The following is a 53,890-nucleotide window of genomic DNA, read 5'->3' on the forward strand; positions in this document are numbered from 1 at the left end:
CGCCTCCTGCACGATCCGGTAGACGGCCACCTCGACGGCCGCCGGCAGCTCGGACAGCTCGCCCTCGACCGTCACCTCGATCGAGATCTCCGGCGAGGACTGCCCCGCGAGGTCCCGTACGGCCCGCGCCAGGCCCAGATCGTCCAGGGCGGGCGGCCGCAGGCCGTACACCAGCTCGCGGATGTCCCCGGCGACGGCGTCCATCCCGGATCGCAGCTGCAGCAGCAGCGTGTCGGCCGAGTCCGGCGAGTCCTTCAACCGGCTGCGGGCGATGTTGATGATCATCGCCATGCTGGACAGGCTCTGCCCCAGCCCGTCGTGCAGGTCGCGGCGCAGCCGCCGCCGCTCCTCCTCACGCGTGGTCAGGATGCGCTCCCTGGAACGTTGCAAGTCCGCCGCCATGCGTACCGCGTGAGCCACGTCCGCGACGTACGGCGTGAGGGCGGCCAGCATCCGCTCGTTGTGCGCGGCGGGGAACCGGCGCGGTCCCGGCAGGCCCACGAGCAGGTAGCCGACCTGCTCCCCGTGCCAGACGAGCGGCACCCGCCGCTGCGCCTCCCCCACCCGCCCGTTCTCGACATAGCGGGGCTCGCCGTCGATCACCACCACGGCGACGCCCTCGACCGCGAGCCCGTCGCGCAGCACGCCCACCACCGAGGTCAGCGCCTTGGCCGGGTCGCCCCGCCGGATCGCCTGCGTCAGCCGCTCGGCGAGGAGGCCGGGATCGCCGACCTTGCCGTACAGCATCCGATCGACGGCCCGCTGCAGCATCCGCCGCAGCGGCTGGAAGAACGCCCCGGCGAACAGGGCGGCGGCCAGCCCGGCGACCTGGTCATAGCCGGAGACGAACAGGCTCGACGCCGCGCCGAAGCCGAAGTAGACGGCGCTGACGACGGCCAGCAGCCCGGCGGCCACGAAGGTCCGGCTGATCACCGTGTCGATCCCGTACAGCCTGTAGCGCATGGCCGAGAAGGCGATCGCGATCGGGATGAGCCCGGCCCAGATGATCGCCGACCAGACCAGCTCGTCCGCGAACGAGGCCACGACCAGGCAGATGATGTAGCCGGAGAACGCGAACAGCGGCCACCCGATCTGCCGGCGCACCACCGGGCTCGCGGCCCGCAGCCGGGAGGCCAGGGAGAGGGCCGCCAGCGCCATCGAGGCGTAGATCACCGTCCAGGTGATCACGAAGACGGTGGACGTGAACGGCGCGAGGGCGGGGACCTGCAGCGGGTTCGGGATGACGGCGGGGTACGGATAGGTCGCCAGTGGCGGATCCGGGCGCACGGCGTTGCGCAGCATCTCGGCCGCCAGGGCGGTGGCGCCGACGATCGGGACCACCCGCCAGCGCGGCGACGGCAGCCGGCCGTCGGGCGAGTACATCGGCAACAGCAGCGTCAGTGTCACGCCGCATACCGCCCAGCCGACCAGGTTCGGGAAGCGTAAGTAGCCGGCCGTCACCAGGTGGCCGTCAGCGGCGGACCGGAGCATCAGCGCCCCCATGACGTCGCTGACGCCGGCCGCCAGCCCGCCCACGCACATCAGCCAGGCCAGCTTCAACCGGGGCCGGTGGAAGATGAGGAACGCCCCCACCGCCGGGAACGTCAGCGCGACGGCCGACTGCGGAGTCACGGTCATCCGCGGCGTCCACTCGTCGGGCAGGCCGGCCCAGACCAGCACGCCCGTCACCTCAAGGGCCGGGGACACCACCGCCATCAGCAGGGCGATGCCGCTCGCCAGGCGCGCCGGCGAGCTCTCGGCGGCGGCCACGGCTCCGCCCGCTGCCGTGGCACTGCCGGCGATTTCGGCCATTGTGTTCCTGCCTCTCCAGCCCCCATGAGTTGGACAGGATTATGACGTCTTTGGGGTAATAAATCGCCTCCCCCCGCCGCCGTCAGGGTGAACCCGCGCCCCCGGTGACAGACTCGAAGCCATGCAGAAGACCTCATTGGACGCCTTGGTCCGCGAACACCTCAAGCGCGCGGCCGAGGCCTCGACCGGACGCAGCGCGGAGACGCTGCACGGCGGTCACGAGCACACCCTGCGCCAGACGCTCATCGCGCTGACGACCGGCCAATCGCTCAGCGAGCACGAGAACCCCGGCGAGGCCACCCTCCTGGTGTTGCACGGACGGGTCCGCCTGCGCAGCGGCGGCACCTCGTGGGACGGGATGACGGGCGACTTCATCGTGATCCCGCAGGCCCGCCACAGCCTGGAGGCCCTGGAGAACTCCGCCGCCCTGCTCACCGTCGCCAAACTGCCCTGACCCGTTGACCCTGCTGACCTTCGGGCACGGCACGGCCACCCGCGACCGCCTCGCCGCCCTCCTGCTGGAGGCCGGCGTCACAGCCGTCGTCGACGTACGGACCGCGCCAGGCAGCAGGCGCAACCCCGACGCCGGCCGGGAGGCGCTGGCCGAGTGGCTGCCGGCCGCCGGGCTCGGCTACCGGTGGGACGGCCGGCTCGGCGGCTTCCGCAAGCCGGCGCCGGACTCCCCCGACGTCTTCTGGGAGAACGCCTCCTTCCGCGGCTACGCGGGCCACACCCGCGAGCCCGACTTCCTGGCGGCCATGGACGAGCTGCTGGCGCAGGCGGCCACCGGGCGCACGGCGGTGATGTGCGCCGAGGCGGTGTGGTGGCGTTGCCATCGGCGTCTCATCGCCGACTTCGCCGTCCTGGCCAGGCACGCGACCGTCCAGCACCTGGCGCACGACGGCCGCCTCACCGACCACCCGCCGACCCCGGGCGCCCGCCTGCGCGAGGACGGTCTCCTGGTGTACGACCGGACGTAGTCCCCCGCGCCTCCCCTGCCTGCCCCCGTCGTCCTCCGCGTCCTCGCGTCCCCGCGTCTCCCCTGCCCGCGTCTCCCTTGTCTCAGGCGAATGCCTGGGCGACCGCGAGGCTGTCCTCGTAGACGTGGTGGCGGGTGACGAGACCGTTCTCGACCGTGAGGTGCAGGGCGAAGCGGGAGCGGTACGCGCGCCCGGTGGAGCGCGCGGTCTGCCGGATCTCGCCGAGCACGACGGCGTCGTCGCCGTCCACCAGGATGCGCTCCACCACGGTGCCGGCCTCCTCCGGCACATGGTGCTCGGCGATCAGGCGGAAGTGGTCGGCGGCGTCGGCGCGGGTCTTGCGGTGCCGGATCCACGGGATGTCCATGCGGCCGTGCTCCGACTCCGGCCAGTCGAGCTTCCAGTCGCCGTGCTCGGCGTACATCTCGGCGATCCGCTCGGGGTCGCCCTCGCCGATCCGGCGCAGCAGCTCTTGGACGACGTCGCGCGTGGACATGGTGTTCCTCCCGTTTGATCAGTGGATGGCCCCACTGTGTCAGGAGCGGCCGACGCTGCACGATTACCTCCCAGGTAAGACGTTGACAAATTTATTTGTCGGTGAAAGGCTTCAGGGCATGGAGACGAAGCACAGCACCCAGACGGTCACTTCCGCCGACGGCACCACGATCGCCTTCGAGCGCATCGGCCGGGGCCCGGCGCTCATCCTGGTCGACGGCGCCATGTGCCACCGGGCCTCGGGCCCCGCCAGGCCGCTGGCCCAGGAGCTGGCCGACGATTTCACCGTCTACACCTACGACCGGCGCGGCCGGGGCGACAGCGGCGACACCGCGCCGTACGCCCCCGAGCGCGAGCTCGAGGACCTCGCCGCGCTCATCGAGGAGGCAGGCGGTCCAGTCCTCCTGTACGGGATCTCGTCGGGCGCGGCGCTGGCCCTGGCCGCCGTCGAGAGTGGGCTGGCCGTGAGCAGGCTGGCGGTCTACGAGCCGCCGTTCATCGTCGACGACACCCGGCCGCCCATCCCCGCCGACTACACCGAGCGGCTCCAGGACTTCCTGGCCATGGGCCGGCCCGAGAAGGCGATCGGCTACTTCATGCGCAAGGGGGTCAACCTGCCCGGCGTGATGGTGGCCATGATGCGGTTCATGCCCGGCTGGTCGGGGATGAAGGAGGTGGCCCGCACGCTGCCGTACGACGCGGCCTTCGTCACCGACTTCGAGCGCGGCAGGCCGCTGCCCGAGGGGCAGTGGGACTCGATCAAGGTGCCCACGCTGGTGGCCGACGGCGCGAAGAGCCCGGCCTGGATCCGCAACGGCGCCACGGACCTGGCGCGGGTCCTGCCCGGCGCCGAGCGCCGCACCCTGCCGGGCCAGACACATATGGTCAAGCCGCAGGCGCTGGCCCCGGTCCTCAAGGAGTTCTTCCAATGATCTTCCGCACCACCGTGGAGCTGGGCGGCAAGACCGCCACCGGGTTCGAGGTCCCGGCCGAGGTCGTGGCCGAGCTCGGCTCGGGCAGGCGTCCGGCCGTTCACGTCACCATCAACGGACACGCCTACCGCAGCACGGTGGCCTCCATGGGCGGCCGGTTCCTGGTGCCGCTGAGCGCCGAGAACCGCGCCGGGGCGGGCGTCGCCACCGGTGACGAGATCGAGGTCGGCCTGGAGCTCGACACTGAGCCCCGCCAGGTGAGCGTGCCACCCGACCTGGCCGAGGCGCTCGGCCGGGCGCCGGAGGCCAAGAGGTTCTTCGAGAGCCTGTCCTACTCCCGGCAGCGCCGGTACGTGCTGCAGGTCGAGGGCGCCAAGAAGGCGGAGACCAGGCAGCGGCGCGTCACCGACACCATCACCCGCCTCACCAACGGCGAGGCGTGACGCCCTCTGTGGCGCATACTCGCTCTCGCGGGTGAGGGTGCTCGCTCTTGGGAGTGAGGCCGAGGTTCGCTCCTCGCGGCGATCCCATGCGAGGCGGATCATCGCAGGATTAGGGGCATCAGCCGAATCGCTGGGACGTCGACTCCGGGCAGCGGGTCTCGCGCACCGGACGTCATCCCAGCCCCGCCCCCAAGGAGATCACCTCATGATCACCCGCCCCGCGTACCTCGCCGCCCCCGCGCTCGCCATGGTCTACGGAGTGCTCCGCATCGTCGACGGGTTCGACGGCAGCCGGGGTCCCGGGCTCGCCTGGACGCTCGGACATCTCGCCTTCATGGGCGCTCTGGTGCTCTTCGCCGTGATATTTCGGGATATGTGGATGATGCTCGGGCGTGGCCGGGTCGCCACCGGCCTTCTGGCGGCGGGACTCGCCGGGATCGCGTTCGCTTTCGTCCAGTTCGCGATCGACATCGTGGTCGGGTTCATGGCCGCCGACCACGAGGCCATGGGGCCGCTGTTCGACCAGGTGCAGGCGGTGCCCGGAGTGCCGCTGCTGGTCTACGAGGCCGGGCCGATCCTCTTCTACCTCGCCCAGCTCGCCCTGGTGATCCACCTCGCCGTCCAGCGCCAGGTCCAGCTCTGGGTGCCCGTGCTCGTGCTGGTCCAGATCCTGCTGCCGTTCGCGTCGCTGGACCTCATCCCCGTCGGTGCGGTCGTCGCGATGATCGCGTTCCTGCCGCTGGCGACGCGGCCGACGAAGACCGCCCTGGCTCATGCGTGATCATGCGGACTTGAAAGGGTGGGACATCGTGCCCGATCCTCCGCTCATCGCCGTACTGCGCAGGCGTCTGCGAGCGGTCCCGCCGCTCGTGGCGGACGGGGCGCTCACCGCGCTGATCACGATCGCGCAGCTCTGGCCGCTGATCTCCAGCGAGAGCTCGACCGGCGTGCCGTACAGCTGGTGGGGTTATGCCGTCGCGGTCGCCTCGTCGCTCCCGCTGATCTGGCGGCGCCGCTTCCCGGTGCCCGTCCTGCTGTCGAGCCTCAGCATCAGCGCCCTGTACGACCTGTCCGAGCAGGTGGCGGACCAGCCCGTGTGGTACGGCTCGCTCGTCGGTTTCTACACCGTCGCCGCCTACTCCACTTTCTGGACCAGAATCATCACCCTCGTCCTGACCGCTGCCGGTATGGCGGTGTTCGTCGGCTCGTCGGAGACAGCGCTGCGCAGCGCCGTGCTGCTCGTCGCCTCGTACGCCATCGGCAGGGCGGCGGCCACCAGCCGCGCGCACGCCGCGGCGCTGGAGGAGCGGGCCGCGCGGCTGGAAAGGGAACGCCAGATGGAAGCCGAACGCGCGGCGGAACGCGAGCGGGCCAGAATCGCCCGCGACATGCACGACATCCTCGCCCACGCGGTCAGCCTCATGGTCGTACAGGCCGAAGCCGGGCCGGTGGCCGTCAGGACCAACCCGGAGCGGGCCGAGGCCGCCTTCGAGGCCATCGCGGGGGCCGGGCGTGACGCGATGGTCCAGCTCAGGCGCATGCTGGGCGCCCTCAAGGAGGACGAGGCGCCCCGGGCCCCTCAGCCCACCGTCGAGGACCTGCCCGAGTTGGCGGCCCAGGTCTCGGGCACCGGTCTGGAGGTGGCCTTCCACACCGTGGGCGAGCCTCGCCCCGTGACACCGGACTGCGCGGTCGCCGCCTACCGGATCACGCAGGAAGCGCTCACGAACATCGTCAAGCACGCCGGCGCCCGCCATGCGGACATCCGGCTCACCTGGGGAGACGACACGCTGATGATCGACATCACCGACGACGGGCGGGGCTCCGGCCTGGCGCTGCCGTCGAGCGGGCACGGGCTGATCGGCGTCCGCGAGCGCGCCGCCGCCTGTGGCGGCACCGCGACCGCGGGCCCCCGCGCGGACGCCCCCGGCTTCCAGGTCTCGGTACGCCTCCCGGCGGCTCGATCATGACCGGCACGGAGTCCGCGCCGGTCGTCCGGGTGGTGGTGGCCGACGACCAGGAGCTGGTCAGAGGCGGGTTCGCGATGATCCTGGACGCGCAACCGGACATCGACGTGGTGGCCGAGGCGGGTGACGGCGTCCAGGCGGTGGCGGCGGTACGCGAGCACGCCCCCGACGTGCTGCTGCTCGACATCCGGATGCCCAGGATGGACGGCATCGAGGCGGCCCGTATCGTGTGCGCCGAATCGGCCTGCCGGGTGCTCATGCTCACTACGTTCGACCTGGACGACTACGTCTACGACGCGCTGCGGGCCGGGGCCAGCGGGTTCCTGCTCAAGGACGTGCGCCGCGACGACCTGGTCAACGCCGTGCGGGTGGTCGCCGGGGGCGAGTCACTGCTTGCTCCCACGGTCACCACGCGGCTGATCCACGAATTCACGTCCAGGCCGACCGCCAGGCCCGCCGCCGAGGCGGCCGGCGCACTGGCCGTACTGACCGCCAGGGAGCGCGAGACGCTCCAGCTCATCGCCCGCGGGCTGTCCAACGCGGAGATCGCCGCGGCCATGGTGGTCAGCGAGCACACCGTGAAGTCGCACGTCAGCAACCTGCTCACCAAGCTCGGGCTGCGGGACCGGGTGCAGGCGGTGATCACCGCCTACGAGTCCGGGCTGGCCGTGCCGGGGGCGTAAGGCGCGGCCGGGAGGGTAGGCCGGGGCTTATGACGGACGGCATTGAGATTGACATGCTCTGGGATGAGTTCCACCGCGTGGTGAACATGACGTCGGAGGAGCTGCGGGCTTACCTGCTCGCCGACGCCTCCGGCGAGGACGGCTTCGCGCCCGATCCCGATCTGGGCATCGACAGCCTGGGCCGGGGCGTGCTGCACGTCCTGGGCAAGCGCAAGGTGGACCTGACCAAGGACGACTACGACACGATGCGGCGAGTCGTCGAGCTGGTGGAGACCGTGGGCGACAAGACGGACGACGAGTCCCGGCACCTGCTCATGTCCGCCGGCCACGATCCGCTGCGGGCCTAGCGCCATGGTCGAGCCGCACTCGTGGATCGACGGCTACCTCCGGGCGTGGGAGTCCAACGATCCGGACGAGATCGCCGCCTTGTTCACCGAGGACGCCATCTACTCCAACGAGCCGTACAGCATCCCCGCGCGCGGGCGCGACGAGATCGTCGCGAACTGGCTCGCCCGCCAGGACAAGCCGGGCGAGACCACGTTCGAGTGGCATCCGGTGTGTCTCACCGACGAGGTGAGCGTCATCCAGGGCGTCACTACATATCCGGACAAAACGTACAGCAACTTGTGGGTGATCCGATTCGTTCCCGACGGCAGGTGCCGGGAATTCACCGAATGGTGGATGGAGCATGACGCAAGGTGATGCAATAGGCCGACCACCACCCGAGGAGGCCCGTTGAGAGACAACCTCGACCTCGCCGCGAACGCCCAGCAGCTCGCCGACGCCGCACCGGCCGGATCGATCGACCGCGCCGCGGCGAAGTCCGTGGCGATCACGCTCGCTACGACTCGCGACGTCACGCAGGCCAGACAGACGCTCGACGGGCTTTCGCCCGCGGACGTCCGGCAAGCGGCATTGGCCCTCTTCGACCGCCTCTCGGCGAGCTAACCCGGGTTCGGCCCGCTCCCAAGCGGCACCGCCATCGAGCGGTGCCGCCTGTTTGCGTTGCGCCGGATTCTGGGTGCCCGGATTTTTGGCGGCCGGGTTCTAGGCCGGGGTTCTAGGCCGGGGTTCTAGGCCCGGTGTTCGGCCAGCACGGAGCGCATGTCGGAGATGGCCCGCAGGGTGCCCCGGACCGTGCCGGTGACCTTGGAGCGTCCTGCGCGCGGCAGGTAGTCCACCTCCACCTCGGTGACCCGCCAGCCGACGGCGGCGGCGCGCAGCACCATCTCCAGCGGGTATCCGAAGCGGCGGTCGGCCAGCCCGAGCCCGATCAGCGCTTCCCTGCGGCAGGCCCGCATCGGCCCCAGATCATGCAGCGGAATCCCGGCCCCCCGCCGCAACCTCCAGGCCAGAACCGCGTTCCCCAGCCTGGCATGCACCGGCCACGCCCTGTCGCCTCCATCGCCCAGCTCCCTACGGCGGCCGAGGACCAGGTCGCTCTCGCCCGCCAGGACCGGGGCGGTGACGAGGGGCAGCTGGCGGGGGTCGAGGGAGGCGTCGGCGTCCATGAAGCAGACGAGGTCGGCCGTCGCCGCCAGCAGGCCCGCGTGGCAGGCCGCGCCGAAACCACGCTGCGGCTCCTGGACGACCAGCGCGCCGTACGCGGCCGCGATGTCCGGCGAGCCGTCGGTGGAGCCGTTGTCGACCACGATGGGGCGGTATCCGTACGGGATGCGTTCGAGCACCCACGGGAGCGCGGCGGCCTCGTTCAGACAGGGCAGCACGACATCGATCATGCGACAGACGCTAGGCCCCACCGCCTGGCAGCGGTCTTACGAAGTCATGACGGCCCGACGCGCGTCCTCGGAGCCGGTCTCCAGGGGGCGGTCACCTAGGCGGTGAATTCCTTGAGGCCGTCGGTGAAGGAGATCTGGGCGCGGAACCCCAGGTCTCTGGTGGCTCGGGCCGGGGAGGCGACGATGTGGCGGACGTCTCCCAGGCGGTAGGCGCCCGTTGTGACGGGGTGGGGGCCGCCGGTCTGGTGGGCGAGGGCCGTCGCCAGCTCGCCGACCGTGTGCGGGGTGCCGCTGGCGATGTTGTACGGGGTCAGGGCGCCGGGGACGCCTGCCCGCAGGGCCAGGACGTTGGCGTGGGCCACGTCTCGGACGTGTACGAAGTCGCGGCGCTGGCCGCCGTCCTCGAAGACCCGTGGCGCCCGCCCGGCCAGCAACGCCGACAGGAAGATCGAGGCGACTCCGGCGTACGGCGTGTCCCTGGGCATGCGGGGGCCGTAGACGTTGTGATAGCGCAGGGCCACGGCGGTGCCGCCGGTCTCGCGGGCCCAGTTGGCGGCCAGGTGCTCCTGGGCGAGCTTGGTGGTGGCGTAGGCGTTGCGGGGGTCGAGGGGGGCGTCCTCGGCGATGACGGCCGGGGCCAGCACGCTGCCGCAGGCGGGGCAGCGGGGGTCGAACAGGCCCTGGGCCAGGTCGTCCGCCTGCCGGGGGCCCGGCCGTACCCGCCCGTGGGTGAGGCAGTCGTACGCCCCCTCGCCGTAAACCACCATCGAGGAGGCGAGCACCAGCCTGGGCACGCTGTGCCTGGCCATGGCGGCGAGCAGGACGGCGGTGCCGTAGGCGTTGACGGAGGTGTAGTCGGGCAGGTCGGCCACGTCGACGCCGAGCCCGACCTTGGCGGCCTGGTGGACGACGGCGTCGACGCCGGGCAGCAGCCGGTCGAGGGCGTCGGCGTCGCGTACGTCCACGCCGCTGACCAGGTCAGCGGCGAGCACCTCGCAGGCGGGGGACGCCCCGGCGCCCGGTGGATCGGAGAGCGCCTCGGAGTTGGAGAGCGCCTCAGTGCCGGAGAGCGCCTCAGTGCCGGAGAGCGCCTCGGCGATGTGGCTGCCGATGAAACCCGCTGAGCCGGTGAGCAGTACACGCATGCCGCCGATCCAACACCCGCCCGGCGCGTGCCGATCTTACGAAGCGGGAACGTCGCCCAGGTGCCCCACCAGCCGCTGGACCTGCTCGGCGTAGTAGGCGCCGAACTCCGGTGAGGCGGGGTCCCGCTCGCAGACGGCCCTGACGAGCTGCGGGAAGGAGATGCCGGCCGCGGTCATCGCGAACAGCGCCACGAGCACCGCCGCAGGGTCGAGGTCCGCCGGGAACTCGCCGGCCTTCTGGCGGCGGCGGAGCTGTTCGACGTCGCGGCGCATGTCCTCGGCGAAGCTCTCGTCCGGTGGGCCGTCGTCGGTCAGCCCCTGCCAGAGCATCAGCTTGCCGAAGTCGCGGCGCTCGGAGTTGGCTCGTACGTAGCCGGCGACGAGCTCCGCCAGTGTCGCGCCGTGGTCGGCGAAGGCGCTCTCCTCGCCCTGCCATCGGGTGTTGATCGCCTGGTAGAGGCCCTCCTTGCCGCCGAAGTAGTAGGAGATCAGCTGTTTGTTGACGCCGGCTCTGGCGGCGATCTCGCCGACCCGGGCTCCGGCGAAGCCCTTGGCCGCGAACTCCTCCAGCGCCGCCTGCACGATGCGGGCCTTGGTGCGCTCGGGGTCGCGCTGCTTCTCCTCTGGCGCTCGTCTCATGCCGCGAACTTTATCATCCATCCGTTTGGTTGACAGTTTCATCCGAATGGTTGATAGTCGGGGACATGACGAACGACATCGCGATCATCGGCGGCGGCATCGGCGGCCTCTGCCTGGCCCAGGGACTGCGCAGGGCGGGCCTTCCGGTCACCGTCTACGAGCGCGACCGCACCCCCGCCGACCGGCTGCAGGGCTACCGCGTGCACATCGACCCCCACGGCGCGCGGGCGCTGCACGACTGCCTGCCTCCGCACCTGTGGCAGGCGTTCCTGGACACCACCGGACAAGGCGGTCAGGACTTCGGCTTCCTCAGCGAGAAGATGCACCTGCTGGCGCTGCTGGAGACGGCCGAGGCCGCCGATCCGGCCGACGGCCACCACTCGGCCAGCCGCATCACGCTCAGGCAGGTGCTGCTGTCCGGGCTCGACGAGGTGGTGCGGTTCGGCAGGACGTACGAGCGCTACGAGCGACTGCCGGACGGGCGGGTCAGGCTGCACTTCGCCGACGGCGGCAGCGAGACGGCGGGCATCGTGGTCGCGGCCGACGGCGGGAGCTCACGGGTGCGCGGGCAGTATCTGCCGCACGCCCGACGGGTCGACACCGGCATCACGACGGTGGCGGGCAAGTTCCCGCTCACGGAGGAGACCAGGGGGCTCCTGTCGCCCCGGCTGGTCGACGGCCCCAACACGGTCATCCCGCCCAGCGGCCTCGGCCTGTTCTGCGCCCCGCACGACCTGAGTGAGTCCACGGGCACCGCGAACATCCGCGACATCGGCCCCACCACAGGCGGCGCCGCTGCCGGGCTCGGCGGTATCGGGGCGACCGAGCAGGAGGGCGCGCTGATGGACAACACCAGCAGCTACGTCCTGTGGGCCCTCGGCGCGGCCGGCCACCACTTCCCGCCCGACATTTCGGAAATGTCGGGCGAGCAGCTCAAGGCCACGGTGTCCCGCATGATCGAATCCTGGCACCCCGACCTGCGCAGACTCGTCGACGACTCCGACCCGGGCACGGTCTCCCTGCTGCCGATCCGTACATCGATCCCCGTCGAGCCCTGGCAGACCACGAACATCACCCTGCTCGGAGACGCCATCCACAGCATGACCCCGATGCGCGGCATCGGCGCCAACACCGCGCTCCGCGACGCCCGCCTCCTCACCCAGGCCCTCACCAGCGCCCTCGCCCACGGCCAGGACCCGCTCCAGGCCATCGCCGGCTACGAGGCCCGGATGCGGGAGTACGGTTTCGCGGCCGTACGGGACTCGATGCGCGCGGCCGAGCAGTTCGTCGGCGGCAACCGGATGGCACGGGCCGGCTTCAAGGCGTTCCTCCGCACGGCCCAGCGCTTCCCCGCCCTCAAGGCCAGGGTGTTCGCCGGCGAGTAGGGCTATCTGAGAGCGGGTTCGGCCGGCATCCTCGCCATAACCAGCCTTTAAACTTCTGGTAAGCCACCACGAGGCTCGGGCGGTCCGCAGGCTGCGTACTGTGGTAGGAGCAGTGCGGCAACGCATGCCAGCCGCTGCTACACATGGAGTGCGCCAGGTTCGATCTTCCGCAATCGCGGGGAATGCGCCAATGTGGGGGCAGCTTCCACCGCGAAAGAAGGAGACCAGTGGCCGATCCCGTCACGCTCGGAACCCGAGGCAGCGACTTCGCCAGACTCGTCGACAAGATCACCGAAGCCGGTCTGCTGAACCGGCGACCTGTTTACTACGCGATCCGGATGAGCCTCGTCATGGGCGCCTACCTGGGTGCCTGGGCGCTGTTCGCCTGGGTCGGCGCCTCGTGGTGGCAGTTGCTCGTCGCCGTACTGCTCGCCGTGATCTCCACCCAGATCGGGCTCGTCTCCCACGACGTGGGACACCGGCAGGTCTTCCGGACCCGCCGCGCCAGTGACATCGCCGGGCTGCTGTTCGGCAACCTCGCCATCGGGCTCGGCTGGGGCTGGTGGAACAACAAGCACAACCGTCACCACGCCAACCCCAACCATGAGGACCACGACCCGGACGTCTCCCCCTCGGTGATCGTCTGGTCGCAGGACCAGCTGGGCAGGACGACCCCCCTGGCCCGCTTCATCGCCAAGCGGCAGGCCTACTGGTTCTTCCCGCTGCTCACCCTCGAAGCCTGGCATCTGCACGTCGCCAGCATCAAAGAGGTGTTCAAGCCCACGGCCAAGCGCCGCGGCACCGAGGGCGCGCTGCTGGCCCTCCACTTCGTCCTCTACTTCGGCCTGATCTTCACCGTGCTGCCGTTCGGCATGGCGCTGGCGTTCATCGTGGTGCACCAGGGGCTGTTCGGCATCTACCTGGGCTGCTCGTTCGCGCCCAACCACAAGGGGATGCCGATCCTGACCGCCGAGGACAAGCTCGACTTCCTGCGCAAGCAGGTGCTGACCTCGCGCAACGTCAAGGGCGGCGTCTTCACCGACGTGCTGCTCGGCCAGCTCAACTACCAGATCGAGCACCACCTCTTCCCGAACATGCCCTCGCCCAACCTGCGCAAGGCCCAGCCGATCGTCCGGCGCTACTGCGAGGAGATCGGCGTCAGCTATCTGGAGACCGGGCTGATCAAGTCCTACAGCCAGGCTCTCAGCCACCTCAACGAGGTCGGCGTCCCGCTGCGCTGACGCGCTTCGGGGGCCGCTCGGCCCTCGGAGCGCTCAGTCCTCTTCCAGCCGCCGGCGCAGCGTCTCCCTGCGCACTTCCAGCTCGGCGATGAGTCCCGCCCGCTCATCGGCCTGCGCGATCATGGCAGCGATCTCGAACTGGTCGGTCGCCCCCATGTCGCGGATCTGGTCGCGCAGATCCTGGTTGTCCTGCTTCAGCTTCGCCAAGTCTTCGTCGAGTCGGCGCAGGTCGTCTTTGGTGCTCATTCCCCAGCACTACCCGCGTGTACCTCGGCTACCACCACGGGTGGATGTATCCATGACGGCGGCCGTACAGAATGGCAAGCATGCGCAGGTTCACGACTGGAACCGTCGTGTCGCTCGCCGTGGTCGGTGTGGTGCTGGCCGCCGTGGTCGTCACGGGGGTCCTCCGTGCGGAGCGGCAGCCCAACGTCCTGGACGTGCTGCTGCCGCTCGTCGCGGCGGCCGGGGTGCTGCTCCGCGAGCGTTATCCGGTGGTGGCGCTGGTGGTCGTGTCGGCGGCCGTGGTCGCCTACTATCCCTTCGCCAGGCTCGACGGGCCGCTCATCCTGCTGCCGTTCATAGTCCTCTACACCGCCGCCGACCGGGGCCATCTCATCGCCGCCATCGCCACCGGCGCGGCCTCGCTGCTGGCCATGGGGCTCGGCGAGGCCGGAGGCGTCCGGCACGTCGACGACAGCACGTTCGTGATGATCGCGGGCTGGGTGGCGGCGGCCATCGCCGCGGGCGGCGTGACCCGCAACCGCCGCGCCTTCCTCCAGGAGGCCGAGCGGCGGGTGCGCGACGCCGAGCACGGCAAGGAGGAGGAAGCGCGGCGGCGGGCGGGCGAGGAGCGGCTGCGCATCGCCAGGGAGCTGCACGACGTGCTCGGGCACAACATCTCCATGATCAACGTGCAGGCCTCGGCCGCGCTGCACGGGCTGAAGAAGCGGCCCGAGGACGCCGAGTCGGCGCTGCGTACGATTAAGGACACCAGCAAGGAGACGCTGCGCGAGTTGCGTACCACGCTGGGCGTGCTGCGCCAGGTGGACGAGGGCGCGCCGACCGCGCCCGCCGGGAGTCTGGCGCGGCTGGAGGCGCTGGTGGAGACCTCGGGGCTGACCGTGCGCACCCAGGTGTCGGGGCCGCTGGACGGGGTGCCCGTGGAGGTGGATCTGGCCGCCGCCCGAATCATCCGGGAGGCGCTCACGAACGTGTCCCGGCACTCCGGCAGCAAGGAGGCCCGCCTGACCGTCAGCAACACGTCCGGAAATATCATGATCCGTGTCGAGGACGACGGTCCGGGCGTCGCCTTCACCGAGGGCAGCGGCTTCGGCGTGCAGGGCATGCGCGAGCGCGCCACCGCCCTGGGCGGCAACCTCGACGCCGGCCCCAGGCCCGAGGGCGGCTTCCGGGTCGTCGCCGCACTACCGCTGAACGGAGCGTCATGATCCGCACGCTGCTCGCCGACGACCAGCATCTGGTACGGGCCGGCTTCCGGTCCATCCTGAGCGACGAGGACGACATCGAGGTGGTCGCCGAGGCCGCCAACGGCGCCGAGGCGGTGGCGGGAGCCCGCGAGAGCAGGCCCGACGTGGTCCTCATGGACATCCGCATGCCGCAGCTCGACGGCCTGGAGGCGACCCGCCGGATCTGCGCCGATCCCCGGCTGGCCGAGGTCAAGGTGATCATCCTGACCACGTTCGACCTCGACGACTACGTCTACGGCGCGCTGCGCGCGGGCGCCAGCGGCTTCCTGGTCAAGGACACCGAGCCGGCCGAGCTGATCCACGCCGTGCGGGTGGTCGCCAGGGGCGACGCGCTGATCGCGCCGTCGGTCACCCGCAAGCTGATCGCCGAGTTCGCGGGCCGGGTCAAGCGCCCCGAGCCGGGGCCGGAGCTCAACGCGCTCACCGAGCGGGAGCGGGAGGTCCTGGCGCTGGTCGCGGGCGGGCTGTCCAATGACGAGATCGCGGCCAGGCTGGTGCTCAGCCCCGCCACGGCCAAGACCCACGTCAGCCGGATCATGAGCAAGCTCCGGGTGCGCGACCGGGCCCAGCTCGTGGTGCTCGCCTACGAGGCCGGAGTCATCACGCCGGGCTGGCTTACCCCCTGAGTCGTACACTTCCGGGCGCCGTGTCACCGGGGGTGTACACCAGGTGCCCGCCCCGGGCTGACGCGCCGGGGCAGGCCCGAGCCGGATGCTGCTCGGCATGGAGACAGTCGAACTCGCCCGTCTGCAGTTCGCGCTCACCGCGGGCGCGCACTTCCTGTTCGTGGCGCTGACGCTCGGCCTGGCGACGCTGGTGGCCGTCGTCCAGACCAGGGCCACGTTCGGGCGCGACCCGGTGCACCAGGCGATGACGCGGTTCTGGGGGCAGCTCTACATCATCAACTACGCGATGGGCATCGTCACCGGGCTGGTCATGGAGTTTCAGCTCGGGCTGTCGTGGAGCGGGCTGACGGAGTTCGCGGGCAACGCGTTCGGCTCCGCGCTGGCACTTGAGACGATGATCGCGTTCTTCGTCGAGGCGACGTTCCTGGGCCTGTGGATCTTCGGCTGGAACAAGCTGAACCGCTGGGCCCACCTGGCGCTGATCTGGGTGGTCACGCTCACCGCCTACGCCTCGGCGTTCTGGATCATGGTGTCCAACGGCTTCCTGCAGAACCCGGTCGGTCACCGGATGCAGGGCGGCGCGCTGCACCTGGCCGACTTCGGCGCGATGGTGGCCAACCCGGCGGCGCTGGTGGCGTTCGGGCACATCCTGAGCGGCGCGCTGGTGGTCGCCGGGTTCTTCATGGCCGGGGTGAGCGCCTACCACCTGCGCAGGCGGACGGCCGAGCAGGACTTCTTCCGCAAGTCGCTGCGCGTCGGGATCACGGTCGCGCTGCCCGCGACGCTGGTCACCGCCACGTTCGGCGGCATCGGGTTCCAGGAGTTGCAGCCCACCAAGAGCGCGGCCTGGGTCGGTGACGCCGGGCGGATGGCCGAGGCGCAGGCCGAGATGGTGGCGCTGCACGGGCCCGGCGACTACCTGCCACCCGTGGCGTGGGTGCAGAGCGGCGCGATGACGATGCTGATCCTGTTCGCGCTGATGTTCTTCTTCTCCGGGCTGAGCTTCCTGCTGATGCTGTTCCGGCCGGTCGTGCGGGGGCTGCGGATCTGGCACTGGCTGCTGACCGCGATGATCCCGGTGCCGTTCGTGGCCATGCTGGCCGGGTGGATCTTCCGTGAGATGGGGCGGCAGCCGTGGGCGGTCTACGGGCTGCTGACGACGGCCGACGCGATGTCACCGGTGACCGCCGGGCAGATGCGGTTCTCGGTCATCGCCTTCACCTCGGTGTTCGCCGTACTGGTCGTGATCAATTACTGGCTGCTGGCCAGGGCCGCGCGGCGCGGGCCCGTCGGCGTGACCCTGGGCGACCGCCCGATCGAGACGGCCACCCCCGTCCTGACGTTCTGAGGGAGCGGACATGGAGCTCTTCATCCTGGCCTTCTTCGCACTCGGCTATCTGGTGCTGGCGGGGGCCGACATCGGGGTCGGCATGCTGCTGCCGTACCTGGGGCGGACCTCGGAGGAGCGGCGGGAGACGATCGCCGCGATCGCGCCGTTCTTCCTCGGCAACGAGGTGTGGCTGGTGGCCACCGCCGGGGTGCTCGTCGGCCTGTTCCCCCATCTGGAGACCGAACTGCTGGTCGGGCACTACTCGCTGGTCGTGATCCTGTTGCTGTCGTGGGTGGTCCGCGACATGGGGCTGTGGCTGCGCGGCAGGGTGGCGGGCGCCGGCTGGCGGCGGCTGTGGGACGGGGCGATCGTCGCCGGCAGCTGGGGGCTGGCGCTGAGCTGGGGGATGCTGCTCGGGGACGTGCTGCTGGGGATGGGCGGGCCGCTCGCGCTGCTGCCCGCGCTGGTGCTGGCGGCGCTGTTCGCCACGCACGGGCTGGCCTTCGCCGCGCTGCGGCTGCGCGGAACGCTGCGTGAGCGCGCCGCGGTGCTGTCGGGCGGCGCGGGCGAGGTACGCACCCTCGCCCTGACGGCGACCGCCATGGCCGTCGTCGGAGTGCTGGCCGGGCTGCGGCTGCCCCTGGAGCCGGGGACGTCCGGTGCGCTGCTGGTGCCGGTCATCCTGGTCATGATGCCGCTGCTGGTGGCGTCGCAGGCGTGGGTGTGGTGGACGTTCAGGCATCGCGTGAGCGGCCCGTCGTACCTCTGAGGAGTCAGTGCGCCAGGACCGAGGCGTCCTCCGGAGGGATCTCCGGGGCCGAGACGCGCAGCCAGCGGCAGCCGTACCCGTCGAGCGGCAGGCTCACCCGGCCGCTCTCGGGCACCTCCAGCGTGCCGTCCACCAGGAGGTCGGTGAGCCGGCAGCCCTCCAGGCCCGTCAGCGACAGCTCGACGTCCGCGCGGTCGTCGCCGAGGTTGTGCACCGCGAGGACCGTCGCGCCGTCGGCGTCACAGCGGTGCGCGAAGACCGCCGGGTCCCCCGACGCCAGCACCGTGTACGTGCCCCAGGCCAGCTCGGGGCACTGGCGGTAGCGCTCGATGAGCAACTGGATCCAGCGCAGCAGCGACGAGGTGTCCCGCAGCTGGTCCGCCACGTTGACCCGGTCGGGGCCGAAGTCGCCTTCGGTCATCGCGCGCACCGGCGTGCCCCTGGTGAAGCCGCCCTCCTTGGACCACTGCATGGGCGTGCGGACCGCCATGCGGCCTTCGGCTCCCAGGTCCTCGCCCATGCCGATCTCCTCGCCGTAGAAGAGCACCGGGGTGCCCGGGAGCGAGAACAGCAGGCTGTAGACGAGCTTGACGTGCCGCGGGTCGCCGCCGAGCATCGGGGGCACCCGCCTGCGGAGGCCGCGGCCGAAGAGCTGCATGTCCTTGTCGGGGCCGAACGCCGCGAAGATCTCCTGGCGCTCGTCCTCGGTGAGCTTGTCCAGGGTCAGCTCGTCGTGGTTGCGCAGGAACACCGCCCACTGGCAGTCCTTGGGCGGCGCGGGCCGCTCCTTGAGCGCGGCGGCGAGCGGCGCGGCGTCGCCACGGGCCAGCGACAGCCAGGCGCGCTGCATGCCGATGAAGTCGAAGCACATGCTGAGCTGGTCGCCGAGCCCCTCGCCGAAGTAGCCGAGCAACTCCTCGTACGGCACGTTGACCTCACCGAGCAGCACCGAGTCGCCCTTGCGCCGGGTCATGAAGGCACGCAGGTCGGCCAGCACCTCGTGCGGGTCGGCCAGCTTGGGGGCGATGTTCTCGATGAGGAACGGCACCGCGTCGACCCGGAACCCGGCCAGCCCGAGCTCCATCCAGAAGCCGAGGATGCGGGTGATCTCGTCGCGTACCTCCGGGTTGCCCATGTTCACGTCAGGCTGGTGGCGGTAGAAGCTGTGCAGGTAGTACTGGCCGCTGCCCTCGTCGAGCTCCCAGACGCTGTCCTCCTTGTCGGGGAAGACGAGCTGCGCGGGCTCCGGCCCCGGCGTGTCGGACCAGACGTACCAGTCGCGGCGCGGCGAGTCCTTGCCCGAGCGCGCCTCCACGAACCAGGGGTGCTGGTCGGAGGTGTGGTTGACGACCAGGTCGGCGATGACCCGCAGGCCGCGGTCGTGGGCGGTGCGCATGAACTCCACGAAGTCACCCAGCGTGCCCAGTCGCGGATCGACGCTGTAGTAGTCGGTGACGTCGTAACCGTCGTCCTGCTTGGGCGTCGGATAGAACGGCATCAGCCACAGGCAGGTGACCCCCAGCCCCGCCAGATAGTCGATCTCCTGCGTGAGCCCCCGGAAGTCGCCGATGCCGTCACCGTTCCCGTCCTTGAACGTCTCCACGTCCAGGCAGTAGATGACGGCGTTCTTCCACCAAAGGTCGCTGGTGTACGTCAGTCGCATCGCGCCTCACTACCCCGGGAGGCCGCGATCTCACAACGCCCACAAGTGACCGCATTCATTGACGCACTACGACAAGTCGCCACTAAGGTCTGACGCGACACGATCCACTGGAAGGGCCACCATGAGCGACTACGCGATCACCTTCGACCTGATCGACACCGACAAGGACGGCCGCATCTCCGCCGTCGAGCTGGTGCGGCTGATGGAGGTCCTCGGCCGCCCCATCACCCTGGACGCGGCCCAGGAAGGCGTCCGCAGGCTCGACCGCGACGGCGACGGCCTCATCGACGTCACCGAACTCGGCACCTTCCTGCAGCCCTGACGCGGCGGCCACGTCCCCCTGGCCGAGTCGCCTGGAGCCTCACCGGCGGCGCTAGCGTGGGGCCGTGTTAACCGACATCGAAACCTTCCAGGAGACGCTCGCAACCAGCGGGATGCCGCCTGTCCTCAGCGCGCGCCACGACCGCAGGGAGTTCCGGGCCGCCGTCGCGGCGCGCGACCTCGGGCCTCTCAAGCTGATCGAGCTGGTCACGCCCGAGGGCGAGTGCTTCCGGGACGCTCGTGGCGTCCGCGACACCGACGAGGAGTGGTGGCAGATCGACCTGATGACGCGGGGCCGGGCACGCGTCGAGCAGGGCCGCGGCATCGCCGACCTCGGGCCGACTGACCTGGTCCTCATCGATCCGGCGCGGCCGGTCCGGTTCGCCAGCACCGCCTCCACGCACGTGACCATCCTGGTGCCCCGGCGGGAGCTGCGGCTCCGCCCGGGCGACGCCGCCAGCCTGGCCGGCGTACGCATCAAAGGCGACCGCGGCCCGGGCGCCCTGGTGTCCTCACTGGCGCGGAACATGGCACGGAACATGGCCCGGTCGCTGACCGGGTTCCGCGCCGGTGAGGCGGACCGATCGGCGGCCGCGGTGATCGAGCTGATCTCGGTGGCGCTCGATGCCCAGCTGGGCAACACGCGGCCGGGCGCCGACGAGACGCTGCGCGACCGCGTTCTCGGCTACATCGAGGCGCGGCTGTCCGACCGAGATCTCGCCCCGGCCAGGATCGCCGCCGCACACCACATCTCCGTACGCCGGCTCCACAAGCTCTTCGAAGACCAGCCGCTGACCGTCGCGGCCCTCATCCGCCGACGCCGCCTGGAGCAGTGCCGCGCCGACCTGGCGCGAAGCGACCGGACGGTCGCGGCTGTCGCCGCCCGCTGGGGATTCGCCGATCCGGCGCATTTCAGCAGGCTCTTCAAGGCGACGTACGGCTACAACGCGTCAGCGCTGACGTCCAGTGACCGTGCACGGGCAGTCAAGGCGCCCGCCGCCCGGCCTAGCGAGGATGGGGGCGCCCGAACTACAGAAAGGTGATCGCATGGAACAGTCGGTCGAGGCGATGAGCACCATTCCAACCAACATGTACGAGGCCTGGAACCGCGGGGACGTCGCCGGTTTCTTCGCGGATTTCGCCGAGGACGCCCTTTTCGCGGAGCTTGAGGGAACCATCTACCGGAGCCGCGCGGAGGCGATCACGGCACACGAGGCGCTCCTCGGCACGGTGATGAAGGGTTCCCGGCTGGTGCGGGGCGAGGTGCCGTTCGCCCGGATCATCAGCCCGGGCGTCGGCGTGGTCCACAGCCGCGTCGGCATCCTCATGCCGGGCGAGGAGGAGCCACCGTCGACGCGCTTCTCCATGCAGCTTTTCGTCGTGGTGTGGCGGGACGACCGCTGGGTGGTCGTGGCCCTGGAGAACGCGCGCCTGCTGTCCCTGGAGACCATGGCGGCTCTGGAGACCATGGCCTGACCAGGCGGCGTCTAGGCGGTGTGCAGGTAGACCTGGCCGAAGACCTCTGACAGGTGCTTCAGGTCCGTGGCGTTGTCCACCTCGGGCGACGCCGGGTCGTAGACGGTGGCCAGGCGCGGGCGGATGGTGGTGAGCTTCTTGAGCTGGTCCCAGGTGGTGTTGGCCGCCCACTTCTCGCCGTAGGCCCGGCTGACCTGGCCCTGGCCGTCCTGCCAGCGGGTCCAGAGGGTGACGGTCTCGGCGGCGTCGTGCTGGAGCGGGGCCGCGACACGGTCGGTGATCGACGTGGTGGCCTGCTCGGGGGTGAGCTGGGAGGTGCCGGGGGCGGCGAAGCCGGCGTCCTCCGCGGCGATCTGCGCGTAGGCGTCCCAGGCGCGGGCGCGGACCTGGATCCACTGGTTGCGCTGGGCGGTGGCGGCGTCGATCTGCCAGGTGGCGTACTCCGTGGCCAGGTGGCCGCCGTCGAGGGCGAGCTGGTCCACGAGGCCCTTGGCGAGCCAGCCGCCGACGCGGTCGGCGTCGAGCAGCGGATACTTCTCGGTGATCGCCGTCTTGCACTCTTCGTTGACGCCGCAGCCGAACACCGGCATCAGCGTGTGCACGGCGAGCTTCTTGCCCGGCGCCGCCTGGCGGAGCGCGGCCGAGGCCTGGGCGACGAAGGCGTCCAGGTCGTCGGCGGTCTCGAAGTCCTTGTCGTACCCGAGCTGCGAGCTGAACCGCACGCCCACGACCCCCGGCTGTACGGCGAGGGCGGCGAGCTTCTTGGCCGCCGCGGCGAGGTTGCCGGCCTTGTAGTCGTCGGCCAGTTCGGCGTCGATCCAGATGCGCATGCCCGTGTCGGCGGCGGTCTTGGCGGCCTGGCCGGTGGGGGTCTCGGCGGCCTGCTTGGCCTGGGCCTGGGTGACCCCGTCGGGGCCGACGAAGCAGGGCTCGGCGGTCTGGCACTCGGGGGTGCCGCCGTCACCGCCGCCGTCGTCGGGGCCGGGGGCGCCGCCGTCGTGCATCTCGCCGTCGCCCTCGACGTCGAAGTCGGCGCACTGCTCGCCGGACGTGGTGCAGTCGACGACGTTGCCGTCCATCGGCCCGGTGTCCTTCATGTTCTGGCCGTCGTTGCCCAGCCAGAAGTTGGCGATGTCGTCCACTTCGTCCGGGGTGGCCATCCAGTGGCAGACGACGTACGCGGGGGCGTCCTCGGACATCAGGTCGTTGCAGCTGCGCGGGTCGTCCTCCGACCACGCGGGGACGCCGATGCCGAGCAGGGAGAGGGCGAGGCCGATGACGAAGATCTGCCGCAGTCGCATGGCGCCTAACTTCCGAGGGGGTGATCGTCGGGCATATCGCACAATATCCGGCTGATCAGTATCGTTCAATGCGATCAGCCCCTTTGAGGCGGCACGAGTAGCCGTACCGAAAATGGCGCGACACCAGGTCAGCGGTACGGGCACACTGGTACCTGTTTGGGTGTTTCCAAGGGGGCGGCGTGCGTACTTTCATGGGTGATCTCGGCCTGCTCCGGGATCGGCGGTTCGCCCTGCTCCTGTCGGCCCGGACCATCTCGATGCTCGGCAGCTCCTTCGCCCCCGTGGCCCTCGCCTTCGGCATCCTTGAGCTCCCCGGCGCGACCGCCACCACGCTGTCCGTGGTGCTCACCGCCGAGGCGCTGCCCATGGTGCTGTTCATGCTGTTCGGCGGCGTGCTCGCCGACCGGCTGCCGCGCCAGCGGGTGATGATGGTCGGCGAATGGGTCAACGCGCTGGCGTTCTTCGCGCTGGCCGCGATGATGCTCAGCGGCTGGACCCCGCTGTTCGCGATGGCGACGGCCGCGGCCTTCAGCGGCGTGGCGATGGCGGTGCTCTATCCGGCGCTGACCGGGATCATCCCCGAGGTGGTGCCGGCCGACCGGCTGCAGACCGGCAACGCGCTGCTCGGCCTGGGCTCCAACGTGTCCCGCGTGGCCGGCGCGGTGCTCGGCGGCGGCACGGTGGTGCTGGTCGGCGGCGGCTGGGCGCTGGCGGTGAGCGGCGCGCTGTTCGCCGTGGCGGGGCTGCTGCTCGCGGCGCTGCGGCTGACGCCCGGCGAGCGGGCCGAGGGCCCGGCGCAGTCGGTGCTGTCGGACCTGCGCGAAGGATGGCGCGAGTTCAGCTCCCGGCAGTGGATCTGGGTGGTGGTCGCGCAGTTCTCGGTGCTGGTGATGGCGCTGCAGGCGGGGCACGGCGTGCTCGGGCCGCTGCTGGCCAAGGAGAGCCTGGGCGGCGCCCCGGCCTGGTCGGCGTTCCTCGCCGGTGAGGCCGTCGGCACGATCGCCGGCGTCTTCGTCTCCCTGCGCGTGCGGCCACGCCGCCCGATCCTGGTCGGCACCCTGCTCTGCCTGCCGTCCGCGCTGCCGTACTTCCTGCTGGGCGCGGAGGCCCCGCTCTGGGCGAGCGTGCTGGCGGCGTTCGGGCTGGGGGTCTGCTTCGACGTCTTCGGGGTGCTCTGGCAGACGACCATGCAGCGGGAGGTGCCGGCGGAGTCGCTGTCGCGGGTGGCCTCGTACGACGCGCTCGGTTCGCTGATGTTCGGCCCGCTGGGGCTTCTGCTGGCCGCGCCGGCGGCGGCGGTCGTCGGCCCGCAGGCGGCGCTGATCGGCTGCGGGATCCTCATCGTGCTGTCCACCTGCGCCGCGCTGCTCTCCCCCGCCGTGCGCAACCTTCGCGCCCCGCTGCCCGAGCCGGTCTCAGGCTGACCGGAAGTGGTCGCGGGCCCGCGGCTGGAACATCAGCGCCACCGCCCCGAGCACGGCCAGCACGTGCAGCGCCCTGCTGCCGCCGAAGAGCAGGTCCCGCACGCCGGCCTGGGCGACGGCCTCGGTGATCGAGCCGCCCGCCAGCAGCCACTGGACCGGCGCGACCACCATCGAGAGCAGGCCGAGCACGCCCAGCAGGCCCGTCAGGCTCCAGCGGGCCCAGTCACGGCCCTGCCACATCCGCCAGATGAGCAAGCACGCGGTCCCGAAGACGACGACCCGCAGGCCGACCCCGGACAGCACCTCACCGGCACCGGCCGTGCCGCTGGACAGCAGGCCGGTGACCGCGAGCACGGTCTCGAAGATCCCGGCCGCCACCGCCACCAGCCACAGGATGGCGGCGGCGTGCACGGTCTGCGGGGTTTGCGTGGGTGGTGCGACGGTCTTGGTCATGCCGAGAAGTCTGCGCCGCCACCCCCTGTCGGGGCAGGCCCGCCGCCCCCCGAACCGCAGGTGGGGCCCGCCCTACTCGGCTGTTCCGCTGGTCCGCAGCCCGCGTGAGGGGGTCCGCTCGTGCAGCCCGAACCGCGCCTCCGGCTCGTGGTCGCCGTCGAGGACCCGGGCCACGTACGCGGCCAGCTCCGGGGCGTGCTTGAAGCCGTGCCCGGAGTCGCCGCCCAGCAGCCACACGCCCGGCGCGACCTCGGCGATGATCCACTCGGTGTCGGGGGTGAGCGCGTACTGGCAGACCTGGCTGAAGAGCACCGGCGCCGACACCAGCGAGGGGAACCGCCGCGCCAGGTAGGCCCTGGCCTGGGCGACGCCGGCCTCGTCCACGGTCCGCTCGCCGTGCTCGGGATCGTACGGCGCGCCCTCGATGTCGGAGGTGGCCTTCATGCCCACGCCGTCCACGTCACCGTGCCCGTACGCGGCCGCGCCGTGGTCGACCCAGGCGGGCGTGCCGGGGACGGTCCACTCGGCGGGCACCGCGAAGTGCAGCGTGTCCTGCTTGGTGACGGTCAGCGGGACGTCGAACAGTCCCGGCAGCCAGGCGCCGCACGCCCACACCACCCGGTCCGCGGCGAGCACCTCGCCGCCGACCCGGACAGCGCTCCGGTACGGCGCGTCGTCGCCGGTCACGGGCACCGCCCGGCCCCTGACCAGGCGTACTCCGGCGGCCTCGGCCAGCTTGGCGGTCACCTGGGTGGCCCGCCGCGCCCTGATCACGCCGGCCTTCGGCTCCCAGAGCAGGAAGCTGAGGTCGTCCCCGCGGAACTCGGGGAAGAACCGGGCGCCGTCCGACGGGTCCAGCACCTCACACGGGATATCCAGATTTTTCAGGACCCGGGCGCTGGCGCTCTCCCAGCCGTCGGGCGTCCCGGCGAACCACATCATGCCCGCCTCGTGATAGAGCTCCTCCCCTGCCCGCTCGGAGAGCCGCCGCCAGCCGTCCCGGGCCTGCCAGGCCATCCGGGCATACCAGTCCTCCGTGCCGTGCGCGCAGCGCATCAACCGGGTCTCGCCCGCGCTGGCCTGCCGTACATGCCCAGGTTTGTGCTGCTCGACCAGCGTCACCTGCCAGCCGCTCTCGGCCAGCCGCAACGCCAGCGATGATCCCCAGATGCCCGCCCCGACCACGACGACCGTCTTCATGGCATTACGGTGACCGCAAAACACCGTTTCGCGCAAGGTCAAATGATGATGAGCGTGGCCACGACGCCCGCGCAGTTGCCGGCCACGCAGATCCGCACCGGGACCCGGAACACTCCGGACGCGGTGGGGACGCCGCCGACCCGACCGTCCGGGCCGATGGTGACCCCGGCGGGCACGGCTTCGTAGCTGGTCACGGTGAAGGTCGGGAGCACTCCGGAGGGGCCGCCGTTGATCTGGATCCGGCCGTCCAGCGGCCGGCCGATCCTGCCGGGGAAGGTGAGCGAGCTCGGATACCAGGGCACGTTGCGCAGCACCACGAACGTGACCCGCTCCTCCGCGCAGGCCCGGCCGCTGCACAGGCGGACGGGCGCGTTGTAGGTGCCGACGCGGTCCGGCGTGCCGTACAGTCTGCCGCTCGCGTCCACCCCGACGCCGGGGGCGAGGTCGGTGGCCGCCTGGAAGGTCACGCCCTTTTCGGTCGGCGTCAGGCTCCGGCTCACCTCGATGCCCTCGGTGACGTAGAAGACGTCCTCCAGCAGCCGGTCCGACCGGGTCGCCTCGGGGGCGCCCCACGCCAGCTGGATGGCTTTCGGCCCGACCGACGGCAGGGCGGGCAGAAGGGCGCACATGGCCAATCCGGCAACCAGGAGTGTCCACGTTTGCCGCATGTTTACCCCCCGGTGCTTCTGTCCAGCTACGTACCCCTTTAAGCGCGTAGCGTCACCCCCATCTCACGCATAGATAATCGGGGTCATGGTCGCTGAATCCGCCCAGACCCTGGAGCGCGGGCTCCGCCTGCTGAGGCTGCTGTCCGACGGCAGGAACGGCCGCACGCCCACCGAGCTGAGCACCGAGCTCTCGCTGAGCCGCCCGGTGGTGTACCGCCTGCTGACCACGCTGCTCAACGAGGGGTTCGTGCGCCGCGACGCCGAAGGCCGGGTGCATCTGGGATTCGGGGTGCTCGTGCTGGCGCAGGCCGTACAACCTCTCCTGAGAGCGGCGGCGCTGCCGACGCTGCGGCGGCTGGCCGAGCGGGTGGGCGCGACCGCGCACCTGACCGTCGCGGAGGGTGCGGACGGGCTGGCCGTGGCGGTGGTCGAGCCGTCGTGGACCGACATGCACGTGGCCTACCGCGAGGGCTCGCGCCATCCGCTGACCAAAGGCGCGGCCGGACAGGCGATCCTGGCCCTACGCGAGGGACGGGCCGAATATCTCGCGACCGAGGGGCAGTTGCAGGAGGGCGCACGGGGGGTGGCGGCGCCGGTGACGGGGCTGCCCTGGCTGGAGGCCTCGGTCGGGGTGGTGACGTTCGGGCCGCTGGAGGAGTCCACCGGCGCGCGGGTGGTCGAGGCCGCGGCCGAACTGGCCGGCGCCCTGGGTTGACATGTCCGGGGCGATGACGGACCGTGGTCACACATAGAGGACGGATGCGTCCGCTATACGGACAGCTTGTGGAGGAGTAGATGCCGTACTACCGCGTCGTGGGAGAGGTGCCTCGCAAGCGCCACATCCAGTTCAGGCGGCCCGACGGCGGGCTCTACGCCGAGGAGCTGATGGGCGAGGAAGGCTTCTCGTCCGACTCCTCGCTGCTCTACCACCGCCATCTGCCCACCGCGATCGTCAAGGCCGAGGCCGTCACGGCCACCACCGACACGCGGCTGGAGCCCAACCTGCCGCTGTCCCCCCGCCACTTCCGCACCCAGGAGCTCACCGGCGCGGGTGACCTGGTGGCCGGGCGGATCCTGTTGGCGGGCAACGCCGACGTCCGGCTGTCGTACGCCACCAGCGACCAGCCCAGCGAGCTCTACCGCAACTCCATGGGCGACGAGTGCGTGTACGTCCAGGCGGGCCGGGCCCGCTTCGAGTCCACCTACGGGGTGATCGAGGCGGGGCCCGGCGACTACGTCGTCATCCCGACCGGCACCATCCACCGGTGGGTGCCCGACGGGCAGGTCAACGTGCTGGCCATCGAGGCGTCCGGGCACATCAGGCCGCCCAAGCGCTACCTGTCCCAGCACGGCCAGTTCCTGGAGCACGCGCCCTACTGCGAGCGCGACCTGCGCGCCCCCGCCGAGCCGCTGACCGTCGAGGGCGGGGAGGTGCCGGTGCTGGTGCGCACCCGGGGCGGGCTGACCAGGCTCGTCTACCGCCACCACCCCTTCGACGTGGTCGGCTGGGACGGCTGCCTCTACCCGTACGCGTTCAACATCGACGACTTCGAGCCGGTGGTGAAGAAGACCCACGCGCCGCCGCCGGTCCACCAGACGTTCGAGGGGCCCGGCTTCGTGGTGTGCTCCTTCTGCCCGCGCCCGCTCGACTTCCACCCCGACTCCGTGCCGATCCCCTACAACCATCACAACGTGGACTCCGACGAGTTCATGTTCTACGTGGGCGGCGACTACTCCGCACGCAAGGGCTCGGGCATCGACGTCGGCTCGATCTCCCTGCATCCGGCCGGCTTCACGCACGGGCCGCAGCCCGGCGCGGTGGAGGCCGTCATCGACGCCGTCGCCAAGGGCGTCACCACCACCAGCGAGATGGCGGTGATGGTGGACACCTTCCGCCCGCTCGACCTCGGACAGGGCGCACTGTCCTGCGAGGACACCGGCTATGCCTGGACTTGGTCACGATGACTTCCTTCCCGACGACGCTCTTCACCGCTCTGGTCGACGACGCGGGCCTGTTCCCGCCGACGTCACTGCACATGTCCGAAGCCCTGGGCCGCCACGAGCGCGACCAGGAGCGCGGCACCCGGATGCTCACCCACCGCTTCCTGTGCCCGGCCAGCCGCCTCGACGCGCTGCGCCGTGAGCCGTTCACGCCCCGGCGGATCGGACTGATCGTCGACACCGAGGAGGTGCCGCCGTTCGACGACCTGCCGGTCGACTTCGTCGAGGTGCGGCCGAACGACGACCACAGTCTCGATCACGCCGTCCGGGAGCTGCACACGTCGCTGCCGCCCGGCGTGCGGCTGTTCGTCGAGGTGCCGCCCAGGAAGCACTTCTCGGACGTGCCCGAGGGGGTGGGCCTGAAGGTCCGCTGCGGCGGGCCGGAGGCCGGCGACTTCCCACCGGCGGAGCAGCTCGCCGGGTTCATCCGGTTCTGTGCGGACAACGACATACCGTTCAAGGCCACGGCCGGGCTGCACCACGCCGTCCGCCACTTCGACCCCGCGCTCGGCGTCGACCGGCACGGCTTCCTCAACGTGCTGCTGGCGGTCTGCGAGACGGTCGAGCACCGCGACGCGGTGCCGGTCCTGCGCTCCGCGGACGCGGGGCATCTCGTACGGCTGGCGCGCTCCGTGCCCGAGGAGACCGCCAAGCGGGCGCGTCACCTGATGGTGAGCTACGGCTCGTGCAGCACGGTGACGCCCATCGAGGACATGCTCACCCTGGGACTGATCGAGGAGGAAGCGTGAGCTGGGGACTGGACAACCTGCCGTACGGGGTCTTCTCCCCGCAGGGTGAGCGGCCCAGGGTGGGCGTGCGCTACGGCGACAAGGTGCTCGACCTGGCCGCCGCCCTGCACGACGAGGTGTTCGCCGCCCCGACGCTCAACCCGTTCATGGCCCGGGGACGCGGCGCCTGGCACGACACCAGGGCGCTCATCCAGAACAAGCTCACCAGCGACCTGGCCGTCACCGAGCCGCACCTGATCCCGCTCGACCGGGTGCGCCTGCACATGCCGTTCGAGGTCGCCGACTACGTCGACTTCTACTGCTCGCTGGAGCACGCGGGCAACCTCGGCCGGATCTTCCGGCCGGACGCCGAGCCGCTGCTGCCCAACTGGCGACACCTGCCCGTCGGCTACCACGGCCGGGCGGGCACGGTGGTGGTGTCCGGCACGCCGGTGAGACGGCCGCACGGCCAGCTGGGGGCGGGCGTGTTCGGCCCGACCGCCAAGCTGGACATCGAGGCCGAGCTGGGGTTCGTGGTGGGCGTACCGTCCGAGCATGGCTCCCGGGCGGGCGCGTTCGAGGAGCACGTCTTCGGGGTGACGCTGGTCAACGACTGGAGCGCGCGCGACATCCAGGGCTGGGAGTACGTTCCGCTCGGGCCGTTCCTGGGCAAGTCGTTCGCCACCTCGATCTCGCCGTGGATCACGCCGCTGGAGGCGCTGCCCAGGGTCCCCGGCCGGGCCCAGGACCCGCTGCCGCTGGGCTACCTGCGCCGGCAGGGCGACTGGGGGCTCGACGTCACCCTGGAGGTGGCGATCAACGGCGAGGTCGTCTCCCGGCCGCCGTACCGGGGCATGTACTGGACGCCGGACCAGATGCTCGCCCACCTGACCGTGAACGGCGCCTCGCTGCGCACCGGCGACCTGTTCGCCAGCGGCACGGTCTCCGGCGAGCAGCGCGAGGAGCGGGGCTCGCTCATCGAGCTCACCTGGAACGGCGCCGACCCGATCAAGCTGGCCAACGGCGACACCAGGACGTTCTTGGAGGACGGCGACACCGTGACCATCCGCGCCACGGCGGGCGAGGTCAGCCTGGGGGAAGTTTCCGGAACCATCGGATAAGTGACTCAGGGTGCCGTAGGCATGACTCACCGCTAACCTTGAGGGTCCCGTTCCCCGGACAGCAGGAGTGACATGCTGCGGCGTGCCGCGACGATCTTCCTGGCCGCCCTGCTCGCCCTCGGCGGCTGCGGCGTTCAGGGCCCTCCGCCCCGCCCGCCCGTGGTCCACGTCTCCCCGTCTTTCGACACCATGCGGGCCCGCCCCGAGCGGGGGATCGTGGTCAGGGCCCAGGGCGGCACGCTCAGTGAGGTCCTCGCCTACACCGATGGCACCGCCGTACGGGGCACGCTCGACGCCGCGCGCACCACCTGGCGCTCCGACTGGACGCTGCGCCCCGGCTCCGAATACGTGGTGACCGCCACCGCTGCCGGAGATCCGGACGGCCCCGCGACGGTCGCCATGGGGCGGTTCCGCACCCGACCGGCCGAGCGCACGTTCGGCCTGGCCGCCATCGCGCCGCTGCCCGGCGAGACCGTGGGCGTCGGCATGCCGATCATCCTCGACTTCGACACCCCGGTGCGCGCCAAGGCCGCCGTCGAGCGGGCGCTGGAGGTCCGGACGACGCCGCCCGTCGAAGGGGCCTGGCGGTGGACCAGCGACACCCGGGCGGTCTACCGCACCCGGCGCTTCTGGCCCGCCAGGCGGAAGGTCACGGTCACCGCCCACCTGGCCGGCGTCCGCCTCGCCACCGGCGTCTACGGGGCGGCCGACCAGACGTTCGGCTTCACCGTGGGACGCGACCAGACCTCCGCCGTCAACGTGCGGACCCACCGGATGACCGTCCGCCGCGACGGCCGCACGGTGCAGGACATGGCCATCAGCGCCGGCATGGCCACCACCCGCGAATACACCACGACCAGCGGCGTCCACCTGACCATGGACAAGGGCGACCCGGTCCGGATGATCTCGCCCGGCCGCACGGAGGGCGATCCCGGCTACTACGACGTCATGATCGACCACGCCGTCCGCATCTCCGACAGCGGGGAGTACGTGCACGCCAAGGACAACGTATGGGCCCAGGGCCGGGCGAACGTCAGCCACGGCTGCGTCAACGCCCGGCCCGACCAGGCGGCCTGGTTCTACGCCAACTCGCTGCGCGGCGACCCGGTGACGATCACCGGCACCACCCGCGAGCTCGATTGGCAGAACGGCTGGGGCTACTGGCAACTGCCATGGGAAGAATGGCGGCGCGGAAGCGCCCTTTCTTCCGAGGCCTCGAAGCCATCACGACCCCTGCCATAAGGGCAAATCCAGCATTACGGTGGGGGGAGGGGGAACGGTCTCACGTTCTGGACCGTTGTTCCTATAGGAGGCGGAGCATGGATGCATGGATCATCTGGATAATCCTCGCGGTCGTCCTCGGCGTGGCCGAGATATTCACTCTCACCGCCGCCCTCGGGCTTCTGGGGATCGCCTCGCTCCTGACCGCGGCGACCGCCGCCATCGGGCTGCCCGTGCCACTGCAGCTTCTCGTGTTCGCCTTGTCGTCCACGGCGGGGCTGGTCGTCATCCGGCCCATCGCCGCGCGCCACATCCGCCAGCCGCAACTGCGCCGCTTCGGGGTGGAAGCCCTTGTCGGCAAGCCCGCCTACGTGCTGTCCGAGGTCACCGGGCGTGACGGCAGAATTCGCCTCGCCGGCGAGGAATGGTCCGCGCGCGCATATGACGAGACCCTCGTGATCCCCACCGGCGCCACCGTCGACGTCATCGAGATCGACGGAGCGACCGCCCTCGTATATCCCCGGGAGTGACCCATGGATCCGCTGTTGATAGTCGGGCTGTTCATCATCCTTTTCGCGGTTTTCACCGTCCTGAAGGCCGTGCGCATCGTGCCGCAGGCCCGTGCGCGCAACGTCGAGCGGCTCGGCCGCTACAACCGGACGCTCAAGCCCGGCCTGAACTTCGTCATCCCGTACGTCGACCGCGTCTATCCCATGATCGACCTGCGTGAGCAGGTCGTGTCCTTCCGCCCCCAGCCGGTCATCACCGAGGACAACCTGGTCGTCGAGATCGACACCGTCCTCTACTTCCAGGTCACCGACCCGCGGGCCGCGGCGTACGAGATCGCCAACTACATCCAGGCCGTCGAGCAGCTCACCGTCACCACGCTGCGCAACGTCGTCGGCTCGATGGACCTGGAGAAGACGCTGACCTCCCGCGACACCATCAACAGCCAGCTGCGCGGGGTGCTCGACGAGGCCACCGGCAAGTGGGGCCTGCGCGTCAACCGCGTCGAGATCAAGGCCATCGACCCGCCCAAGTCCATCAAGGACGCGATGGAGAAGCAGATGCGGGCCGAGCGTGACAAGCGGGCCGCGATCCTCAACGCCGAGGGACAGCGTCAGTCGCAGATCCTCACCGCCGAGGGTGACAAGCAGAGCCAGATCCTGCGGGCCGAGGGCGCCCGGTCGGCCGCCATCCTGGAGGCCGAAGGCGAGTCCCGGGCCATCGACCAGGTCTTCCAGGCGGTCCACCGCAACGACCCCGACCCCAAGCTGCTCGCCTACCAGTACCTCCAGGTGCTGCCGCAGCTCGCCAAGGGCGACAACAACACCTTCTGGGTCATCCCCAGCGAGGTCACCTCTGCCCTGCAGGGCGTCTCCAAGGCCTTCACCGAGGCCCTGCCCTCGATCGCCGCCCGCCAGGAGTCGGCCACGGAGTCCGCGGCCATCGAGGAGGAGATCGCCAAGGCCGCCGAGGCGGCCGCCGAGGCCGTCGCCGACGCCCAGGAGGCCGAGAGCCCCAAGGGCCCCCGCCAGCTCACGAAGGGCGTCCCCGACCCGTCCCCCTTCCCCGACCTGGACCTGGACAGGGAGCACCGCGAGTCCGGCCGCTGACCCGCTCACGAGATGCCCGCCACGGACATTCTGCGGCGGGCATCCTCGTTCAGCCGATGGGCCTCTGATCAAGCCTCCGGGCCAGACCACGTGCCTTCAGAGGTCAGTCGCCCGAGCCCTCCGGCGGATAATCAGGCGACTTCGAGCAGTCGGCGCACCTCGCTCTCCCGGTGCATGCTCCGCGCCCTGCAGGCCAGCTTGACGGCCGCGTCCGCCAGCGCGAGACTCCGATCCACCTGGGGGATGTCGTCTCCCATCTCGGTGCGCAGCCAGTCGGAGACCTCCGCCCAGGAGTAGACGCTGATGTTGTCGGCCTCGACGACCGGCTCCGGGAATCCCCCCGGCCCTCGCTGCCCGGCGGCCAACTGCCTCAGGCTGGCCTGCGTACGCCCCCCATGCCGCCTCGCCGCGTCCCCCAGCGTCACCCCGTCGTTGTGCTGGACTCCCACTGCCCACAACTCATCGACCGCTCTTAGCTGAACGAGAACGGACAGGATCGCTTCCATCAGACTGTCGGCCTCTCGATCGCACATGAAGTAGGGCGAGCGGCCACTGACCAGTGCGCAGTCATCCAGACCTGCCTCAAAGAGGCGATCGAACTCGTCATCGTCCGGATTTCGATTGAGCATGATACGAAAGTCCTTCAGGACGTTGGCCGTGTCGACGCTCACCACGTAGCCGGCGATCCGGCCCCGCTGGACCAGGTTGAACGTGCCGGGAGTCAGCCCGACGACCTGGCGCTCGCACTCCTTCGGGTCGAGCCCGGCGGCGGCCATCACGAGCGAGACGACCTTGTCGCTGTTGCCGCCCTCGGAGGGCACGCCCATCGTCCGGCCGACGAGGTCCTCCGGCCTCTCCACCGGATGCTTCCTCTTGCTGTAGACGAACCGTACGGCGGAGGTCCGGAAGGGTGTGGCGATGTTGACCAGGGGTTGTTTCGTGGTGGTGAGCGCCGTCATGACGTCGATCTGGCCGAGGCGGCTGACCGGCGCGACGCCCGAGAGCACCGCCTGCATCGCCTGGGACGTGCCCTTGGCCGGCTGCAGGGTGACGTCGAGCCCGTGCTTTTTGAAGTGTCCCCCGGCCACGGCGAGTAACTCGGGCGCGAGGGACAAGGTTTCGATCGGGATGGGGCTCAGAAAGGTCAATCGGCTGCCGTCGCCGCTGTCCGACCCGCACGCGGCCAGCGAACTTGAGCCCAAGGCGGCCGCCGTAGCGGCGAAGGCCGAGCGCCTGAGGAAAGACCTACGGTTGAGAGAAAGGGAGTCATGGGGGGTGATGGGCACGATTGGTCGTCTCCTAGCGGTATTCAGGCCGGCTCACAGCCCCAGCCGACCGAAAGAGACTTGTGCCACATTTCCGTAAATGCCACCCACTTTTCCGCATATCGGAAGGCAATAAAATACCTGGCGACTGTCGGATAAACCACTTCCGGCAGGATACGAGAGCGCCGCGACTTCCTTTCCACGGGGGGCGAAGTCGCGGCTCTCGTCCGTCAGCGCTGGCCGTTGTCGAAATACGTCGCCAGGTCCGCGTCCAGCGGCGGGACGTCGTACGGCATGCCGCCGTCGCGCAGCGACATGGTGGCCATGTAACCCGCGGCGACGCTCATCCGGGCGGCCACCGGGGAGGTGTCCGTGACGCCGCCCTCCCTGACGAAGCGGCGGAACTCGGCGATGATCTGCAGGTCGGCGCCGCCGTGGCTGCCGGTGGCCCGGGGGACCTGGTAGGCGATGTCGCAGTCGTCGCGGTAGTCGCTGGGGCCGGTGTTCCAGACCTTGACGGTGTCACCCGGCCCGTCGCCGAAGTTCTCCAGCCGACCCTCGGTGCCGATGACCGTGTAGTTGCGCACGTAGTCCGGCGAGAAGTGGCACTGCTGGTAGGCGGCGATGACGCCGTTGTCCAGGCGCATGTTCATGACCGAGACGTCCTCGACGTCCACGACGTCGTTGAGGTCCCGGCGGGCGGTGGGCGGCCAGTCGAAGTCGCGCAGCCAGCCTTCGGGCCGCGGCGTGCCGGGCTCCCGGCGCGGCAGGTCGCCGTAGAGCATCAGGTCGCCCAGCGCGTTGACCCGCGTGGTGTAGCCGCCCGCGAGCCAGTGGATGACGTCCAGATCGTGCGCGGCCTTCTGCAGGAGCAGGCCGGTGGTGCGGGTGCGGTCGGCGTGCCAGTCCTTGAAGTAGTAGTCGCCGCCGTAGGAGACGAAGTGGCGCACCCAGACGGTCTTCGGCACGCCGATGTCGCCTCTGGCGATGATGTCGCGCATCAGCCTGACGACGCCCATGTGCCGCATGTTGTGACCGACGTACAGCCTGGTGCCGCTCTCGCGGGCCGCGCGCAGCACGTTGTCGCAGCCGTCCACGGTGATGGCGAGCGGCTTCTCCAGATAGACGGCCTTGCCGGCCCGGAGGCAGTCGATCGCGACGCGCTCGTGGGTGTCGTCCGGCGTCATCACGATGATCGCGTCGAGGTCGTCGCGGCCGAGCAGTTCCCGGTAGTCCAGGGTGGTCACGGGCTCGCCGAAGAGCGCGGCCTGCGCCTTGAGCGCCGCCGGGTCCACGTCGCAGACCGCGGCCACCACCGACCCCCGGCCGGGCTGGTGTGCGGCCAGGGCGAGGCTGGTGCGCAGGCCGAGGCCGACGACTCCGAAACGCAGGTCTTCCACGGGTGTCCTTCCCATCATGTACGGCATTCCGTACGAAACTACTTCTAACCGGGCAGAGCCCACCGCGTGAAGCTGAGCTGTGGGGGCACTTAAGAATCCCTCGATGGACACGGCGGGGAGACAGCGGGCACAGTGCGTTAGGTTCGGATGGGGGGATGCACGCGATGAAAGCGCTGGTCAAGGAGCGGGCCGAGCCGGGTCTGTGGCTGGTCGACGTACCGGAGCCCGTTCTGGGACCGGGCGAGGTGAAAATCAGAGTGCTACGTACCGGCATATGCGGCACAGACCTGCATATCCGGAAATTTGATGACTGGGCGCGGCAGACGCTGAAGCTCCCCCTGATCGTGGGGCACGAGTTCTCCGGGCACGTGGTCGAGGTGGCCGACGGCGTCGAGGACATCGCCGTGGGCGACCTGGTCAGCGGCGAGGGCCACATCGTCTGCGGCAAGTGCCGCAACTGCATGGCCGGCCGCCGCCACCTGTGCCGCAACACCATCGGGCTGGGCGTCGACCGTGACGGCGCGTTCGCCGAATTCCTGACGTTGCCCGCCACGAACGTCTGGGTGCACCGGGTGCCCGTCCATCCCGACGTGGCCGCCATCTTCGACCCGTTCGGCAACGCCGTGCACACCGCGCTGTCGTTCCCGCTGGTCGGCGAGGACGTGCTGATCACCGGGGCGGGCCCGATCGGGCTGATGGCGGCGGCCGTGGCCACCCACGTGGGCGCCCGCAACGTGGCGATCACCGACGTCAGCGACGAGCGCCTCAACCTGGCCACCAAGCTCGGCGTCTCCCTGGCGCTGAACGTCTCCCGCGACACCCTCGCCGAGGGCATGCGCCGGCTCGACATGCGCGAGGGCTTCGACGTCGGGCTGGAGATGTCCGGCAACCCGGCGGCCCTGCGCGACATGATCGCGAACATGACCCACGGCGGCCGGATCGCCATGCTCGGCCTGCCCGCGGAGGAGTTCGCCGTCGACTGGTCCACGGTCGTCACCTCGATGCTCACCATCAAGGGCATCTACGGCCGGGAGATGTACGACACCTGGTACAACATGTCCGTCCTGCTGGAGAAGGGCCTCGACCTCTCCCCCGTGATCACCGACCGGTTCTCCTACCGGGACTTCGACGCCGCCTTCGACACCGCCGCGAGTGGCCGTACCGGCAAGGTCATTTTGGATTGGAGTGCTTGATGTTCACGAACGTACGGGACCAGCTGCGGGCGACGCTGGACGAGATCACCGAGGCCGGGCTGCACAAACCCGAGCGGGTGATCACCACCCCGCAGAGCTCCTCGGTCGGCGTCGCCGGGCAGGAAGTGCTCAACTTCTGCGCCAACAACTACCTCGGCCTGGCCGACAACCCCGAGGTCGTCGAGGCCGCCAAGCGGGCGCTGGACCGGTGGGGCTTCGGCATGGCCTCCGTGCGGTTCATCTGCGGCACGCAGGAAGTGCACAAGGAGCTCGAAGCCCGCCTTTCGGACTTCCTCGGCATGGAGGACACCGTCCTCTACAGTTCCTGCTTCGACGCCAACGGCGGCGTCTTCGAGACGCTGCTCGACGCGCAGGACGCGGTCATCTCCGACGCGCTCAACCACGCGAGCATCATCGACGGCATCCGGCTGTCCAAGGCCAGGCGCTTCCGTTACGCCAACCGGGACATGGCCGAGCTGGAGGCCCGCCTGAAGGAGGCGTCGGACGCCCGCCGCCGGCTGATCGTCACCGACGGCGTCTTCTCCATGGACGGCTACCTCGCGCCGCTGGCCGACATCTGCGACCTGGCCGAGCGCTACGACGCCATGGTCATGGTCGACGACTCCCACGCCGTCGGCTTCGTCGGCCCCACCGGGCGCGGCACCCCCGAGCTGCACGGCGTCACGGACCGGATCGACATCATCACCGGCACCCTCGGCAAGGCACTCGGCGGCGCCAGCGGCGGCTACGTGGCGGCCCGCGCGGAGATCTGCGAGCTGCTGCGCCAGCGCTCACGCCCCTACCTGTTCTCCAACTCCCTGGCCCCCGTCATCGCCTCCGCCTCGCTGCGCATCCTCGACCTGCTGGAGACCTCCAGCGAGGCTCGCGAGCGGCTGCGCGCCAACACCGAGCGCTTCCGCGCCAAGATGACCGAGGCCGGCTTCGACATCCTGCCGGGCGACCATCCGATCGTCCCGGTGATGATCGGCGAGGCCGCCGCCGCGGGCGCCATGGCCGAGCGCCTGCTGGAGCTGGGCGTCTACGTGATCGGCTTCTCCTACCCGGTGGTGCCGCACGGCCAGGCCCGCATCCGCGTCCAGCTCTCCGCCGCGCACTCCACCGACGACGTCGACCGCGCGGTGGCCGCCTTCGTCCAGGCCCGCACCGACCAGCTCTGAGCGCTGGATAAGCTCGCCGCGTGATAGATACGCGGCGGCTGCGGACGCTGCGCGCGGTGGCCGACCACGGCACGGTGACCGCCGCGGCCGCCGCCCTGCACCTCACCCCGTCGGCGGTGTCGCAGCAGCTCGTGGCGCTGGAGCACGAGGTGGGCCACCGCCTGTTCGTGCGCGACGGCCGCGGCGTGCGCCTCACCGCCGTGGGCAAGATCATGCTCGGCCACACGAACGAGGTGCTCGCCCAGCTCGAACGCGCCGAGGCCGAGGTCGCCGCCTACAGCTCCGGCACGGCGGGCGAGGTGACCGTGGCCTGCTTCGCCACCGCGATCAGCGCCGTCCTCTCCCCCGCGATCACGTCGCTGCGTGCCGCCGCTCCCGGCCTTCAGGTACGGGTACGCGACGCCGAGGGGGACCAGAGCCTGACCATGTTGCTCGACGGCGAGGCCGACGCCGCGATCGCGGTGGAGTACCGGGGCGGCCCCGACGCGACCGACCGCCGCCTGTCCCGTCTGCCGCTGTACGCCGAGCCGTTCGACCTGGTGTTGCCCGAGGGGCACGCCCTGGCCGCCGCCCCGCTGTCGGCCTTCGGCGAGCAGACCTGGATCGGTCCCTATCCGGGCAATCCGGTGCACGACGTGATCGCCTTCGCCTGTGAGCAGGCGGGCTTCACGCCCCGCTTCGCGCACTGCTCCGACGACTTCCGCGCGGTGGTCGCCCTGGTCGGCGCCGGTTCAGGGGTGGCGCTGGTCCCCCGGCTCGCGCTGCGGGACATGGCCCTGTCGGGCGTGACCGTCCACCACACGCCCGGCCCCGAGCGCCGCGTCTTCGCCGCCGTCCGCCGTGGCGCGGACTCCCACCCCCTGCTGCGCCCCCTGCTCGACACCCTCCGCGACGTCGCCGGCTCCCTCGCCGCTACGCTCGCGCCACCCCGATGACCTCGCCGCTACGCGCGCGCCACCTCGATGACCTCGGCGAACCGGTCGTAGCGGGTCAACTCCTCCGCCACCGGCCCGAGCACGTACTCCTGCCCCACCTGCCCGATCGCCTCGTGCAGCGCCTTCGCCGCCCGGCGCGCCCGGCGGCGGCCCCCCAGCCAGGCGGCCAGCCTGGACAGCAACGCGACCAGCACCCCGGCCAGCGCGCCACCGGCCAGCAGCACCGTGGGCCAGGGCAGCTCCCCGGCGGTCGGCAGCGGGGGCTGCGGCAGCCTCAGATAGTCCATCGCGAGCAGCGCGCCCAGCCAGCCGCCCCCGGCCACCATGGAGGCGAACAGCAGCCACTGCAGCACGTTCACGGCCCGCCACCAGCGCGGCCTCCTGGTCTCCCGGAGTGAGGTCCGGCCGACGGCCCGGTCCACCGCGTCGGCCAGCTCCGCCTCCCGCGAGCGCGCCGCCCGCCGCACCGCCGCGCCCCACGCCCCCGGCAGGTCCGCCGCCGCCCCCTCGCCGACGTCCCTGATCGCGGTCTCCACCTGCGCTCGCTGTACGACCGAAGCGGCCGGGAGCGAGGTGTGCCCCACCACCTCCCCCTCGGACGAGCCGGCCGCCAGCCCGACCCGCAGCCTGCGCAGCGGATCGGGCCTGAACCTGCGGATCCACCGGGTGACGGGCCAGCCGGTGGCGACGACGGCCCGGTGCCGATGCCCCTTGCGCACGGCCTCCACCACCAGCGGCACCCCGGCCGCCTTCGACAGCGCCGCCGTGAGCGGCCGATCCAGCCGCCCCGTCCCCGGTCCGTCTGCCACCCGCACCAATTCCGCCCCCCGCCCGTCCGCCACCCGCACCGGCTCCGCCCCACCGGAGCCGGTCCCGGCCTCGCTCCCGTCCTGCTGGGCCGGTGCGGTGGCGGAGGCCAGGGTCAGGTGGTCGGCGGCGGTGACGACGTCGGCGGCCAGCCGGGCCGACCAGGACCGCCGCTCGCTCACCCGCTTCGCGAGCAGAGCCCGCAACTCGACCAGGCCCGCGCCGGTACGGGCGGAGACCCCGACGACGGGCACTCCCGTCAGCCCGTCCTCGTCGAGCAGCCGCCGCAGGTCGTCCAGGCACCGCGCGACGGCGGCCTCGGGCAGCCGGTCGATCTGGTTGAGCACCACCACCATCACGTCCTGGTGCCCGGCCAGCGGCCGCAGGTAGCGCTCGTGCACGGCGGCGTCGGCGTACTTCTGCGGATCCAGCACCCACACCAGCAGGTCGACCAGCTCCACCAGCCGGTCCACCTCCAGCCGGTGCGCGAGCCGGATGGAGTCGTGGTCGGGCAGGTCGAGCAGGACCAGCCCGGACAGGTCGGCGGAGGACGCGGAGTGCCGGCGCGGCACCTCCAGCCAGTCGAGCAGCGGACCGGCCCCCTCGCCGTCCCACAGCGCCGCCTGGGCGGTCGCCGTGGTGGGCCGGGTGACGCCGACGGCCGAGAGCTCGTCCCCGGCCAGCGTGTTGAACAGCGACGACTTCCCGCTGCCGGTGGCCCCGGCGAGCGCCGCCACGGTGTGCTCCACCGACAGCCGGCGGCGTACCCCCGCCCGTTCGGTCACTCCCCGCGCCGCGGCCACCGCCTCCGCGGGCAGTCGCCCGTCCGCCAGCTCGACCGCCTCCAGCAGCGCGGTCAGCCGCGAGTCCAGCGACGGCCCCTTCTTACGGCGCAGCAGCTTCACTCCGGCCCGCCCTCGGGTAGCTCAGCCTGATGGGTGCGGACCGAACGGGCGGACGCCCGCAGCAGGGCGGCGGTGTCCGGGGGTGGCTGGACGGCGTCCAGCAACGTGGTGTAGCGGACCGCCTCCTCCGCCATCAGCGCCCGTACCCGCTCCCGCAGGTCCTCCCGGGCCCGTACGGTGAGCGTGCGCACGGCCTGGTCGCCGAACACCGCCTCCAGCAGCTTCTGCGACAACACGCTGGTGCCTCCCGCGATGCCCACCTCGATCCCGGTCAGCCCGCCGGTGGAGGCGAAGACGGCCAGCATCAGCAGCACCCCGGCCCCGTTCACGCCGAACGACGCCAGCCGCGCCGTGGTCCGCCGGGACGCCCCTTCCTCCCGTACGAGATCGAGCACGTACTCCTGCCAGCCGCGCACCGCCGCCTCGGCCCGCTTGCCGAGGTCCGGGGAGGCGCGGCCGAGCCGGGCCCGTTCGACGGCGCCGACGCGGTCGAGCAGGCCGGGGCCGCCGGGTGCGGCGGACCAGCCGTCGAGGGCGCGTTCGGCGGCGCCGTCGGCCGCGCCCCTGATCAGCGCCTCGACGCCGCTCTCCAGCGCGTCGCGCAGCTGGATGCTGGGCGCCTGGCCGGTGAAGAAGCCGACCACCCGGTCACGCAGCCAGCCGACCCGGGTCTCCAGTGAGCGCATCAGGTCGCCGGTGCCGATGAAGTCCTGCCAGCGGGCCAGCACCTCGCCGCGCAGCAGCGATCCGTCGCGCATGCCCTCGTCGAAGTCGGCCATCGCGCCGGCGTAGGCGGCGGTCACGATGTCGTGCAGCCCGGCGAAGGCGGCCTCCTGCCGTTCGACGGCGTCGGCCAGCGCCGGCACCCGGACGGCCAGGCTGTCGAGCGTGCCGGAGAGGGTCTGGCGTACCACCCGGGAGCGTTCGACGGCGTCGGCGGCGAGCCCGGTGAGCCAGCCGGCGATGGGCGCCACCGACTCGGCGGGCAGCCGGGCCTTCTCGCTGGGCAGCGTGGCCTCGGGTACGGCGAACAGGCGGATGCCGTCGAGGCCGTTGTCGGCCAGGAGGCGTTCGAGGTCGCGGGTGACGGGCCCGGCGGCTTCGGGCGGCACCCGGTCGAGCACCAGGGCGAGCGCGGTGCTGCGTTCGCGGGCCGAGCGCAGGAAGCTCCACGGCACCTCGTCGGCGTAGCGGGCGGCGGTGGTGACGAACAGCCACAGGTCGGCGGCGGCCAGGAGCTGGGTGGCCAGCTCGCGGTTGGCGGTCACCACGGAGTCGATGTCGGGCGCGTCGAGCAGCGCCAGCCCGGCGCCGAGCGCCTCGGCCGTCACCACCCGCAGCGCTCCCACGCCGGTGCCGGTGGCGCGGGACATGCCGGGCAGCACGTTCGCGCCCATGAACCAGTCGCGATCGGCGGGGCTCACCACCAGGGTGGGCACCAGCGTGGTGGGGCGCAGCACGCCGGGCTCGGTGACGTCGGCGCCGACCAGGGAGTTGACCAGCGTGGACTTGCCCGCGCCGGTGGACCCGCCGACGACGGCGAGCAGCGGCGCGTCGATGGCGCGCAGCCGGGGCAGCAGATAGTCGTCGAGCTGCCCGGTCAGCTCCTTGAGCGCGCGCCGATCCGCGGCGGCCTCACCGACCGCCAGCGGGAACAGCTCCCGGTCCAGCGGCCGGCGCAGTCCTTCGAGCGCGCCCAACAGGTCCATACGGTCAAGCTAGCCCGCAGGAGGCTCCCTTAACACGTAACCGACGCTGCGCAGCGTGTGAATGAGTCGCGGCTCCACGTCGTCGACCTTGCGCCGCAGGTAGGAAACGTATGATTCGACCACTCCCGCGTCGCCGCCGAAGTCGTAGTTCCAGACGTGGTCGAGGATCTGCGCCTTGGACAGCACCCGCCCGGCGTTGGCCATGAAGTAGTGCAGCAGCTTGAACTCCGTCGGCGACAGCCGCACCGCCCGGCCGGCGCGCCACACCTCACGCGCCTCCTCGTCCAGCTCCAGGTCCGCGACCTTCAGCCGGTTCGCGGGCGCGCCCTCTCCTCTGGTACGGCGCAGCACCGCGCGGATCCTGGCCTGGACCTCCTCCAGGCTGAACGGCTTGGTGACGTAGTCGTCGCCCACCCGCAGCCCGGCGATCTTGTCCTCGGTGGCGTCACGGGCGGTCAGGAACAGCACCGGCGCGTCGAGGAGCTTGGCCACCTCGAAGCCGTCGAGGTCCGGCAGCATGACGTCGAGGACGACCAGATCCGGCTCGACCCGCTGCGCCACCTCGACGGCCTCGTGCCCGTCGGCGGCGGTGACCACCTCGAACCCGGAGAAGCGCAGGCTGGCAGAGAGCAGGTCTCTGATACTGGGCTCGTCGTCCACCACCATGATCAGCGCCTCGGGATCGGTCACGTACCCACAGTGACAAAGGCACCTGAGGAATTGCTGAAGGACTAATCCAAAGCGAGTGGGAGTTCCACCCGGAACGTCGCGCCCTCGCCCACCGCGCTCTTCGCCACCACGGTCCCGCCGTGCGCCCGCACCAGCGCCTGCACGATGGCCAGGCCGAGCCCGCTGCCCCGGTCCTCGCCCGACCTGCGGCGGGATCGGGCGGAGTCGGCCCGGTAGAAGCGCTCGAAGACCCGCTCGACCTGGTCGAGGGTGAGGCCGGGGCCCTTGTCCGCCACTTCGAGGAAGGCCGTCTCGTCGTCGGCTCCGACCCGGACGGTGATCGGGGTGCCGTCCTCGGTGTGGATGAGGGCGTTCGACATGAGGTTGCCGACGACCTGGCGCAGCCGTACCTCGTCACCGGAGACGATCAGGGCCGCTCCGCCGACGACGTCCAGCCCGATCTCGCGGGACGGCGAGAGGATCCGCGCGTCCTGCACGGCGTCGGCCGCCAGCGCCAGCATGTCCACCGGGCGCATCTTCAACGGCCTGGCCTGGTCCACCTGGGCGAGCAGCAGCAGGTCGTCGACCAGCAGGCCCATCCGGCCCGCGGCGCTCTCCACCCGGAGCATCAGCTCGGCGGTGTCGGCGTTCGGGTTCTGCCTGGCGTACTCGGCGAAGCCGCGGATCGAGGTGAGCGGGGTGCGCAGCTCGTGCGAGGCGTCGGTGACGAACTGGCGCATCCGGTCCTCCGACCGCCGGGCCGCCTCCTCGGACGCCGAGCGGGCCGCGAACGCGCTCTCGATCTGGGCCAGCATCCCGTTGAGCGCGCCGGCCAGCCGGCCCACCTCCGTGCGCGGGTCGCTGTCCGGCACCCTGCGGCTCAGCTCGCCGGCGGCGATGGTGCCGGCCGTGTGCTCGATCTCCGCCAGCGGCCGCATGCTGCGCCGGACGATGGTGACGCCCACGACGGCGAGGATGAGCACGATGCCGCCGCCGCCCAGCAGCTCGATGAGGACGAGCCGCCAGGTGATCTCGTTGACCTCTTCCAGGTCCGTGGCCACCACGAAGGTGCCCTGCGGCGTCGTGGTCTCCTTCACCCGCCAGGCGCCGTCGCCGTCGACGGCCGGCGCGGTGTAGATGCCCGGCCCCGGCGAGTCCTCCAGCACCGGCTTGGGCTTGATGTCGACGTCCCGGTCGCTCTGCGTCGGGGTGAGGCGGCCGGTGGAGTCCTTCATCAGCACGATCGTGTCGGACTCGATGAGCAGCGCCTTCTCCAGCGACCTCCTGCCCAGCCGGCGCCTGTCCTCGTCGTTGATCAGCCGTTTGTGCACGCGTACGGACACGAGGTTGACCTGGCTGTCGACGCGGTCGAGCAGGTAGCCGTTCAGAACCGAGACGCTGACCACGCCGATGAAGCTCATGCCGAGCCCGAGCAGCGCCAGCATCGACGTCATGAGCTTGACTCTGAGCGGCAGGCCGCTCAACCCGGCCACTACGCGCCCGGCGGGAGTCGCAGGACGTAGCCGACGCCGCGCAGCGTGTGGATGAGCCGGGGGCTGCGGTTGTCGATCTTACGGCGGAGCACGGAGACGTAGGACTCGACGATGCCGACCTCGCCCCGGAAGTCGTAGTCCCAGACGTGGTCCAGGATCTGCGGCTTGGACAGCACCCGGCCCGCGTTCGTCATGAAGTAGCGCAGCAGCTTGAACTCGGTGGGCGACAGCGCGACCGGGTGGCCGCCCCGCCACACCTCGTGGCTCTCCTCGTCCAGCTCGATGTCGGCGAAGGTGAGCCTGGGCGGCGGCGGTTGCGTCTCCCCGCTGGTGCGCCGGAGCACCGCGTGGATCCGGGCGACGACCTCCTCCAGGCTGAACGGCTTGGTCACGTAGTCGTCACCGCCGATCGTCAGGCCGCGGATCTTGTCCTCGGTCTCGTCACGGGCGGTGAGGAACACCACGGGGGTACGGATGCCGCCGCCGCGCATCCGCCGGACGATCTCGAAACCGTCCAGGTCGGGCAGCATGACGTCGAGCACGACGAGGTCCGGCCGCTGCCGCTGGACGGTGGCCACGGCGTCCATGCCGCTCTTGGCGGTGGACACGTCGAAGCCCGCGAACCTCAGGCTCGCGGCGAGGAGTTCGAGAATGTTCTGGTCGTCTTCGACGATCAGGAGTCGCGCTTCCATCACCACCAAGGATGCACTCATCGGACGGGTGCTGGGACAATTCCGGCGATGTGCCGGGCGATGGCCAGGCTGGACGTGGCCGCCGGTGAGGGGGCGTTGCGCACCAGCACCACACTGCCGTGCACGTCCACCGCGAAGTCGTCGACCAGCCCGCCGTCCCGCGCGACGGCCTGCGCGCGCACGCCGCCTTCGGCGCGCCGCAGGTCGGCGGCGGTGAGCTCGGGTACGTAGCGCCGCGCCGCCTTGAGGAACGCGCCCTTGACCAGCGAGCCGTAGACCTCCTTGACGCCGGTACGCCAGTGCCGCCGGGCCATGCGGAGGGTGCCGGGCCAGCGGATAATTGCCGGAAAATTACTGAAATTTTGCCATCTGTAGCCTTCGTAGGCGGTGGCGAGCACCGCGTTCGGCCCCACCAGCACCTCACCGTCGATGTGCCTGGTCAGGTGTACGCCCAGGAACGGATAGCGCGGATCGGGCACCGGGTAGATCAGCCCCCGCACCAGCTCCCTGGCATTTCCGTCGAGCGCGTAGTATTCACCCCTGAACGGCACGATCCGCACATCCCCCGGCATCCCGGCCATCCTGGCGACCGCGTCGGTGCCCAGTCCCGCGCACACCACCAGCCGGTCGAAGCCGAACCTCCGCCGCCCCGCCACCACCTCGACGCCACCGGCGGTCTCCCTGATGCCGTGGACCGCGTGCTCAAGCCGTACCGAACCGCCGAACTCCGCGACGTCGAGCGCGAGCCGGCGCGCGACCGCCGGGAAGTCGGTGATCGCCGTGCGCGGCGAGTGAATCGCGCCGACGCCGACCGCGTGCGGCTCGATCTCGCGCAGCCCCAGCCCGTCAAGCTCGGCGAGGTCCGGCACGCCGTTGGCCCTGGCCCGCTCGGCCAGCGCGGCCAGCAGCGGCCGCTCGGCCGGCGTGCTCGCCACCACCAGCTTGCCGACCTCGTCGTACGGCAGCGCGTGCTGGGCGCAGTAGGCCTTGAGCAGGGCCACGCCCTCGCGGCAGAGCCTGGCCTTGAGCGAGCCGGGCGGGTAGTAGATGCCCGCGTGCACGACGCCGCTGTTGTGGCCGGTCTGGTGCGCGCCGACGCGGGCCTCCTTGTCCAGCACGGTGACCTCGGCACCCCGCGTCACGGCCAGCTCACGAGCGACCGCCAGGCCGACGATCCCGGCCCCCACGATCCCGATCTTCTCCGTCACCAGGCCAGTGTGCCCGCGCATTCAGCCCTCGACCACCACAAGGCGCCCGAAGCGGTGTCTTCCACCACCACTGGGCGGGCGAATCGAACATGAGTACGATGGATTCATGTATGTCCCGCCAGAATGGCCTGCGGAGGTCCGGCCGCCCAGCGTCCCCGACTGGGAGGCCTCGGCCGTGGCCTGGCTGCTCGACGCGGTCCCGCCGGACTACCGAGCCTACGAGGTGCTGCGCCGCCACCCGATCGCCCTGGCCAGGATGGCGAACCACCACGTCAACTCGGCCATCGAGGCGGCCCGCACCGGCTATCGGCGGGCGGCGGTCGACCTCAAGGGCCACCTCCCGCCGCACGCCATCGAGGCCGTTCTGGACACCTACCGGGAGGAAGGGCCCCGGCTGGTACGCCTGTCCCGCTCCATCTCCGTGGTCGAGCAGGCTCTGCGCGGCGACATGTTCACCGCCACCATGCGCCGCCCGTGACCGTCGCCTTGCTCCTGGGAAACTTCGCGCCGGGAGGTGTCGTATCGGGGCCTGCCCCGATCGTCGTGCTGGTGAAGGGCCCGGATGGCGCCGCACCGGGCACGATCGACCAGGAAGACAGGGAGCACGATCATGAATCCGACGCTCAACACGATCGACGTCGTGGTGTCCGACCTCCAGGCGTCGATGGCCTTCTACGCCCACCTCGGGCTGGAGTTCAAGCTCGACGAGCACTCGCCCGAGCACGCCGGCTGCGATCTCCCCGGCGGGCTGCACGTGATGCTCGACACCGAGAGCTTCCGCACCCCGTTCCTGCCCGGCTGGACCAAGCCGTCCGGAGGGCCGCGTACCCTGCTGTGCTTCGAGTTCGACACCCCGGCAGGGGTGGACGCCAAGTACGCCGAGCTCCTCCAGGCCGGCTATCACGGGATCGCCGAGCCGTTCGACGCCTTCTGGGGGATGCGCTACGCCACGGTGGCCGACCCGGACGGGTGCGGCGTCGACCTGTACGCCACGCTCCCGTCCAGCTGAGCGTGCCTGGGTACATCATTCGGCGAGCGGGAGGAAGCAGAGCATGAAGTATGTGCTGATGTTCATCGAGACCGAGCAGTTCGCCCAGCAACTGGAGGCGATGGGCGAGCTGGAGCAGCGCCAGGCATATGAGGCGGTGGGCCGGTGGTTCGCCGAGAACGCCGAGGTGATCACGCACCATACGCATCTGGCGCCGGTGCACACCGCCACCACGTTGCGTCTGGACGGCGCCGAGCCGGTGGTCACCGACGGGCCGTTCGTGGAGGGCAAGGAGGTGGTGAGCGGGTTCGCCGAGGTCGAGGTGGCCGATCTCGACGAGGCGCTGAAGCTGGCCCGCTCCTGGCCGGCGTGCCCGATCGTGGAGATCCGCCCCGCCTCATGACCGGCACGGCAGACCGGCACCCACCCGCCGGCGACCCCGCCGGCGGGCCGCCCGGCCACGCCCGGGGCCTCGACGGCGACAGCGGGCGGGTGCTGGCCCAGGTGGTGCGCGAGCACGCGAGCCGGCTGGCGGCGAGCCTGATCTCGCTGCTGGGCGACTTCTCCGCCGCCGAGGACCTGGTACAGGACGCGGTGGAGACCGCGCTGCGCCGCTGGCCTGTCGAGGGCATCCCGGAGCGGCCGCAGGCGTGGCTGTACACGGTGGCGCGCAGGCGTGGCCTGGATGTGCTGCGGCGCGAGTCGAACTTCCGGGCCAAGCTGGCCCAGCTGCACCGGCTGGAGCCGCAGGCGGCCGATGACCGGCTGCGGCTGATCTTCACCTGCTGCCACCCGGCGCTCGCCCCGGCGGCGCGGATCGCGCTGACGCTGCGGGTGGTGTGCGGCCTGTCGACCGGGCAGATCGCCGCGGCGTTCGTGGTGCCCGAGACCACGGTGGCGCAGCGCATCACCCGGGCGAAGAAGAAGATCGGCCAGGCCGGCATCCCCTACCGTGTCCCCGCCCAGGAGGAGCTGCCGGAGCGGTTGCGCTCGGTGCTGGCGGTCGTCTACCTGCTGTTCAACGAGGGCTACCTGTCCAGCACGCCCGAGCGGGCCCAGGCGCGCGACCTGGTCGACGACGCCGAATGGCTGGCCGCCCTGCTGGCGGGTCTGGCGCCGGGGGAGCCGGAGGTGGCCGGGCTGCTGGCGCTGATCCGGCTGCACCGGGCGCGCGGCCCCGCCCGCTTCGACGAGCGCGGCCGACTGGTGCTGCTGGCCGATCAGGACCGCTCCCGGTGGGATCATCAGGCGATCGAGCAGGCGATCGCCCTGCTGACCCGCGCGGCCCATACGCATCGGCGGCCGGGGCCGTACCAGCTACAGGCGGCGATCGCGGCCTGTCACGCGGAGGCGACCTCCTTCGAGCGGACCGACTGGGCGCAGATCCTGGTGCTCTATGACATGCTGGCGCACCTGGCCCCTTCGCCGATCACCCGGCTGCACCGGGCCATCGCCCTGCGCCAGGTGCACGGCGCCGCTGCGGCGCTGGCCGAAGTGGACGCTCTGGAGCACGACCTGGCCTGCTACGCGCTCTGGCACGCCACCCGCGCCGAGCTGCTGCGCGAGCTGGGCGAGGCCGAGCGGGCACGGGCCTGCGACGAGCGGGCGCTGGCGCTGACGGCCAACCCCGCCCAGCAGGCGCTGCTGGCCGAGCGGCTCACCTGGAGCTGACCCTCGGCCGGACCGTCAGGGCACGTCCGGGTTCCGCGTGGCGGGCCTGGCCGCCGACCAGACGTGCAGGTGGGCCGCCAGTTGACATGTTCACCACCGCCATGCGTCGTCAACCTGGGCATGACGCTGGTCCGGCTGGTGGTCGAGTTGGCTCGCCAGGTCGTCCGGGTTCGCACCGATCAGGGCGTACAAGTAACCCTGCGCGAACTGCTCGGGAGTCGGCACGCGCTTCCTGACCGCCGCAGTCCCCCAGCACAGGGGGTAGATGTGCCACTCCCGGCCGTACCTCGCTTCGAGCTCTTCGCAGTTCATGGCCTGTAGCCCGGGATCAGCGCGGCGGCCTTGTCCGGCGAGTCTCCGGGAACCAGCGTCACCCTGTCGGGGAGGACAACGTCTTTCTCCCCGGCCTGGGCGACCTCCACGATGTACGCGCTGGACCGTGGCGCTATTCGCACGGTGGCGACGCGCCACCCTTGAGGAGAGAAGACCAGCAGCTCCGGCGGATACCGGACCAGAGAACTCGTGGGCTGCAGGGGAAACCTTGACGACCTGAGCGTGAGCTTGAGCCATTCGACCACCTGGCTGCGCATTCCGCGCCTGGCCAGCAGTTCCCGTAGCTTGGCCAGCGCTTCGTCATGCCGGCCCGCGACGACGTCGCTGATCGGCTCGCGGACAGGGTTCGCTCGGCCCTCTTCGGCTGTTCTTCCCACCAGTTCCTGAAGCATCCGGTTGTCTCCATCGGCTCAGCGCACTCCGGGTGCGGTGATGTCCTTCCCGGTTGGGTGACCATGGTTACGACCGGTTTCTGGTAACACCAGCAAGGGAATTGCTTAGAGCAATAGAGACATAGAGAAGAGATTGCTTTCAGCTATACGCTCACGTCATGGACGTTCGCACTTTCCCAGATGCCCTCAAAGCGATCATGGCGCAGCGGGGATGGACGCAGGCTGGTCTTGCACGGGAACTAGGCGTGTCACAGACCTGGGTCAGTCATGTGTCCAGAGGACTCAGGGACACAACGACTGCCAGGGTAACCGCCCTGCTCGCCCGCGTTGGCTGGGAAGTCCGAATGTCTCCAGCAACGGAGGAGCCTGTGGAACGCCGGGAATTTCTCGTATCCGCCGCGTCCGTATTCGTACCGTCTACTAACAAGAACCCCTACCAAGACCCTAGCTATGTAAGCACCTTGGCCGAAAGCCTGGCACGGAACCGCTACGAATGCGGCGGCATACCTCTCGCCTCTCGCGCGCTGAGCCACGTCAAGAACGTTGACAAGGTGGCCGACATATCCGGGAGCCAGCTCCAGAGAGCCGTCTCCGAGATGGTGTATCAAGCCACGTTGGTGCTGTACGACGCCGGGAAACTCGCGCATGCCGAGCGCACAGGCATGCTCGCCCTCGAGCTCGCGCACCGCGCCGCCGACACCGGTGCGGAGGCCCACGCTCTGGAGAGCCTGAGCCGCGTCGCCCTCTACCGTGGCGATGCCGCCAGGGCCATCATGTATGCCCGTCGAGGGCTGAACCTCCCGGACCTTCCACCCAGCAGGGCGGCATCGCTGGCCATGCGGCTCGGTCGTTCGCTCGCACGCATACCGGAAAACGCCAGAGCGGCCAGAGACACCCTCGACAGGGCACTCAACGTTGACGGCTTGTCGCCGTTCACCGAGGCGGCCATTGTGGGCGATGTCGCCATAGGTCTCAGCAGGCTCGGCCGCTATGACGAGGCAGGCTCCCTCCTAAGACGGGCAGCGGACGACATAGGAAAATATTCACCACTTTTCCGGGCTCAATACATCGGCCGCCAAGTACAGACGGCAATAAAGGCCGCTGACCCTGGCCTCGCAGCTGATCGGATCGCGCTGCTGACAAGGGCAGTGCCCTTCATATCATCAGCACGGGTAAATAAGCGCGTGGCGGACATTCTTCGCGAGTCAGCCAAATGGCAGAACGTACCCGAAGTCAGGGAAGCCCGGCAGCATCTTAAAACGGTCTCCTCTGAGCTACCTGCCTCTTGACGCCAATAAACTTTTGTGCGTAGTCATACGTAGGCATGCATCTCATGCGCCCCCGTGGCAATCTCCGTCCAGGAAATTCCAAAAACGGAGGTCCTCGAATGTCCAACGCGCAACTCACCATGCCTTGGGGCCTGACCCGAGCCACCCGTCTCCACACGCTCACCCCCACGCCCTACGCCACGGTTCAGCTCGACCCCGCCACTCAGGTCACGCGCTTTCTCGACGACAAACTGAGGATGGTGGACATGGGCACCTTCGCAACGGTGACCCAGTCCAGGCCGCATGACGGCGCAACGAACGCGCCCCAATCGGCGGACGACTCCAACACCGACCAGAAGTAGCAGAATGCAGTCCCCGCAGAGCACCGTCATAGTGATCACATCGGCGGAGGACGTAACCGCCAACCTGGTGATCATGGCGCTCAACGAGCGTCGCGGCGTGCAGGTTGCGCGCGTAGACCCCGCTGACATCGGGGATGCGTTGTCGTTCGACGCACATATGGGTCCAGAGCTCGGCCAGTGGTCAGGCCGGCTCCACACGCCGAGCCGTGACGTCGCATTGGACGAGGTCGGGGCGGTGTACTACCGCCGCCCCAGCTCTTTCTCCAGTCGCTTCACTCACCTAGCGGATAGGAGTTCGCCGTCACCGAGGCCTGGCATGGACTTGGCGGTGTCCTCTATAACCTGCGCGGTGCCGCGTACGTCAACCATCCCAGCGCGATCAACCGGGCGGACTTCAAGCCTGCCCAGCTTCAAACAGCCGCCCAGCTCCGCATGGCCGTACCACGAACCTTGATCACCAACGACGCGGCGCGGGCACGAGAGTTCGCTGCCGAGCACGGCCCGATCATCTACAAGTCTTTCCGTGGGGCTCCACATGCCTCGGACGGTCAGGTCGCGGCGATATGGACCCAGCCGGTCGCCGAGCATGAGATCGATGACTCGGTCACGATGACCGCGCACATGTTTCAGGCGCAGGTCCTCAAGAACGCTGACGCCAGGGTGACCATGATCGGCCGGAAGGTGTTCGCGTACCGGATCACAACTCCTGACGGCGCGCTGGACTGGCGTCGAGGAGACTGGGGCGCGCTGGTTCACGAACCGGTCGACGTGCCCAAGCCGATCGAGGCAGCTCTGCACGCCTATCTCGACACCTTCGGCCTGGCCTTCGGCTGCTTCGACTTCGCGATCGAAGCAGAGACCGGACAATGGGTCTTCATCGAATGCAACCCCAACGGGCAGTGGGCTTGGCTGCCCGGCGCCGAGGCGATGGCTCAGGCCTTCGCTGACAAGATCCTAGAAGGATGGTGGTCGTGACCACTGCCGCACGCTTCCGCCGAGCGCTGGCGGAGAGCATCAAGTCTCCCGATTGGCGCGAGGCTCTGGAGGCGGTGCCCCGCGCGATCTTCCTGGGAGATGCCGTCTACAGACACGACCCTCATCTCGGCTGGGTACCCACGCATCGCACAGAGATGACCAGCGAAGAGTGGCTCGCCTTGGCGTACGAGGACGAGACCTGGGTGACCCAGATCGACGGGGTGCTCGCGGAGGACGCGACCGAGCCCGTCACGATCCTGCGGCCCACCTCATCATCCACGCAACCGAGCCTGGTCGTACGAATGCTCGACGTTGCGGGCATCCGCGAAGGGGACACGGTTCTGGAGATAGGCACGGGTACCGGCTACTCCACGGCGCTGATGTGCCACCGCCTGGGCACGTCGTCGGTGACATCCATCGAGTACGACCCTGTGATCGCGACTCGTGCGAGGCGAGCCATCAACGAGGCCGGCTACGCGCCCACGCTCATCGAGGGCGATGGGCTGCTGGGTCATGAGAGCAATGCTCCCTATGATCGGCTGATCGCCACATGCGCAGTACGAACCATTCCGCCGGCCTGGCTCCGGCAGGTCAGGAATGGAGGAACCGTCACGGCGCCCATGCTCGGCTGGCTGGGCGGAGTCGCGTTCGCCCATCTCCACGTCAGCGAGGACGGCACTGCAAGCGGCCGATTCCGCGAGGATGACGTCTACTTCATGCCTGCACGGGCACACGCCGCGCCTCCACGGTCTACCTTGCAGATGGGCATCGGCGAAGTCGGTCATAGCGAGGTCGACCCAGCAAACCTGAAGGACGATACGGCGCTCTTCGTGGCCCAACTCGCCATCCCGCGGGCCCACCACGGGTGGGCCGAGGACATCTTGGTCCTGCATGACGTGATCGCCGGCTCCCAGGCCGACATCCGCCCATCGCCCGGCGGTGGCTGGGTGGTCCATCAGCACGGGCCACACCGCTTGTGGGACCAGGTAGAGGAGATCATCCTGACTTGGATGGAGGCAGGCCGACCCCACCAGTCGGGCTTCGGCCTCACCGTGACATCAGAAGATCAGCGCGTCTGGCTCGGCGACCCTGACGGGCCGAGCTGGCAACTACCGCCATACGAACCCTGCGCCTGATGCGGAGGCAATAGCCGACGCTGTCGCGGGGGCCTGACTGGCTTCGCTGGCCTACACCGATGAGACGTGGGTGACTCACTGTTTCACCCGGATAGGTGCGAGGCGGCCGATCCGGCTCGACGGGGACCGCGGAGAGAACCTGGTCGCCTGCACCAGGCGGGACCTCGTCGTCCCCGCAGGCCCCTTTGCTGACCTGGGCGTAGCCAAATGGGCTTCGCCTCCGACAGTTGGGCTAAGGAATACCAAGAATATCGGCTACAGCTTCCTGGACTTGGTCCGCGATACGCTTCAACTGAGCCATTTCACTTTCGCTGCTACTTGCCCTCTCGATCTGCCATTCAATGAACATAGGGGCAAACCAGATCAGTCGGACGAGCGTCGAGTCGATGATTTCACCAGCCGGCGGAATCCTTGATAGGAGCGCCACATAGGCTTCTCCTGC

General features: G+C 70.5%; 60 protein-coding genes (2 of these 60 running past the window's edge). 38 read left to right on the forward strand and 22 right to left on the reverse strand.

Annotation, left to right across the window (positions count from 1 at the left end; genetic code table 11):
• A protein-coding gene (locus ACIBQX_RS41315) for a sensor histidine kinase (protein ID WP_397014506.1) crosses the window boundary here: on the reverse strand, nt 1–1,812 show its 5' portion. Its footprint begins 333 nt before the window's first position; 1,812 of the gene's 2,145 nt are visible here — the first part of the coding sequence; it begins with the start codon at nt 1,810–1,812; its stop codon lies beyond the left edge, outside the window.
• Nucleotides 1,813–1,933: 121 nt separating this feature from the next.
• Here ACIBQX_RS41315 and ACIBQX_RS41320 point away from each other — a divergent pair, with 121 nt between their 5' ends.
• Both ACIBQX_RS41320 and ACIBQX_RS41325 read left to right on the forward strand, forming a co-directional pair.
• Nucleotides 1,934–2,266: a cupin domain-containing protein gene (locus tag ACIBQX_RS41320; RefSeq protein WP_397014508.1), complete on the forward strand. Its 333-nt coding sequence runs from the start codon at nt 1,934–1,936 to the stop codon at nt 2,264–2,266.
• Between the two features lie 4 nt (nt 2,267–2,270).
• Complete coding sequence (locus ACIBQX_RS41325; protein WP_397014510.1) at nt 2,271–2,792, forward strand: DUF488 family protein; 522 nt, start codon at nt 2,271–2,273, stop codon at nt 2,790–2,792.
• Nucleotides 2,793–2,874: 82 nt separating this feature from the next.
• Here ACIBQX_RS41325 and ACIBQX_RS41330 read toward each other — a convergent pair whose 3' ends face one another.
• Nucleotides 2,875–3,288, reverse strand: a complete 414-nt coding sequence (locus ACIBQX_RS41330) for a nuclear transport factor 2 family protein (protein WP_397014512.1) — start codon at nt 3,286–3,288, stop codon at nt 2,875–2,877.
• Between the two features lie 118 nt (nt 3,289–3,406).
• Here ACIBQX_RS41330 and ACIBQX_RS41335 point away from each other — a divergent pair, with 118 nt between their 5' ends.
• The 8 genes from ACIBQX_RS41335 to ACIBQX_RS41370 all read left to right on the forward strand — a co-directional run bounded on the left by ACIBQX_RS41335 (nt 3,407) and on the right by ACIBQX_RS41370 (nt 8,260).
• Nucleotides 3,407–4,219, forward strand: coding sequence for an alpha/beta fold hydrolase (locus ACIBQX_RS41335; protein ID WP_397014514.1), 813 nt, complete (start codon nt 3,407–3,409; stop codon nt 4,217–4,219).
• Nucleotides 4,216–4,662, forward strand: a complete 447-nt coding sequence (locus ACIBQX_RS41340; protein WP_397014516.1) for a YdeI/OmpD-associated family protein — start codon at nt 4,216–4,218, stop codon at nt 4,660–4,662. The genes ACIBQX_RS41335 and ACIBQX_RS41340 overlap by 4 nt, the downstream gene beginning before the upstream one ends.
• Nucleotides 4,663–4,867: 205 nt before the next feature.
• The gene (locus ACIBQX_RS41345; protein WP_397014518.1) at nt 4,868–5,443 is read left to right on the forward strand and encodes a hypothetical protein; all 576 of its coding nucleotides are present in this window, start codon (nt 4,868–4,870) and stop codon (nt 5,441–5,443) included.
• A 28-nt stretch (nt 5,444–5,471) separates the two neighbouring features.
• Nucleotides 5,472–6,632: a sensor histidine kinase gene (locus ACIBQX_RS41350; protein ID WP_397014520.1), complete on the forward strand. Its 1,161-nt coding sequence runs from the start codon at nt 5,472–5,474 to the stop codon at nt 6,630–6,632.
• The gene (locus ACIBQX_RS41355) at nt 6,629–7,312 is read left to right on the forward strand and encodes a response regulator (protein WP_397014522.1); all 684 of its coding nucleotides are present in this window, start codon (nt 6,629–6,631) and stop codon (nt 7,310–7,312) included. The genes ACIBQX_RS41350 and ACIBQX_RS41355 overlap by 4 nt, the downstream gene beginning before the upstream one ends.
• 53 nt (nt 7,313–7,365) lie before the next feature.
• Nucleotides 7,366–7,659, forward strand: coding sequence for a DUF3140 domain-containing protein (locus ACIBQX_RS41360; RefSeq protein WP_397014524.1), 294 nt, complete (start codon nt 7,366–7,368; stop codon nt 7,657–7,659).
• A gap of 4 nt (nt 7,660–7,663) precedes the next feature.
• Nucleotides 7,664–8,014 (forward strand): nuclear transport factor 2 family protein, encoded by a 351-nt coding sequence (locus tag ACIBQX_RS41365; RefSeq protein ID WP_397014526.1) that lies wholly within the window; start codon nt 7,664–7,666, stop codon nt 8,012–8,014.
• Nucleotides 8,015–8,047: 33 nt separating this feature from the next.
• Nucleotides 8,048–8,260, forward strand: a complete 213-nt coding sequence (locus tag ACIBQX_RS41370) for a hypothetical protein (RefSeq protein WP_397014528.1) — start codon at nt 8,048–8,050, stop codon at nt 8,258–8,260.
• 125 nt (nt 8,261–8,385) lie between these two features.
• Here the strand turns inward: ACIBQX_RS41370 and ACIBQX_RS41375 are convergent, their stop codons facing one another.
• The 3 genes from ACIBQX_RS41375 to ACIBQX_RS41385 form a co-directional block, all read right to left on the reverse strand.
• Nucleotides 8,386–9,051 (reverse strand): glycosyltransferase family 2 protein, encoded by a 666-nt coding sequence (locus ACIBQX_RS41375; protein WP_397014530.1) that lies wholly within the window; start codon nt 9,049–9,051, stop codon nt 8,386–8,388.
• Between the two features lie 95 nt (nt 9,052–9,146).
• Entirely contained in the window at nt 9,147–10,196 is a 1,050-nt protein-coding gene (locus tag ACIBQX_RS41380; RefSeq protein WP_397014532.1) for an NAD-dependent epimerase/dehydratase family protein, read from the reverse strand.
• A 36-nt stretch (nt 10,197–10,232) separates the two neighbouring features.
• Nucleotides 10,233–10,835 (reverse strand): TetR/AcrR family transcriptional regulator, encoded by a 603-nt coding sequence (locus ACIBQX_RS41385; protein ID WP_397014534.1) that lies wholly within the window; start codon nt 10,833–10,835, stop codon nt 10,233–10,235.
• 65 nt (nt 10,836–10,900) lie between these two features.
• Here ACIBQX_RS41385 and ACIBQX_RS41390 point away from each other — a divergent pair, with 65 nt between their 5' ends.
• On the forward strand, nt 10,901–12,220 hold the full coding sequence (locus ACIBQX_RS41390) for an FAD-dependent oxidoreductase (protein ID WP_397014536.1): 1,320 nt from the start codon (nt 10,901–10,903) through the stop codon (nt 12,218–12,220).
• A 305-nt stretch (nt 12,221–12,525) separates the two neighbouring features.
• On the forward strand, nt 12,526–13,461 hold the full coding sequence (locus ACIBQX_RS41395; protein ID WP_397014679.1) for a fatty acid desaturase family protein: 936 nt from the start codon (nt 12,526–12,528) through the stop codon (nt 13,459–13,461).
• Nucleotides 13,462–13,494: 33 nt separating this feature from the next.
• On the opposite strand, the gene ACIBQX_RS41400 is transcribed toward ACIBQX_RS41395, so the two are convergent.
• Nucleotides 13,495–13,707 (reverse strand): hypothetical protein, encoded by a 213-nt coding sequence (locus ACIBQX_RS41400; RefSeq protein ID WP_397014538.1) that lies wholly within the window; start codon nt 13,705–13,707, stop codon nt 13,495–13,497.
• An 80-nt stretch (nt 13,708–13,787) separates the two neighbouring features.
• Here ACIBQX_RS41400 and ACIBQX_RS41405 point away from each other — a divergent pair, with 80 nt between their 5' ends.
• The 4 genes from ACIBQX_RS41405 to ACIBQX_RS41420 all read left to right on the forward strand — a co-directional run bounded on the left by ACIBQX_RS41405 (nt 13,788) and on the right by ACIBQX_RS41420 (nt 17,676).
• Nucleotides 13,788–14,912 carry a sensor histidine kinase gene (locus ACIBQX_RS41405; protein WP_397014540.1) on the forward strand — a complete coding sequence of 375 codons (1,125 nt, stop codon included), beginning with the start codon at nt 13,788–13,790 and terminating at the stop codon, nt 14,910–14,912.
• Entirely contained in the window at nt 14,909–15,577 is a 669-nt protein-coding gene (locus ACIBQX_RS41410) for a response regulator (protein WP_397014542.1), read from the forward strand. Before ACIBQX_RS41405 ends, ACIBQX_RS41410 begins: the two co-directional genes overlap by 4 nt.
• A 97-nt stretch (nt 15,578–15,674) precedes the next feature.
• Entirely contained in the window at nt 15,675–16,925 is a 1,251-nt protein-coding gene (locus ACIBQX_RS41415) for a cytochrome ubiquinol oxidase subunit I (RefSeq protein ID WP_397014544.1), read from the forward strand.
• Nucleotides 16,926–16,935: 10 nt separating this feature from the next.
• Nucleotides 16,936–17,676: a cytochrome d ubiquinol oxidase subunit II gene (locus ACIBQX_RS41420; RefSeq protein ID WP_397014546.1), complete on the forward strand. Its 741-nt coding sequence runs from the start codon at nt 16,936–16,938 to the stop codon at nt 17,674–17,676.
• Between the two features lie 4 nt (nt 17,677–17,680).
• Here the strand turns inward: ACIBQX_RS41420 and ACIBQX_RS41425 are convergent, their stop codons facing one another.
• Nucleotides 17,681–19,339, reverse strand: coding sequence for an alpha-amylase family protein (locus ACIBQX_RS41425; RefSeq protein ID WP_397014548.1), 1,659 nt, complete (start codon nt 19,337–19,339; stop codon nt 17,681–17,683).
• A 121-nt stretch (nt 19,340–19,460) separates the two neighbouring features.
• Between ACIBQX_RS41425 and ACIBQX_RS41430 the strand changes: the two genes are divergently transcribed.
• The 3 genes from ACIBQX_RS41430 (at nt 19,461) to ACIBQX_RS41440 (ending at nt 21,136) form a co-directional block, all read left to right on the forward strand.
• Nucleotides 19,461–19,661: an EF-hand domain-containing protein gene (locus tag ACIBQX_RS41430; protein WP_397014550.1), complete on the forward strand. Its 201-nt coding sequence runs from the start codon at nt 19,461–19,463 to the stop codon at nt 19,659–19,661.
• 64 nt (nt 19,662–19,725) lie between these two features.
• Nucleotides 19,726–20,703 (forward strand): helix-turn-helix domain-containing protein, encoded by a 978-nt coding sequence (locus ACIBQX_RS41435; RefSeq protein WP_397014552.1) that lies wholly within the window; start codon nt 19,726–19,728, stop codon nt 20,701–20,703.
• Nucleotides 20,704–20,707: 4 nt separating this feature from the next.
• Nucleotides 20,708–21,136, forward strand: a complete 429-nt coding sequence (locus ACIBQX_RS41440; protein ID WP_397014554.1) for an SgcJ/EcaC family oxidoreductase — start codon at nt 20,708–20,710, stop codon at nt 21,134–21,136.
• Nucleotides 21,137–21,147: 11 nt separating this feature from the next.
• Here ACIBQX_RS41440 and ACIBQX_RS41445 read toward each other — a convergent pair whose 3' ends face one another.
• The gene (locus tag ACIBQX_RS41445; RefSeq protein WP_397014556.1) at nt 21,148–22,437 is read right to left on the reverse strand and encodes a hypothetical protein; all 1,290 of its coding nucleotides are present in this window, start codon (nt 22,435–22,437) and stop codon (nt 21,148–21,150) included.
• A gap of 179 nt (nt 22,438–22,616) precedes the next feature.
• Here ACIBQX_RS41445 and ACIBQX_RS41450 point away from each other — a divergent pair, with 179 nt between their 5' ends.
• Nucleotides 22,617–23,861 (forward strand): MFS transporter, encoded by a 1,245-nt coding sequence (locus ACIBQX_RS41450; RefSeq protein ID WP_397014558.1) that lies wholly within the window; start codon nt 22,617–22,619, stop codon nt 23,859–23,861.
• Here ACIBQX_RS41450 and ACIBQX_RS41455 read toward each other — a convergent pair.
• The 3 genes from ACIBQX_RS41455 to ACIBQX_RS41465 form a co-directional block, all read right to left on the reverse strand.
• Nucleotides 23,853–24,314 (reverse strand): hypothetical protein, encoded by a 462-nt coding sequence (locus tag ACIBQX_RS41455; RefSeq protein WP_397014560.1) that lies wholly within the window; start codon nt 24,312–24,314, stop codon nt 23,853–23,855. The two genes, ACIBQX_RS41450 and ACIBQX_RS41455, sit on opposite strands and share 9 nt — an antisense overlap.
• Nucleotides 24,315–24,386: 72 nt before the next feature.
• Nucleotides 24,387–25,514 (reverse strand): NAD(P)/FAD-dependent oxidoreductase, encoded by a 1,128-nt coding sequence (locus ACIBQX_RS41460; RefSeq protein WP_397014562.1) that lies wholly within the window; start codon nt 25,512–25,514, stop codon nt 24,387–24,389.
• Between the two features lie 38 nt (nt 25,515–25,552).
• A complete protein-coding gene (locus tag ACIBQX_RS41465; RefSeq protein WP_397014564.1) occupies nt 25,553–26,143 on the reverse strand; it encodes a hypothetical protein in 591 nt (196 codons plus the stop codon).
• Nucleotides 26,144–26,267: 124 nt separating this feature from the next.
• Here ACIBQX_RS41465 and ACIBQX_RS41470 point away from each other — a divergent pair, with 124 nt between their 5' ends.
• The 7 genes from ACIBQX_RS41470 to ACIBQX_RS41500 all read left to right on the forward strand — a co-directional run bounded on the left by ACIBQX_RS41470 (nt 26,268) and on the right by ACIBQX_RS41500 (nt 32,869).
• Nucleotides 26,268–26,897 (forward strand): helix-turn-helix domain-containing protein, encoded by a 630-nt coding sequence (locus ACIBQX_RS41470; protein WP_397014566.1) that lies wholly within the window; start codon nt 26,268–26,270, stop codon nt 26,895–26,897.
• Between the two features lie 80 nt (nt 26,898–26,977).
• Complete coding sequence (locus ACIBQX_RS41475) at nt 26,978–28,147, forward strand: homogentisate 1,2-dioxygenase (RefSeq protein ID WP_397014568.1); 1,170 nt, start codon at nt 26,978–26,980, stop codon at nt 28,145–28,147.
• Nucleotides 28,144–28,932 carry a hypothetical protein gene (locus ACIBQX_RS41480; RefSeq protein ID WP_397014569.1) on the forward strand — a complete coding sequence of 263 codons (789 nt, stop codon included), beginning with the start codon at nt 28,144–28,146 and terminating at the stop codon, nt 28,930–28,932. The genes ACIBQX_RS41475 and ACIBQX_RS41480 overlap by 4 nt, the downstream gene beginning before the upstream one ends.
• Nucleotides 28,929–30,032: a fumarylacetoacetase gene (fahA, locus tag ACIBQX_RS41485; RefSeq protein ID WP_397014571.1), complete on the forward strand. Its 1,104-nt coding sequence runs from the start codon at nt 28,929–28,931 to the stop codon at nt 30,030–30,032. Before ACIBQX_RS41480 ends, fahA begins: the two co-directional genes overlap by 4 nt.
• 72 nt (nt 30,033–30,104) lie before the next feature.
• Complete coding sequence (locus tag ACIBQX_RS41490) at nt 30,105–31,274, forward strand: Ig-like domain-containing protein (RefSeq protein WP_397014573.1); 1,170 nt, start codon at nt 30,105–30,107, stop codon at nt 31,272–31,274.
• Nucleotides 31,275–31,351: 77 nt separating this feature from the next.
• Nucleotides 31,352–31,783, forward strand: a complete 432-nt coding sequence (locus ACIBQX_RS41495) for an NfeD family protein (protein ID WP_397014575.1) — start codon at nt 31,352–31,354, stop codon at nt 31,781–31,783.
• A 3-nt stretch (nt 31,784–31,786) separates the two neighbouring features.
• Nucleotides 31,787–32,869, forward strand: a complete 1,083-nt coding sequence (locus ACIBQX_RS41500; RefSeq protein WP_397014577.1) for an SPFH domain-containing protein — start codon at nt 31,787–31,789, stop codon at nt 32,867–32,869.
• Nucleotides 32,870–33,000: 131 nt separating this feature from the next.
• Here the strand turns inward: ACIBQX_RS41500 and ACIBQX_RS41505 are convergent, their stop codons facing one another.
• Together ACIBQX_RS41505 and ACIBQX_RS41510 are read right to left on the reverse strand one after the other, a co-directional pair.
• Entirely contained in the window at nt 33,001–33,984 is a 984-nt protein-coding gene (locus tag ACIBQX_RS41505; RefSeq protein WP_397014579.1) for an ABC transporter substrate-binding protein, read from the reverse strand.
• Nucleotides 33,985–34,364: 380 nt separating this feature from the next.
• Entirely contained in the window at nt 34,365–35,534 is a 1,170-nt protein-coding gene (locus ACIBQX_RS41510; protein WP_397014581.1) for a Gfo/Idh/MocA family protein, read from the reverse strand.
• Nucleotides 35,535–35,698: 164 nt separating this feature from the next.
• Between ACIBQX_RS41510 and tdh the strand changes: the two genes are divergently transcribed.
• The 3 genes from tdh to ACIBQX_RS41525 are packed head-to-tail and all read left to right on the forward strand — an operon-like array spanning nt 35,699 to nt 38,840.
• Complete coding sequence (gene tdh / locus ACIBQX_RS41515; protein WP_397014681.1) at nt 35,699–36,727, forward strand: L-threonine 3-dehydrogenase; 1,029 nt, start codon at nt 35,699–35,701, stop codon at nt 36,725–36,727.
• Nucleotides 36,727–37,905 carry a glycine C-acetyltransferase gene (locus ACIBQX_RS41520; RefSeq protein ID WP_397014583.1) on the forward strand — a complete coding sequence of 393 codons (1,179 nt, stop codon included), beginning with the start codon at nt 36,727–36,729 and terminating at the stop codon, nt 37,903–37,905. Before tdh ends, ACIBQX_RS41520 begins: the two co-directional genes overlap by 1 nt.
• Nucleotides 37,906–37,925: 20 nt before the next feature.
• Complete coding sequence (locus ACIBQX_RS41525) at nt 37,926–38,840, forward strand: LysR family transcriptional regulator (protein ID WP_397014585.1); 915 nt, start codon at nt 37,926–37,928, stop codon at nt 38,838–38,840.
• Between the two features lie 8 nt (nt 38,841–38,848).
• Here ACIBQX_RS41525 and ACIBQX_RS41530 read toward each other — a convergent pair whose 3' ends face one another.
• The 6 genes from ACIBQX_RS41530 to lhgO form a co-directional block, all read right to left on the reverse strand.
• Nucleotides 38,849–40,552, reverse strand: coding sequence for a GTPase family protein (locus ACIBQX_RS41530; protein WP_397014587.1), 1,704 nt, complete (start codon nt 40,550–40,552; stop codon nt 38,849–38,851).
• Complete coding sequence (locus tag ACIBQX_RS41535; protein ID WP_397014589.1) at nt 40,549–42,261, reverse strand: ABC transporter; 1,713 nt, start codon at nt 42,259–42,261, stop codon at nt 40,549–40,551. The genes ACIBQX_RS41530 and ACIBQX_RS41535 overlap by 4 nt, the downstream gene beginning before the upstream one ends.
• Before the next feature lie 9 nt (nt 42,262–42,270).
• Nucleotides 42,271–42,927 (reverse strand): response regulator transcription factor, encoded by a 657-nt coding sequence (locus ACIBQX_RS41540; protein ID WP_397014683.1) that lies wholly within the window; start codon nt 42,925–42,927, stop codon nt 42,271–42,273.
• Nucleotides 42,928–42,992: 65 nt separating this feature from the next.
• Entirely contained in the window at nt 42,993–44,384 is a 1,392-nt protein-coding gene (locus ACIBQX_RS41545) for a sensor histidine kinase (protein ID WP_397014591.1), read from the reverse strand.
• 38 nt (nt 44,385–44,422) lie between these two features.
• Nucleotides 44,423–45,115: a response regulator transcription factor gene (locus ACIBQX_RS41550; protein ID WP_397014593.1), complete on the reverse strand. Its 693-nt coding sequence runs from the start codon at nt 45,113–45,115 to the stop codon at nt 44,423–44,425.
• 17 nt (nt 45,116–45,132) lie between these two features.
• Nucleotides 45,133–46,344: an L-2-hydroxyglutarate oxidase gene (gene lhgO, locus ACIBQX_RS41555; protein ID WP_397014595.1), complete on the reverse strand. Its 1,212-nt coding sequence runs from the start codon at nt 46,342–46,344 to the stop codon at nt 45,133–45,135.
• Nucleotides 46,345–46,429: 85 nt separating this feature from the next.
• On the opposite strand from lhgO, the gene ACIBQX_RS41560 reads away from it, so the two are divergent.
• The 4 genes from ACIBQX_RS41560 to ACIBQX_RS41575 all read left to right on the forward strand — a co-directional run bounded on the left by ACIBQX_RS41560 (nt 46,430) and on the right by ACIBQX_RS41575 (nt 48,982).
• Nucleotides 46,430–46,801: a hypothetical protein gene (locus ACIBQX_RS41560; RefSeq protein ID WP_397014597.1), complete on the forward strand. Its 372-nt coding sequence runs from the start codon at nt 46,430–46,432 to the stop codon at nt 46,799–46,801.
• Nucleotides 46,802–46,933: 132 nt separating this feature from the next.
• Complete coding sequence (locus ACIBQX_RS41565) at nt 46,934–47,332, forward strand: VOC family protein (protein ID WP_397014599.1); 399 nt, start codon at nt 46,934–46,936, stop codon at nt 47,330–47,332.
• Nucleotides 47,333–47,375: 43 nt separating this feature from the next.
• On the forward strand, nt 47,376–47,714 hold the full coding sequence (locus ACIBQX_RS41570) for a YciI family protein (RefSeq protein WP_397014601.1): 339 nt from the start codon (nt 47,376–47,378) through the stop codon (nt 47,712–47,714).
• Entirely contained in the window at nt 47,711–48,982 is a 1,272-nt protein-coding gene (locus ACIBQX_RS41575; RefSeq protein ID WP_397014603.1) for an RNA polymerase sigma factor, read from the forward strand. The genes ACIBQX_RS41570 and ACIBQX_RS41575 overlap by 4 nt, the downstream gene beginning before the upstream one ends.
• A gap of 90 nt (nt 48,983–49,072) precedes the next feature.
• Here ACIBQX_RS41575 and ACIBQX_RS41580 read toward each other — a convergent pair whose 3' ends face one another.
• Nucleotides 49,073–49,294, reverse strand: coding sequence for a hypothetical protein (locus ACIBQX_RS41580; RefSeq protein WP_397014605.1), 222 nt, complete (start codon nt 49,292–49,294; stop codon nt 49,073–49,075).
• Nucleotides 49,291–49,707, reverse strand: coding sequence for a hypothetical protein (locus tag ACIBQX_RS41585; RefSeq protein ID WP_397014607.1), 417 nt, complete (start codon nt 49,705–49,707; stop codon nt 49,291–49,293). Before ACIBQX_RS41585 ends, ACIBQX_RS41580 begins: the two co-directional genes overlap by 4 nt.
• 158 nt (nt 49,708–49,865) lie before the next feature.
• On the opposite strand from ACIBQX_RS41585, the gene ACIBQX_RS41590 reads away from it, so the two are divergent.
• The 4 genes from ACIBQX_RS41590 to tgmC all read left to right on the forward strand — a co-directional run bounded on the left by ACIBQX_RS41590 (nt 49,866) and on the right by tgmC (nt 53,448).
• Complete coding sequence (locus ACIBQX_RS41590) at nt 49,866–50,996, forward strand: helix-turn-helix domain-containing protein (RefSeq protein WP_397014609.1); 1,131 nt, start codon at nt 49,866–49,868, stop codon at nt 50,994–50,996.
• Between the two features lie 98 nt (nt 50,997–51,094).
• Entirely contained in the window at nt 51,095–51,337 is a 243-nt protein-coding gene (gene tgmA, locus ACIBQX_RS41595; RefSeq protein WP_397014611.1) for a putative ATP-grasp-modified RiPP, read from the forward strand.
• A gap of 450 nt (nt 51,338–51,787) precedes the next feature.
• Nucleotides 51,788–52,312: a hypothetical protein gene (locus ACIBQX_RS41600; protein WP_397014613.1), complete on the forward strand. Its 525-nt coding sequence runs from the start codon at nt 51,788–51,790 to the stop codon at nt 52,310–52,312.
• Complete coding sequence (tgmC, locus tag ACIBQX_RS41605) at nt 52,300–53,448, forward strand: ATP-grasp peptide maturase system methyltransferase (RefSeq protein WP_397014615.1); 1,149 nt, start codon at nt 52,300–52,302, stop codon at nt 53,446–53,448. The genes ACIBQX_RS41600 and tgmC overlap by 13 nt, the downstream gene beginning before the upstream one ends.
• Nucleotides 53,449–53,680: 232 nt before the next feature.
• Here the strand turns inward: tgmC and ACIBQX_RS41610 are convergent, their stop codons facing one another.
• Nucleotides 53,681–53,890, reverse strand: the 3' portion of a protein-coding gene (locus ACIBQX_RS41610; protein WP_397014617.1) for a hypothetical protein. 90 nt of this gene lie beyond the right edge of the window; only the last 210 of its 300 coding nucleotides appear in the window; its start codon lies off the right edge, out of view; it ends in the stop codon at nt 53,681–53,683.

This window comes from Nonomuraea sp. NPDC049714 (assembly GCF_044465295.1).
In the GTDB taxonomy this organism is placed as follows: domain Bacteria; phylum Actinomycetota; class Actinomycetes; order Streptosporangiales; family Streptosporangiaceae; genus Nonomuraea.

Bases quoted from the DNA above. Each gene is read 5' to 3' on its own strand.
- tdh (WP_397014681.1), top strand. From the start codon at position 35,699: ATGAAAGCGCTGGTCAAGGAGCGGGCCGAGCCGGGTCTGTGGCTGGTC.
- ACIBQX_RS41360 (WP_397014524.1), top strand. From the start codon at position 7,366: ATGCTCTGGGATGAGTTCCACCGCGTGGTGAACATGACGTCGGAGGAG.
- ACIBQX_RS41445 (WP_397014556.1), bottom strand. From the start codon at position 22,437: ATGCGACTGCGGCAGATCTTCGTCATCGGCCTCGCCCTCTCCCTGCTC.
- ACIBQX_RS41430 (WP_397014550.1), top strand. From the start codon at position 19,461: ATGAGCGACTACGCGATCACCTTCGACCTGATCGACACCGACAAGGAC.
- ACIBQX_RS41535 (WP_397014589.1), bottom strand. From the start codon at position 42,261: ATGGACCTGTTGGGCGCGCTCGAAGGACTGCGCCGGCCGCTGGACCGG.
- ACIBQX_RS41440 (WP_397014554.1), top strand. From the start codon at position 20,708: ATGGAACAGTCGGTCGAGGCGATGAGCACCATTCCAACCAACATGTAC.
- ACIBQX_RS41335 (WP_397014514.1), top strand. From the start codon at position 3,407: ATGGAGACGAAGCACAGCACCCAGACGGTCACTTCCGCCGACGGCACC.
- ACIBQX_RS41475 (WP_397014568.1), top strand. From the start codon at position 26,978: ATGCCGTACTACCGCGTCGTGGGAGAGGTGCCTCGCAAGCGCCACATC.
- ACIBQX_RS41570 (WP_397014601.1), top strand. From the start codon at position 47,376: ATGAAGTATGTGCTGATGTTCATCGAGACCGAGCAGTTCGCCCAGCAA.
- ACIBQX_RS41330 (WP_397014512.1), bottom strand. From the start codon at position 3,288: ATGTCCACGCGCGACGTCGTCCAAGAGCTGCTGCGCCGGATCGGCGAG.
- ACIBQX_RS41545 (WP_397014591.1), bottom strand. From the start codon at position 44,384: ATGACGTCGATGCTGGCGCTGCTCGGGCTCGGCATGAGCTTCATCGGC.
- ACIBQX_RS41415 (WP_397014544.1), top strand. From the start codon at position 15,675: ATGGAGACAGTCGAACTCGCCCGTCTGCAGTTCGCGCTCACCGCGGGC.
- ACIBQX_RS41575 (WP_397014603.1), top strand. From the start codon at position 47,711: ATGACCGGCACGGCAGACCGGCACCCACCCGCCGGCGACCCCGCCGGC.
- ACIBQX_RS41355 (WP_397014522.1), top strand. From the start codon at position 6,629: ATGACCGGCACGGAGTCCGCGCCGGTCGTCCGGGTGGTGGTGGCCGAC.
- ACIBQX_RS41465 (WP_397014564.1), bottom strand. From the start codon at position 26,143: ATGTGCGCCCTTCTGCCCGCCCTGCCGTCGGTCGGGCCGAAAGCCATC.
- ACIBQX_RS41420 (WP_397014546.1), top strand. From the start codon at position 16,936: ATGGAGCTCTTCATCCTGGCCTTCTTCGCACTCGGCTATCTGGTGCTG.
- ACIBQX_RS41345 (WP_397014518.1), top strand. From the start codon at position 4,868: ATGATCACCCGCCCCGCGTACCTCGCCGCCCCCGCGCTCGCCATGGTC.
- ACIBQX_RS41520 (WP_397014583.1), top strand. From the start codon at position 36,727: ATGTTCACGAACGTACGGGACCAGCTGCGGGCGACGCTGGACGAGATC.
- ACIBQX_RS41590 (WP_397014609.1), top strand. From the start codon at position 49,866: ATGGACGTTCGCACTTTCCCAGATGCCCTCAAAGCGATCATGGCGCAG.
- ACIBQX_RS41400 (WP_397014538.1), bottom strand. From the start codon at position 13,707: ATGAGCACCAAAGACGACCTGCGCCGACTCGACGAAGACTTGGCGAAG.
- ACIBQX_RS41410 (WP_397014542.1), top strand. From the start codon at position 14,909: ATGATCCGCACGCTGCTCGCCGACGACCAGCATCTGGTACGGGCCGGC.
- ACIBQX_RS41455 (WP_397014560.1), bottom strand. From the start codon at position 24,314: ATGACCAAGACCGTCGCACCACCCACGCAAACCCCGCAGACCGTGCAC.
- ACIBQX_RS41490 (WP_397014573.1), top strand. From the start codon at position 30,105: ATGCTGCGGCGTGCCGCGACGATCTTCCTGGCCGCCCTGCTCGCCCTC.
- ACIBQX_RS41560 (WP_397014597.1), top strand. From the start codon at position 46,430: ATGTATGTCCCGCCAGAATGGCCTGCGGAGGTCCGGCCGCCCAGCGTC.
- ACIBQX_RS41390 (WP_397014536.1), top strand. From the start codon at position 10,901: ATGACGAACGACATCGCGATCATCGGCGGCGGCATCGGCGGCCTCTGC.
- ACIBQX_RS41470 (WP_397014566.1), top strand. From the start codon at position 26,268: ATGGTCGCTGAATCCGCCCAGACCCTGGAGCGCGGGCTCCGCCTGCTG.
- ACIBQX_RS41405 (WP_397014540.1), top strand. From the start codon at position 13,788: ATGCGCAGGTTCACGACTGGAACCGTCGTGTCGCTCGCCGTGGTCGGT.
- ACIBQX_RS41585 (WP_397014607.1), bottom strand. From the start codon at position 49,707: ATGCTTCAGGAACTGGTGGGAAGAACAGCCGAAGAGGGCCGAGCGAAC.
- ACIBQX_RS41480 (WP_397014569.1), top strand. From the start codon at position 28,144: ATGACTTCCTTCCCGACGACGCTCTTCACCGCTCTGGTCGACGACGCG.
- ACIBQX_RS41500 (WP_397014577.1), top strand. From the start codon at position 31,787: ATGGATCCGCTGTTGATAGTCGGGCTGTTCATCATCCTTTTCGCGGTT.
- lhgO (WP_397014595.1), bottom strand. From the start codon at position 46,344: ATGCGCGGGCACACTGGCCTGGTGACGGAGAAGATCGGGATCGTGGGG.
- ACIBQX_RS41460 (WP_397014562.1), bottom strand. From the start codon at position 25,514: ATGAAGACGGTCGTCGTGGTCGGGGCGGGCATCTGGGGATCATCGCTG.
- ACIBQX_RS41385 (WP_397014534.1), bottom strand. From the start codon at position 10,835: ATGAGACGAGCGCCAGAGGAGAAGCAGCGCGACCCCGAGCGCACCAAG.
- ACIBQX_RS41340 (WP_397014516.1), top strand. From the start codon at position 4,216: ATGATCTTCCGCACCACCGTGGAGCTGGGCGGCAAGACCGCCACCGGG.
- ACIBQX_RS41540 (WP_397014683.1), bottom strand. From the start codon at position 42,927: ATGGTGGTGGACGACGAGCCCAGTATCAGAGACCTGCTCTCTGCCAGC.
- ACIBQX_RS41320 (WP_397014508.1), top strand. From the start codon at position 1,934: ATGCAGAAGACCTCATTGGACGCCTTGGTCCGCGAACACCTCAAGCGC.
- tgmC (WP_397014615.1), top strand. From the start codon at position 52,300: ATGGTGGTCGTGACCACTGCCGCACGCTTCCGCCGAGCGCTGGCGGAG.
- ACIBQX_RS41550 (WP_397014593.1), bottom strand. From the start codon at position 45,115: ATGGAAGCGCGACTCCTGATCGTCGAAGACGACCAGAACATTCTCGAA.
- ACIBQX_RS41580 (WP_397014605.1), bottom strand. From the start codon at position 49,294: ATGAACTGCGAAGAGCTCGAAGCGAGGTACGGCCGGGAGTGGCACATC.
- ACIBQX_RS41495 (WP_397014575.1), top strand. From the start codon at position 31,352: ATGGATGCATGGATCATCTGGATAATCCTCGCGGTCGTCCTCGGCGTG.
- ACIBQX_RS41365 (WP_397014526.1), top strand. From the start codon at position 7,664: ATGGTCGAGCCGCACTCGTGGATCGACGGCTACCTCCGGGCGTGGGAG.
- ACIBQX_RS41380 (WP_397014532.1), bottom strand. From the start codon at position 10,196: ATGCGTGTACTGCTCACCGGCTCAGCGGGTTTCATCGGCAGCCACATC.
- ACIBQX_RS41375 (WP_397014530.1), bottom strand. From the start codon at position 9,051: ATGATCGATGTCGTGCTGCCCTGTCTGAACGAGGCCGCCGCGCTCCCG.
- ACIBQX_RS41425 (WP_397014548.1), bottom strand. From the start codon at position 19,339: ATGCGACTGACGTACACCAGCGACCTTTGGTGGAAGAACGCCGTCATC.
- ACIBQX_RS41565 (WP_397014599.1), top strand. From the start codon at position 46,934: ATGAATCCGACGCTCAACACGATCGACGTCGTGGTGTCCGACCTCCAG.
- tgmA (WP_397014611.1), top strand. From the start codon at position 51,095: ATGTCCAACGCGCAACTCACCATGCCTTGGGGCCTGACCCGAGCCACC.